The following is a 57671-nucleotide window of genomic DNA, read 5'->3' on the forward strand; positions in this document are numbered from 1 at the left end:
TAATATAGGAGCTCTTCTACGTGGTGTTGATCGTGAAGGGATTGAGCGTGGTCAAGTATTGGCGAAGCCAGGATCCGTTACACCTCATACGCGTTTTAAAGCAGAAGCTTACATTTTGACAAAAGATGAAGGTGGACGTCATACACCATTTTTCACGAATTATCGTCCTCAGTTTTACTTCCGTACGACGGATGTTACAGGTATTGTTACACTTCCAGAAGGAACGGAAATGGTTATGCCAGGTGACAATGTTGCGATGGATGTTTCGTTGATCGTTCCGATAGCGATGGAAGAGAAACTTCGTTTTGCTATTCGTGAAGGTGGTCGTACTGTTGGTGCCGGTATCGTCTCTAAGATCATTGAATAAATAATGCTTGTTAAAGGGGTGTTAAAAGTGTTTTAGTTTTGAGAGTTAGGGGTATAGCTCAGTTGGTAGAGCGGCGGTCTCCAAAACCGCAGGTCGCGGGTTCAAGTCCTGCTGCCCCTGCCAAAGGGGGGATTTTACATATAAGGGAGTGGATTTTGCTGCCTTTTTCGCTTTTTTTGATATGGGGCTTGTTTTTTTGTGTGTGAAACGGTATTGAATAGAAAGTAAGGAAATTGCATAAGTCTGAAAGTTGGCTTTTGCATTTTTTCCTGTTTATTTTGTTCTATAAAACACAATAGGACTAGAGAGAGTATAGTGTGACGATGGCATCTAAAACCAATCCGATTACCTTTTTGAAGCAGGTTTATGCAGAAACAATTAAAGTGAAATGGCCTACACGTCGTGAGACGGTTATTTCTACTATTATGGTTTTGTTGGTAACTGCATTGGCTTCAGCTTTCTTTTTTATTGTGGATCAGGTTATGCATTTTGGTGTTTGGCGGGTTATTGATCTTCTGAAATATCTTTTTAGTTGAGAATGTAAGGAAGTGTGACTGTGGCAGCTCGTTGGTATATTGTTCAGGCATATTCAAATTTTGAAAAGAAAGTAGCGGAAGCTATTGATAAGGAGGCAAAGCAAAAGGGACTTGATCATCTTTTTGAAAAGATTTTTGTTCCAACAGAGCGTGTTGTAGAGGTTCGTCGTGGACGCAAAGTTGATACTGAGCGAAAGTTTTTTCCTGGTTATGTTCTTGTTCGTGCTGAGTTAACAGATGAAGTTTATCATCTTATTAAGAATACACCTAAAGTGACAGGTTTTTTAGGATCGGATGCGCGTCCTGTTCCAATTTCTGATCGAGAGGTTGAGCAAATTCTCAAACAAGTTCAGGAAAGGGTTGAGTCTCCAAAGTCCTCTGTATTGTTTGAGGTTGGAGAGCAAGTTCGCGTTGCTGATGGTCCTTTTGTTTCGTTTAATGGAATTGTTCAAGAGGTTGAAGAAGAGCGCTCTCGTCTTAAGGTTGAAGTGCTTATTTTTGGGCGTCCTACGCCTGTTGATTTGGAATTTGGTCAGGTTGAAAAACTCTGATTAAACTTAGAGTAGTTTTAATTACTTTAAGGAAGGAGTGGGAGGTGATTTATAGCTTTTGTCGGCTTAATGATCCGAACCACGTGACTGCAGCGGGTAACGGGCAAGGTGAATTGTCAGTATACCAGTGAAATTAAAGGCAGATTGTTATGGCAAAAAAAAGTATAGGTCAGCTTAAGTTGCAGGTTCCTGCAGGAGCTGCTACTCCATCTCCACCGATTGGTCCAGCTCTTGGGCAGCGTGGTATTAATATCATGGAGTTTTGTAAGGCGTTTAATGCAGCTACACAAGAAATGGAAAAGGGAGCGCCGATTCCAGTTGTTATTACGTATTATCAAGATAAGTCTTTCACATTTTCTCTCAAGACGCCTCCTGTATCATTCTTTTTAAAGAAGGAAGCAAACCTGAAATCTGGCTCAAAAGAGCCTGGTAAAGTGTCTGTAGGAAGCATTTCTCGCGATAAAATTCGTTCGATTGCGGAATCAAAGATGAAAGATCTTAATGCGAATGACATTGAGGCAGCAATGCGTATGGTTGAAGGTTCTGCTCGCTCGATGGGCTTGGAAGTGGTGGGCTAATATTATGGCAAAAGTAGCAAAAAGAATAAAAAATATCCGAAAAGATATTGATTTTAATGAACTTTACGCTTTAAAAGATGCCGTTTCAATGGTTAAGGAGCGTGCTGTTGCTAAGTTTGATGAAACAATCGAAATTTCAATGAACTTGGGTGTTGATCCGCGTCATGCTGATCAAATGGTTCGAGGCGTTGCTCATTTGCCTAATGGGACAGGGAGAAATATTCGTGTTGCCGTTTTTGCTCGTGGGGATAAGGCTGAGGAAGCTAAGGCGGCAGGAGCTGATATTGTGGGTGCCGAAGATTTATTTGAAAGCGTTAATAGAGGGACTATAGACTTTGATCGTTGTATTGCAACGCCAGACATGATGCCTCTTGTTGGTCGTCTTGGTAAGATTCTTGGTCCACGGAGTTTGATGCCAAATCCGAAGGTTGGTACTGTAACACTTGATATCGCCGGTGCTGTCAAAGCTTCTAAAGGTGGTGCTGTTGAGTTTCGTGTGGAAAAAGCTGGTATTGTGCATGCTGGTATTGGTAAGGCTTCTTTTGGTGTTGAAAAAATCGTAGAAAATATAAAAGCCTTTGCAAGTGCAGTTATTAAAGCCAAACCGCAAGGTGCAAAAGGTGAATATATTAAACGCGTTGCTGTTTCGTCGACTATGGGAGTTGGTGTTAAAGTTGATCCAGCAACGGTTCGTTCAGAGTTAATGTAAGCTGATTTATGATTTTGTTTTTTGGGGTATGGGAATATCAAAATTGTATTTTAAAGTGCTGGTTTTGATCAGCATTTAGCTATCTAAGCTTTATAGGGCTTAGGTTGTGCCGGGAGAAATTCCGGAATATCCTGTCCGAGATTGTAGGTGATACTTTTAAGTATCTTAATCAAAAAAAACCTGCATGAGACTGGGGTAAAAACTGAGAGTTAAAAGACTTAAAGGGTTTGAGCCAAGGTTGCCTTTGAACGCTGTGCGTGAAAAAGGGGACAGGATCCTCATCGGTGACATGAAGTATTTTATGTTATCAAAGGTAACCAACAGGTTTGTTTTAAGTAAATCTGTTAAATGGAGAGAGACAGTGAATAGAGCGGAAAAACGCGAATTTGTTACATGGCTTAACGAGGCTTTTCGGAAGTCTGGTTCTGTTGTTGTTGCACATTATTCCGGTCTGACAGTTTCACAGATGAATGATCTGCGTTCGAAAATGGGTGAAGCTGGCGGTGCCGTTAAAGTCGCCAAAAACCGTCTTGCTAAAATCGCTCTTCAGGGCACGGAATCTGAATCGATAGTGGGTTTGTTTACTGGGCAAACACTTATTGCTTATTCAGAAGATCCAATCACAGCACCGAAAGTTGCTGTTGATTTTGCGAAAAGCAATGACAAATTTGTCATACTTGGCGGTTCAATGGGTGCAACAAGTTTAACTGTAGATGCTGTGAAGTCATTGGCTTCATTGCCTTCATTAAACGAGTTGCGTGCAAAACTTGTGGGTATGATTTCTACCCCTGCGACCCGTATTGCACAGGTTGTTAATGCCCCTGCTGGTCAGGTTGCACGTGTCATTGGAGCATATGCTCAGGAGGATAAGGCGGCTTAAGGCTGTTTGTATTCACGTTTATGGAAGAGCCTTAATGCTTTTCTGTTTTTTTGGATAAAATTTAATAATGGTTCAAATCTTTTAATTGAAGGAATTTAAAAATGGCTGATCTAGAGAAGATCGTAGAAGACCTTTCTAATCTAACCCTTTTGGAAGCCGCTGAGCTTTCTAAGTTACTTGAAGAAAAGTGGGGAGTTTCGGCTGCTGCTCCTGTAGCTGTCGCTGCTGTTGCTGGTGCTGCTGCTCCAGCTGCTGAAGAAAAAACAGAATTTGATGTTATTCTTGTTGAAGGTGGCGCACAAAAAATTAATGTTATTAAGGAAGTTCGTGCTCTTACTGGACTTGGTCTTAAAGAAGCTAAAGATCTGGTTGAAGGTGCACCTAAGCCTATTAAAGAGGCTGCTTCTAAAGAAGAAGCAGAAAAAATTAAATCTCAACTTGAAGCTGCTGGTGCTAAAGTGGAACTTAAGTAAATTTAATTTTATCGGCGGGCATTTATGTTCGCCGATTTCTTTCTCTTAATACAAAGAGGGAAAATAATGAGTAAAAAACCTTTTCCTAATGGTTTCGTAACAGGAATGGGATAGGTTTAGATTACTTACTCCTTCATCATAGAGTCAAAGAGATAAATGGCTTATGTTGGTGGGGAAAGTTAATGATGCTCATTATTGAGTGTCAAGTGAACTGGTCTGCATATGCAGGTTAATGATATAAGGCTTTCAAGGTTGGTCTACCTTGAAGAGTAAAGATCAAGGAGCGACGATGGCTCAGACTCACGCAATGATGTCTCAATTCAATGGTCGTAAGCGCGTACGCAAATTTTTTGGTAAGATTCCTGAAGTAGCAGAAATGCCGAATCTTATTGAGGTTCAAAAAGCGTCATACGATCAGTTTCTCATGGTTGAGGAACCGAAAGGTGGACGACCAGATGAAGGTTTGCAAGCTGTTTTTAAATCTGTTTTTCCTATTTCAGATTTTTCCGGTACAGCTATGCTTGAGTTTGTAGGTTATGAATTTGATTTACCAAAATTTGATGTTGAAGAGTGCCGTCAACGTGATTTAACTTATGCTGCCCCATTAAAGGTCATATTGCGTTTGATTGTTTTTGATGTTGATGAGGATACTGGCTCCAAAGATATCAAAGACATTAAAGAGCAAGGCGTTTATATGGGCGATATGCCTTTAATGACGACGAATGGTACCTTTGTTGTTAATGGTACGGAGCGTGTTATTGTTTCTCAGATGCATCGTTCTCCTGGTGTCTTTTTTGACCATGATAAAGGAAAGTCCCATTCATCAGGAAAGCTTCTTTTTGCTGCTCGTGTTATTCCGTATCGTGGTTCTTGGCTTGATATTGAGTTTGATGCTAAGGACATCGTTTATGCGCGTATTGATCGACGGCGCAAAATTCCTGTTACAAGTCTTTTGATGGCATTAGGTATGGATGCGTCAGATATTTTATCAACGTTTTATGATAAAGTGACTTATGAGCGTGATGGAGAAGGATGGCGAGTTCCTTATTCTGTTGATCGCTTTAAAGGAATGAAGCTCATTTCTGACCTTATAGATGCAGATAGTGGTGAAGTCGTTGCGGAGGCTGGTAAAAAATTAACAGTTCGTACTGCGAAGTCTTTGGCAGAAAAAGGACTCAAAGCGGTTAAAGTTAGTGAAGATGATTTATTAGGTTGTTATCTAGCCGAAGATATCGTCAATTACGAAACAGGTGAAATCTACCTTGAGGCTGGTGATGAAATTGACGAAAAAGTATTAAAAATTTTGCTTGATGTTAGTGCTGATCAAATCAATATTCTTGATATTGATCACATGAATATTGGCGCTTACATCCGCAATACTTTGAAGGTGGATAAAAATGAAAGTCGGCAGGATGCGTTATTTGATATTTACCGAGTAATGCGTCCAGGTGAGCCTCCAACAATTGATACAGCAGAAGCAATGTTCCATTCATTGTTTTTTGATCCAGAGCGTTATGATCTTTCTGCTGTTGGGCGTGTTAAGATGAATTTGCGTATGGATCTTGATTGTCCAGACACAGTTCGCATTTTACGCCAAGAGGATATTCTTGCTGTTGTTAAGATGTTGGTTGAATTGCGTGATGGACGTGGTGAAATTGATGATATTGATAATCTTGGCAACCGTCGCGTTCGTTCCGTTGGGGAGTTGATGGAAAATCAATATCGCATTGGTCTTCTTCGTATGGAGCGTGCGATAAAAGAGCGTATGTCATCGGTTGAAATTGATACAGTTATGCCACAGGATTTGATCAATGCAAAGCCTGCTGCAGCAGCAGTTCGTGAGTTTTTTGGGTCTTCACAATTGTCGCAGTTTATGGATCAAACCAATCCATTGTCGGAAATTACCCATAAGCGCCGTCTTTCTGCTCTTGGTCCAGGCGGTTTGACTCGTGAACGTGCGGGTTTTGAAGTCCGTGACGTACATCCTACGCATTATGGTCGTATTTGTCCGATTGAAACACCAGAAGGCCCCAATATTGGTCTAATCAACTCCTTAGCAACATTTGCGCGAGTTAACAAATATGGCTTTATTGAAAGTCCATATCGAAAAATTATTGATGGAAAAGTTACAAAAGAAGTTATTTATCTTTCAGCGATGGAAGAAGCAAAGCATTATGTCGCTCAGGCTAATTCTTCATTAGATAGCGAAGGTCGTTTTATAGAAGAGTTTGTTGTTTGCCGTCATGCTGGTGAAGTTTTAATGGCGCCGCGTGATCATGTTGATTTGATGGATGTTTCACCAAAACAGTTGGTTTCAGTTGCAGCAGCGCTTATTCCTTTTTTGGAAAATGATGATGCGAATCGTGCACTTATGGGATCGAACATGCAGCGTCAGGCAGTTCCTCTTGTACGCGCTGAAGCACCATTTGTTGGGACGGGAATGGAATCCATTGTTGCGCGCGATTCAGGAGCTGCTGTGAGTGCAAAACGTAGTGGTGTTGTTGATCAAGTTGATGCTACCCGTATTGTTATCCGTGCAACAGAAGATTTAGATCCTTCAAAATCAGGCGTTGATATTTACCGCTTACAGAAATTTCAGCGTTCTAATCAGTCCACTTGTATTAATCAGCGTCCTCTTGTAAATGTTGGTGATAGGGTAGAAAAAGGTGATATCATTGCAGATGGTCCATCCACGGATCTTGGTGATTTGGCTCTTGGGCGGAATGTTCTCGTAGCCTTTATGCCTTGGAATGGATACAATTATGAAGATTCTATTTTGTTATCCGAGCGCATTGTTGCTGATGATGTGTTTACTTCAATTCATATTGAGGAATTTGAAGTTGCGGCACGCGATACAAAACTTGGTCCTGAGGAAATTACGCGCGACATTCCTAATGTTGCGGAAGAAGCGTTAAGAAATCTTGATGAAGCTGGCATTATTTATATTGGTGCTGAAGTTCAACCGGGTGATATTTTAGTTGGAAAGATTACCCCAAAAGGTGAAAGTCCTATGACGCCGGAAGAAAAGCTTCTGCGTGCGATTTTTGGGGAAAAGGCATCCGATGTTCGTGATACTTCTATGCGTATGCCTCCTGGGACTTTTGGTACTGTTGTTGAAGTTCGCGTTTTTAATCGCCATGGCGTGGAAAAAGATGAACGTGCGATGGCAATTGAGCGTGAAGAAATTGAGCGTTTAGCAAAAGACCGTGATGATGAACAGTCTATTCTTGATCGCAATGTTTATTCGCGCCTCACCGATATGTTGACAGGTAAAGTTGCTGTAGAAGGTCCGAAAGGCTTTTCGGGCAGCAAAAAGCTTGATAGTACAGTGATGGGGCATTATCCACGATCCCAGTGGTGGCAATTTGCTGTTGAGGATGAAAAACTTCAAAATGAAATTGAAGCTTTGCGCAAGCAATATGATGAATCAAAGGAAGCATTACAACGTCGCTTTATGGATAAAGTTGAAAAGGTCCAAAGAGGTGATGAAATGCCTCCTGGTGTCATGAAAATGGTGAAGGTTTTTGTGGCTGTGAAGCGCAAAATCCAACCAGGTGATAAGATGGCGGGACGTCACGGAAATAAGGGTGTTGTTTCACGTATTCTTCCCGTAGAAGATATGCCATTTCTTGAAGATGGGACCCATGCTGATATCGTCTTGAATCCGCTTGGTGTGCCTAGTCGTATGAATGTTGGACAAATTCTTGAGACGCACCTTGGTTGGGCATGTGCGGGGATGGGCAAGAAGATTGGTGATTTGTTAGAGTTGTATCAAGAGACTGGGGATATATTGCCGCTGCGTCAGCGTATTGAAAATCTTATGCCTGATGATAATCATAATGAACCAGTCCGTCAGTATGATAATGAAAGCCTCTACAAATTGGCATTACAGATGAAAAAAGGGGTTTCAATTGCAACGCCTGTTTTTGATGGAGCACATGAGTCTGATATTAACATGATGCTGGAAGACGCAGGCTTAGATAGTTCAGGGCAGGTTACGCTTTATGATGGTCGTACTGGGGAGCCTTTTGATCGTCCAGTAACGGTGGGATATATTTACATGTTGAAATTGCATCACCTTGTTGATGATAAGATTCATGCACGTTCTATAGGTCCCTATTCACTTGTTACGCAGCAGCCATTAGGAGGTAAGGCACAGTTTGGTGGTCAGCGTTTTGGTGAAATGGAGGTATGGGCACTTGAAGCTTATGGTGCTGCATACACTTTGCAGGAGATGCTAACAGTAAAATCAGATGATGTGGCTGGGCGGACAAAAGTCTATGAGGCAATTGTGCGTGGTGATGATACATTTGAGGCAGGGATACCCGAAAGCTTTAATGTGTTGGTAAAAGAAATGCGCTCACTTGCTCTTAATGTGGAGCTTGATGATGCGCGTGAACTTATTGCACAGCGGGCATTGTCTGATACGGCAGAGTAATAATTCAAGGAGCGCACTGGAAAAAGGCTGCGCTCTTATTACTTTAAGAGGCTCAATAACCTTATTAAGGCTATACAGGTCGTTTTTAAAAGTAAATGTCTTTTAAAGAAGATCTGTTATAAAATAAATGAGATATTACAACAGGTTCTAAGAATCTTTGAAGGAGAACAGCATGAACCACGAGGTCATGAATCTTTTCAATCCTCAAGCGCCAGCGCAGACATTTGACTCTATTCGTATTTCTATTGCGAGTCCTGAGAAAATTTTGTCCTGGTCGTATGGTGAGATTAAGAAGCCTGAGACTATTAATTATCGGACTTTTAAACCAGAACGTGATGGTCTTTTTTGTGCACGTATATTTGGCCCTATTAAGGACTATGAGTGTCTATGTGGCAAATATAAACGCATGAAGTATAAGGGCATTATTTGTGAAAAATGCGGTGTAGAGGTTACTCTTTCGCGCGTACGTCGTGAGCGTATGGGGCATATTGAACTTGCGGCACCTGTTGCACATATATGGTTTCTTAAATCATTACCAGGTCGTATTTCTACACTTTTAGATTTAACTTTAAAAGATATTGAGCGGGTTCTTTATTTTGAGAATTATATTGTAACCGAACCAGGATTGACATCTCTTAAGCTCCATCAGCTTCTTTCTGAAGAAGAATATATGCTTGCTATTGATGAGTTCGGAGAAGATCAATTTACAGCTATGATTGGCGCTGAAGCTATTTACGAGCTTTTAGCTAGTATGGAGTTAGATAAAATCGCTAATGATTTGCGTCTCGAATTAGCTGAAACAACTTCAGAGTTAAAGCAGAAAAAATTGATTAAACGACTTAAAATCGTTGAAAATTTTCTTGAATCTGGAAATAAGCCAGAGTGGATGATAATGAAAACAATTCCGGTTATTCCACCGGATTTGCGTCCATTGGTTCCGCTTGATGGTGGGCGTTTTGCGACATCAGATCTGAATGATCTTTATCGGCGTGTTATTAATCGTAATAACCGCTTGAAACGGCTGATTGAATTGCGTGCTCCTGGAATTATCGTGCGCAATGAAAAGCGTATGGTACAAGAAGCTGTTGATGCATTGTTTGATAATGGACGGCGTGGGCGTGTGATTACTGGAGCCAATAAACGTCCTCTCAAGTCTCTATCAGATATGTTGAAGGGCAAGCAAGGACGGTTTCGTCAGAACTTACTTGGGAAGCGAGTTGATTACTCGGGGCGTTCTGTTATCGTGACGGGTCCTGAATTAAAATTGCATCAATGTGGTCTTCCTAAAAAAATGGCTCTTGAATTATTTAAGCCTTTTATTTATGCGCGGCTTGATGCAAAAGGCTATTCATCAACGGTAAAGCAGGCAAAGAAGCTTGTTGAAAAAGAACATCCAGAAGTTTGGGATATCTTGGATGAGGTTATTCGTGAACACCCTGTTTTACTCAACCGTGCGCCAACATTGCACCGTTTGGGGATTCAGGCTTTTGAACCTATCTTAATTGAAGGCAAAGCTATTCAACTTCATCCACTGGTGTGTACTGCTTTTAATGCAGATTTTGATGGTGATCAGATGGCGGTTCACGTTCCGCTTTCTCTTGAAGCACAGCTTGAAGCCCGTGTTTTGATGATGTCCACCAATAATATTCTTCATCCGGCCAATGGTGCTCCCATTATTGTTCCCTCACAGGATATGGTTCTTGGTCTTTATTATCTTTCAATTGTTTCTGAAAAAGAACCAGGTGAAGGAATGGCCTTTTCTGATATAGGTGAGCTTCATTATGCCTTGGAAAATAAGGTTGTAACGCTTCATACGAAGATTAAAGGCCGTGTTAAGAATATTGGGAAGGATGGAAAAGAAGTTTCTAAACTTTATGATACGACACCTGGTCGTTTGATTATCGGTGAGCTTTTGCCAAGAAGTGCGGATATCTCATTTGATATTGTCAATCAAGAGATGACGAAAAAGAATATTTCTAAAATGATTGATCATGTTTATCGGCACTGTGGACAAAAAGAGACGGTTATTTTTTGTGACCGTATTATGCAGCTTGGCTTTTCTTATGCTTGTCGTGCAGGAATTTCATTCGGTAAGGATGATATGGTTATTCCTGATAGTAAGTCTCGTTTAGTTGCAGAAACAGAAGCTTTGGCTAAGGAGTACGAACAGCAATATAATGATGGTTTGATTACACAAGGTGAAAAATACAATAAGGTTGTAGATGCTTGGGGTAAATGTACAGATCGCGTTGCAGATGAAATGATGAAACGTATTCAAGCCGTCGATTTTGATCCTAAAACAGGTCGTCAACGGCCGATGAATTCGATCTATATGATGTCGCACTCTGGTGCTCGTGGTTCTGCTAACCAGATGAGACAATTGGCCGGTATGCGTGGATTAATGGCAAAACCATCGGGTGAAATTATTGAAACGCCTATTATTTCAAATTTTAAAGAAGGTCTAACTGTTAATGAGTACTTCAATTCCACGCATGGTGCACGTAAAGGACTTGCTGATACTGCGTTAAAGACGGCGAACTCTGGTTATTTAACACGGCGTCTTGTTGATGTTGCACAGGATGCTATTATTTCAGCAGTTGATTGTGGTACCGCAAAAGGGCTTACCATGCAGCCGATTGTTGATGCAGGACAAATTGTTGCCTCCATTGGGCAAAGAATTCTTGGTCGTACAGCGCTTGTTGATATTCTACATCCTGTCTCTGGAGAGGTTATCCTTGAAGGTGGAGCAATGATTGAGGAAGCTGATGTTGCGAAGATTGAAGCAGCTGGGATTCAATCTGTTCAAATTCGCTCTGCTTTAACATGTGAAACACGTCTTGGTGTTTGTGCAAAATGCTATGGTCGTGATTTGGCGCGTGGAACACCTGTTAATCAGGGAGAAGCCGTTGGTGTTATTGCTGCTCAATCCATTGGTGAGCCGGGAACACAGCTTACTATGCGTACTTTCCACTTAGGAGGAACTGCGCAGGTTGTTGATTCATCGTATTTAGAGGCATCTTATGAAGGTAAGGTGGAGATTCGTAATCGTAATGTGGTTCGTAACTCTGAAGGCCAATTGGTTGTTATGGGGCGTAATATGGCTATCCTTATCAAGGATGAGTTAGGAAAAGAGCGCGTTGTACATCGTGTTAGCTATGGTGCTCATATTTTTGTTGATGATGGTGATGTGGTTAAACGTGGCCAACGTATAGCAGAATGGGATCCTTATACACGTCCAATTTTAACGGAAGTTGAAGGTTATGTGGGTTTTGAAGATATGATTGATGGTTTATCTGTCACTGAAACAGCTGATGAATCTACGGGTATTACGAAGCGTTTAGTGATTGATTGGCGCGCTAATCCACGTGGTGCGGATCTTAAACCAGCCATTATTATTCACACAGATAAAGAAGGTGAATCCATTGCTAAATTGTATAAGGGAGGTGAAGCCCGTTATATGATGTCAGTGGAAACTATTCTTTCTGTTGAGCTTGGTGCTCATGTTAAGGCTGGTGATGTTATTGCTCGCTTGCCAATGGAAAGTGCCAAGACGAAAGATATTACGGGTGGTTTACCACGTGTGGCTGAGCTTTTTGAAGCGCGTCGTCCAAAGGATCATGCGATTATTGCTGAAGTAAGTGGCACGATTCGATTCGGCCGTGGTTATAAGAATAAACGTCGTATCATTATTGAACCAAATGATGAAACTCTTGAGGCAGTAGAATATTTGATTCCAAAAGGTAAGTTGTTTCACTTCCAAGAAGGCGATCAAATTGAAAAGGGAGATTATATCCTTGATGGTAATCCAGCACCTCATGATATCTTGGCGATTAAGGGGGTTGAAGCTTTGGCATCTTATCTTGTTAATGAGATTCAGGAGGTTTATCGTTTACAGGGAGTTCTTATTAATGATAAGCACATTGAAGTGATTGTTCGTCAAATGTTGCAAAAAGTTGAAATTACTGAATCTGGAGATTCTGGTTATATTCCAGGTGATAATGTTGATCGTATTGAACTTGATGAAATCAATGATAATTTGATTGCAGAAGGGAAGAAACCAGCATCTGGTAATCCCATTCTTCTTGGAATTACAAAAGCTTCTCTTCAAACGCCTTCTTTCATTTCGGCGGCATCGTTTCAGGAAACAACACGTGTTCTTACTGAAGCAGCAGTTTCTGGTAAAATTGATACTTTGCAAGGACTTAAAGAGAACGTTATTGTCGGTCGTCTTATTCCAGCAGGTACAGGTGGTACGATTTCTCAAATCCGTCGTATTGCTGCGGTTCGTGATGATTTGATTGTAGATGAGCAGCGTAAGTCTAGTAATAACGAAGTGGCTAAGGCTATGTTGACAAATATGACAACTGGGGCCGTTGCTGAATAATTTAAATACAACATCACATAATATAAAGACGTCTGAATAGAAAGTTCAGACGTTTTTTTATCTCAAAATGCAAAAGTTACATATTTTCTTGAAAATGTCAAAAATTATAAGGCGACAGTTATTGGGAACGTCTTTAGTAGCTTATTATTTTGTAATGATGTTTATCTTTTTTGTTACTTTATTTTAAAGTTTCTTAATTTCTAAAAGCAGTATAGAATTTTTTCAAAATATGTAAAACTCAAAAGCCATATTCAAGGAAAAGAGTGATTATCTACAAATCAAATAATGATTGATTTTGAATTTTAGGAAAATTTTTGATTGATATCTTCTATAAAGATTTAAAAGGACTTATAATGAAAGGTCAATAGTCTTTTCTGTAATCTAAAAAATAATTGATTCTCTACTATACAATGCTTGTATGATAAGAATGTATTTTCTTATAAATTAGAATGCAGGAAAGTAGAGATTAGGGTGCTTACTAAGTTTTTTATAAAAAATAGACACATTTCTTATAACAATGTGATCTATGCAGACAGAATGATAAAATGTACGAATATTATTCAATTGGAAAATTAACACGTGAGTTTTCAATAACAGCTCGAACTTTGCGTTATTATGAAGAAGAGGGACTTCTTAGTCCTTTTCGGCGTGGAAGTACACGGCTTTATACACAAACGGATCGTCATAAGTTAAAGCAAATACTGCGTGCTAAAAGAGTTAAATTTTCGTTGTCTGAAATATCTGATATGTTGACAATAGTTGGAAAACCACCAGATGATGAGAAAAAGCTTAAGAAATTAATTGCAGGAATTCATAAAAAACGAGCTGATTTAAAGCAGATGCAGCATGATGTTGATGATCTTCTACAGGATTTAGAACGAATTGAGGAGAGTTTTTTTGAGAGCTTAGCGGAGTTGGGGGTTAGTCATTGATTATAAAATTTATTTTGTCTACTTTTAGACAATTTTCTTTCTCTTAAAAGGGATAGGTTATACTATCTCTAAGGGGGATATTTAACACTGCGTGAAATGTGTAAGTCATTTAAAGAAATAGAGTGTTTGAAAAAGCTGCAAAGGTATTTTCGCAGTATATTGTCCTTGATAAGAAGGAATTATTTTTCATAAAGAAAGTAAAAACAATGACAGTTTCTCCTATGAGTGTTTTTCAATCTATTTTGTCACGAAAGTCAATTCGCGCTTTTACTGATCAGCCAGTTAGTTTGGAAACAATCAAAGAAATCTTAAAACTTGCAGCACGTGCACCATCTGGAACAAATATTCAGCCATGGCAAGTGATTGTGCTTACAGGAAGTGTATTACAGAAAGTAGGGCAAGAGCTTTCACAACTTGTGCTTTCAGGTGTAAAAGGAGAGCGTGAATATAGTTATTATCCACGTCAGTGGCGTGAGCCTTATATTTCAAGGCGTCGAAAAGTTGGTTTGGATCTTTATCAGAGTCTTGGAATTCAAAAAGGAGATAAAGAAAAAATACTTCATCAAAAGGCGCGAAATTTTTTATTTTTTGATGCACCTGTAGGACTCTTATTTACAATGGATCACGACATGGAAATGGGGAGTTGGCTTGATTTGGGTATGTTTATGCAGACCATTATGTTAGCTGCACGTGGATTTGGATTAGATACCTGTCCTCAAGCTGCTTTTGCTGATTATCATAAACAGATTCGTACGCTTTTATCTATTCCTTCTGATCGCCATATTATCTGTGGTATGGCACTTGGTTATCGCGATATGAGTGCTCCAGAAAACAAGTTTGAGACAGAACGAGAATCGTTAGAAAACTTTGTACGTTTCATTGAAACATACCCATAAAATATTTCATACAATTAAGCATACGTTTTGAAGAACTTAGTGCATTATGAAAAATATTTCCGATAAGATTTCTCATCCTTATTGAATTTTAATATTGCATATTAACACTTATTTTACTACGCTTGGAACATTAGGAGTGGTGACTCTAGGGGCATTGCCCGTTTTGAAGGTTGGCTAATGGAAAACACTATAGAAAGAAAGTGTTGGGTGGTAGCAAGACGAGCGACATTCGTGTTTATTGCTGTTATTTTTTTAGTTTATCTCGCAATTTGATTTTAAACGGGAGAAACGTTATGAAAAAGCATATATGCTCAAACTGTACTATAGTTTTGAGGTGATACGTGTTTCTATCTGTTTTTGAACTTTTTAAAATTGGGATTGGTCCTTCTAGCTCACATACGATGGGACCGATGACAGCTGCTAATATGTTTTTGCAAAAGATAGGAGATTTTTCTCAGTCGTCTGATATTCAAGTTTCTCGTATACGTGTTTATCTTTATGGTTCGTTAGCTTTCACGGGTATTGGTCATGCAACAGATAGGGCTATCATATTAGGACTTTTAGGAGAAAAAGCTTCTACTGTTGATCCTGATAGCATGGGGTTTCTGTTAGAAAAAGTTATACGTGAAAAAAAAGTGCAACCAGAAGGCCATCCCGCTTATCAGTTTGATGTGCAATGTGATCTTATTTTTGAACGAAAGCAAATCCTCCCTGGACATACAAATGGACTAGCCTTTGAAGGACTTAATACTGATGGGAATGTTCTGTTGCGGCAGATTTATTATTCTATCGGTGGTGGCTTTGTTGTGACTGAGGATGAATTAAGCCATATGAATGATAATATACAACCAGAAGCATTTGAGGTACCATATCCATTCGATTCTGCTTGTACAATGTTATCAATGGCAGAAAAATCAGGACTTTCAATTGCTGAAATGAAGCGCTTAAATGAAGAAACAAAGATAGAGCGTTCTTCTCTTGATGTAGGGCTTGATGAAATTTTTTCAGCGATGACAAATTGCATTGATAGAGGTCTTTCACAAGAAGGTGAGTTGCCTGGTGGATTGCGTGTTCTAAGGCGTGCTAAAAAGCTGCATGAAACGCTTTTGGAAAATCAAAGGAAAAATCACAATTATCCACTTTGGGCAAATGATTGGCTTTCGGTATATGCTATAGCAGTCAATGAGGAAAATGCAGCAGGTGGTCGTGTTGTTACAGCACCAACAAATGGCGCAGCTGGTGTTGTCCCAGCCGTTTTGCGTTATTATCTTCAATTTAATGATGATTCAGATCGAGAGGGAATACATAATTTTCTATTAACGGCAGCAGCTATAGGCGGTGTTATCAAACATAATGCCTCTATTTCTGGTGCAGAAGTTGGGTGTCAAGGTGAAGTTGGAACGGCATCTTCAATGGCCGCAGCAGGGTTGACCGCAGCATTAGGTGGAACACCAGCTCAAATTGAAAATGCGGCAGAAATTGCGCTTGAACATCATTTGGGAATGACATGTGATCCTGTTGCAGGTCTTGTACAAGTTCCTTGTATTGAGCGTAATGCAATGGGAGCTGTTAAGGCGGTAACGGCTTCTTCTCTTGCATTATATGGTAATGGAGATCATTTTGTTTCTCTTGATGCTTGTATAGAAACAATGCGCCAGACTGGTCATGATATGAGTGAACGCTATAAAGAGACAAGTAAAGGTGGTCTTGCAGTCAATGCAATATCTTGTTAAGAGCTAGAACATTTTTCAATCCATAACTGGACGTTTTGGAGAAGAATCGTATTTCCTGATAAAGCTTATGTTTTTTGTTCCTTATAAATCAAAACTCCAAATTAATTCAGCAGCATGCTTAAAATAAATTTGAGATGGCTCAGTGCTTTCTTAACGAATAGTAGCTGTTGATGCAAGTTTGGAGAGAGTGTATTGTTGATATATGTTTGATTTGTCCTAAAATGGAAAAAATAAAAAAGCGTAAAGTAAAATTAGTGATCAATTTACCATTATTTTTTAGCTGGGTTTTATGGTTTTAAAAAGTTTCCATAGCCATATCTTTTAAGTAATGGAAGATTATACCTGAGTATCTAAGGAAAATTTATTTTAAATCTGAATAATTATGATAAAGAGAGATTTTTAAAGATTTTAATTTTTTAAAAGTGAAGTTTTTTGCTACCTATATGGTAAAAAAATATCTTGAAAAGAAACACTAATTTACAATAATTAAAGATATATTGGGAATATCTTTTTTATTTATAAATTCTGTACCGACAAAAAAATTAAAATAAATAATAACGTATACATTAGGAAATATTTATAAAAATTTTCATGAGAATAGAATGCACACGATAGAACATTATCGTGTTACTTGTTCGTGAGTTCGTTTAAAAAATATCTCTCAACGCTCCTAAGCTCATTTCGCGATGGCACCCGTGAATGATATAATAACGGTAAATCCATTGAGCTGTCCCATCTTTATGCTTAATAAAAAGAGTACGCTGGGCATGATTGCACACTTTGCCAAGCCCCCCCGTACAGGGATCAAAGCCCTTAGCATTTGAAATGGTTCATTATAGGTATTTTGAGTATTTTGGGTACAGTTTTACGCCACACACTAATCTCGCCCATAACATGCAAGAGAACGGTTTTTATTAATTCAACATAAACAAGTTTCAAATGAGAGAATCTTACGATATTCGAGATTATCATCTAACATGCAAAATAATGAATTATCTTTATAAATCAGCATCTTGAATATGAGTAGTATAATGTAAGTCATTCCATGAATGGTATAAAATCTATAGAGTATTAGCATCTTTATTTATAAAGGGAGAAAACCAGCACTATCATCCTTTTTTCAACGATCAATGTTACAAAAGATCCTCGTACTTGAAATAATTCATAAGGGATATTTGATTCCTTTTTTAAATAGTTTATATGCCAATCTTTCTCGTGATGAGCAGGCGGACGATTTTGACTGATTCAATATAAGAAGGAAAATAAGAGAATTTTACGAAAATCTCTTATTCAATATGCAAAAAGTAAATTATAATTATAAATTAAAATCTTATGGAAATCGTTATCATGATATTTAATCTGATAATTTCTTTTACGTTTTTTCATCGATAGTATTTGTATTTTCCAATTTGCTTTGTCTGTTGAAAGAAATGCAAGTAAGAGGAGTGAGATTATTTTTTACAGCGTTTATGTTGTCAGGGGAGCATTAGTAAGAGGGACTTTCTTTATTGAACGTTTAGAATAATTCCTAAAATGATAAGCTTTCATCCAATGAAGCTATTCATTTTCAAAAAGATATCAAGGATAATTTTTTATATTAAATCCAAAAGTGGAAAAATATTGAGTATTTTTTATGTTCTTAACAATGGTTTTATTGAAAGCTTGGAGATATTGGATAGTTGGAAAAGCTGTCAGAACAATTCCACAATTTAAGAAAAAAGTATGTTTATCAAAGGGTTTTCTAAGGCTATAGATAATGGTTAATAATAAAATAGTTTTTTAGAGATGGTCTGTAGAATTAAATATTTGTTGCTCCTAGACGGATTTTAATAGGCACATTACCAGTTTGGCTCGCAACGCGTAAATGAATACGTACAGGAGGCATTATGAGACGACGGTTGCGCATTGTTTGGCAAATGAGAAGGTTAACAAGAGATTGTGTATCTAATGCAGTCGAATTATATTTTAAACCAGTAAGTTTTGCAACAGCATCGTGAAGAGAACGCAATGAAAGGAGGGATGATTGCTTCAATAAAATTTCTTTTTTATGGAATGAAGCAAAAGCATTATCTGTCATAATACTATCCTTAACGCAGAATTCAAAATTTTTTAGTAGGCTACAGTATAGCAGTTAAAATTTGCTTTCTTTAATGTAGAACAAGCATCAAATGCAGCTTTTTTTGATTGAAACCCTGTAAAGCGCGCCCGGTAATAACGCTGCCCATTCTTTTCAAACAGTTGCATATGTGAAGATGCGTGCTTTAAAGTAGAAAAAGCTATATTTTTTGCTTTTAAAAGTAGAGTTTTTGCTTGTTCTTCACTAGGAAGAGAACCTATTTGGATAGCCCATCCGGCATTTTCGGACAAAGAGGCTGTTACAATTTTATGAGTCTCAACCGGTATAGTTTTTTGAGGGTTCGGTATTGGTATAATTACCTTATTTACAGCCGTTATTGCGATGTTGGAGTTTTTAGGTTGTTCTGCAAATGCTGTCAACATAGTCGAAATTTCATCGTCAAAATTACTTAAATCATCTTTAATGGTTGGTATAGGAGTATTGGCGCCAGTGGGTAAGTGATAGCGTACAGAAGCTATTAAATGTTCACCACTTTTCATTTGGCTTGCTTTGGGCAAATATTGATTCAATAAGCTAGCCATATGCTCGTCACGTGCAGTAGATGATTTACCTCCCATAACAACAGCGACAATAGAGCGCCCCTCAAGACGCATCGAAGTTGCTAAATTAGAACCTGACATTTGTGTGTATCCTGTTTTAATTCCATCGACACCTTTCATTATTTTAACAAGTTTATTGTGGCTGTTAATTTTATGTCCACGGAAATTAAAACTTTTTGTTTTGAACAATTTATATTGTTTGGGAAAATGTTTACGTAAAGCTAATGACAAAGTCGCTATATCTCGTGCTGTAGAATAATTGCGCACATCCGGAAGTCCTGAAGCATTTGCGAAATGTGTATGTTTCATGCCAAGTTTATGAGCTTTTGCTGTCATCATTTGAGCGAATTTTTTTTCACTACCTCCAAGATATTCTGCAATGGCAGCAGCAACATCATTTGCAGATCTTGTAATGAGTGCTTTAGCTGCTGATTCTGCAGAAATTGTTTGGCCTGCTTTAAACCCAATTTTTGTCGGTGGACGCATTGCTGCATAATGTGAAACAGGAATTGGTGTATTGGGTGTCACACGACGCATCTGCATAGCTTCAAAGAGTAAGTACAATGTCATCATTTTTGTTAAAGAAGCAGGATAACGTTTCAGTGTTGCATTGGCTTGAAATAGAGTTTTTCCCGTAGTAGCATCTATAACAATAGCCGCATACTTATCAGGATAGGCGCCTTGAGGTGTGGCTGATGCCCAACAGTAAGAAAAAGCTAACACAACAAAAGAAATTGCTATTGTTTTACAGTAGCGCATAATTTTTTGATAATTAATATACACTTGCAGTATCCTATTTCTCCATTTATCCTGAAAAACTTCTATAAAGCTTCCTTTTCTGTAATTTGTTGATGCAATTTAGACGAATGGTATTACTAATTTGTTTACAGAAGTTATTTTATGAGTGAGTGATTGAAGTCTAACCATAGAGGGAAATTTTTTTCTAATACAAACAGGTATTGCAATAGTTATGAAAGAATTTAAAATTAATAAAAAATGTGCTGCATGGAAAACGATAATGGGACAGACGCTCATAATAAACTCTATAGCTCATATTATGCATAATGAAAAGGGCAAGAATTGGGATGAAGGTAGGCATGGTGCGGTTATAATGCCTAAGGCTAGAGAAAAACTCGAAAAACCTAAATTATGTCGAGTTTTTTTGCTTAATGATGATTACACACCTATGGATTTTGTTGTTTTCGTTTTGAAGAACTTTTTTAAAAAAAGTTTCGAAGAGGCAACGCGGATAATGTTAAATGTTCATCACAATGGGATAGGAGAATGTGGGACTTATACTTATGAAGTCGCTGAAATGAAAATATTACAAGTGAGAGAATGTGCGCGTCAAAATGAACATCCGTTACAATGTGTAATGGAATGGAAGTGAGGAACTATGCCATCTTTTACACCTAGTCTTGAAGAGGTTTTGCATCGTGCATTAACAATTGCTACTCAAGCACGGCATGAATATGCAACATTAGAGCATCTTCTACTTGCGCTGTTAGATGATGCCGATGCAAATTCCGTTATTCAGGCTTGCCAAGTAGATGTGGAGGAATTGCGAGAGCGCTTAACCAATTATCTTCGCTCAGAGTTAGATGAACAGATTAGAGCGGATGAGGATACAAAGCCTACAGCTTTTTTCCAGCGTGTTATCCAACGTGCGGTGATTCATGCACAATCGGCTGGAAAAGATGAAGTATCGGGGGCAAATGTTCTTGTTGCAATTTTTTCTGAACGTGAAAGCCATGCAGCATATTTTCTTCAAGAGATGGGAATGACACGCTATGATGCTGTACGTTTTATTTCACAGGGTGTCACGCGTGATGATGGGTTATCCATGTTACTTGAAGGACTTGAAGAGCAATTAGATCAGCAGATTTCGGATAATGGTGAAAGAGGAACAAGTGCTTTAACGAATTATTGTGTTGATCTCAATTGTAAAGCACGTAATGGAAAAGTTGATTTATTAATTGGCCGTGAAATAGAAATTTCACGCATGATTCAGATTTTATGTCGAAGGTCGAAAAACAATCCGCTTTTGGTTGGTGATCCTGGAGTGGGGAAAACCGCTATAATTGAGGGATTGGCAAAGCGCATTGTTGATGGGCAAGTGCCTGAAGTTTTATCAAATGCAACAATATTTTCTCTTGATATGGGGGGACTTGTTGCAGGTACACGTTATCGCGGTGATTTTGAAGAACGCTTAAAGCAAGTTATTAAAGAGTTTGAGCTGTATCCCGATGCTATTTTATTTATTGATGAAATTCATACCTTAATTGGAGCAGGAGCGACATTAGGGGGAAATATGGATGCAGCAAATCTTTTGAAACCTGTATTATCTTCTGGAACTATGCGATGTATTGGTTCGACGACTTATAGAGAATATCGCAAATTCTTTGAACAAGATTGTGCTTTAGAGCGTCGTTTTCAGAAGATTGATATTAATGAACCTTCTGTTACAGATGCGATTAAGATTTTGCAAGGGATGAAGCCTTACTTTGAAGATTTTCATCAGATTAAATATACAGATCAGGCGATGAAGGCATCTGTAGAATTATCTTCACGTTATATAATTGATCGTAGGTTACCTGACAAAGCAATTGATATTATTGATGAAAGTGGCGCAGCGCAAAAGCTTTTGCCACAAAAACAACGCAAGAAGAGTATAGGTGTTAAAGAAATTGAAGCGACTGTTGCTACAATTGCAAGAATTCCACCAAAAACAGTTTCTCGGAATGATCAGAAGATACTGAGTAAGCTTGAAAGAGAACTCAAACATGTTGTTTATGGTCAAGATCAGGCAATTTCCGTCTTAGTTTCATCCATAAAATTGGCGCGAGCAGGTTTACGCGAACCGGATAAACCAATAGGAAGTTATTTATTTTCAGGACCAACAGGTGTAGGAAAAACTGAAGTTGCAAAACAGCTTGCATCATCTTTAGGCATTGAATTATTGCGTTTTGATATGTCAGAATATATGGAACGGCATACGATAGCACGTTTAATCGGTGCACCTCCAGGTTATATAGGGTTTGATCAAGGAGGTCTCCTTACAGATGCCGTTGATCAGAAACCTCACGCAGTTCTATTGCTAGATGAGATTGAGAAAGCGCATCCAGAGTTATTTAATATTTTATTGCAGGTAATGGATTATGGTAGATTAACAGACCATAATGGTAAGAAAATTGATTTCCGCAATGTTATTTTGATTATGACGACCAATGCGGGTGCTTCAGATATGGCAAAATCAGCTATTGGATTTGGGAAAGTACATCGTGATGGTGAGGATATAGAAGCAATCAATCGGTTATTTACACCAGAATTTCGTAATCGGTTAGATGCAATTATTCCGTTTGCACCTTTATCTCATTTAATCATCAATCAGATAGTGCAAAAATTTATTTTTCAGCTTGAAGCACAATTAGCTGATCGGGGAATTTGTTTTGAATTAAGCCCTTCAGCAACTTTATGGCTTTCCAATAAAGGATATGATTCTCAGATGGGAGCACGCCCATTAGGGCGTGTTATACAAGAATATATTAAAAAGCCATTAGCTGATGAAATTTTATTTGGAAAGTTACGCAATGGTGGTATCGTTCGCGTATTGACACAAAAATCAAATGGTAAAAAAGAAAGCTTACAGTTAGAAATTTCATCTTCCGATATATCTGTAAGTTCAAAGAAAAGTAAAATGGAAAATTTTACAAAAAAACGTGTAGGAAAAAAAAGCTCAACAACTTAAGAGTGTGTTATAAGGCAGCACGGATTTTTTTTGCATTCTCTTCAAGTATTTCTGTAGGCGTTATCATATCATTATGAGGGGTAAGTTCTATTCCCTCCATACGTGGTATAATATGAAAATGGAGGTGATAAACGGTTTGTTGACTAGCTGCTTCATTAAATTGCATGACAGTTATGCCATCTGCCTGAAAGGCTTTTTTGACGGCATTTGCAATTTTTTGAACAGCTTTAATAACAGGAAATAATGTTTCAGTATCCGCATCAAGTAAGTTTCTCGAGCCTTTTTTAGGAATGACCAGCGTATGACCTGGTGCCTGTGGCATGATATCCATAAATCCAATAACATCATCATCTTCGTAGACACGAACAGAAGGGATTTCATTGCGAATCAATTTAGCAAAAATATTGTTATTGTCGTAAGCTTGTTTCATACAAATATTTCCTTTTATTGTAATTTTAAGATTCTAATTTAAAAACGAAAAAATGCAAGGTTTATCAGAGTGTAAGACAAAGAAGTATTTTGACTTCAGTTATATTTAGGATGGTGCACTGTCTTAATGAAGGTTTAGATTTCTATGATGGCTTCAACTTCTACAGGAACATCCATAGGAAGAGAGGCAACACCAATAGCAGAACGGGCGTGTTTTCCAATTTCACCAAGGATATTGACGAATAAATTAGAAGCTCCATTGGCAACAAAAGGAATATCGGTAAAATGAGAATCTACAGCCACAAAAACAGTAATTTTTACCACACGTTTTATTTTATTTAAGTCACCCAGAGTTGCCTTGAGTTGCGCGAGAATATTGAGAGCGCAAGCTTCGGATGCTTTTTGGGCTTGTTCGGTATTCACAGTTGCACCAACTTTACCGATGGCTATTGGTTTTCCATTAATAAGAGGGAGTTGTCCAGAAATAAAGAGTTGATTGCCACTTTGTGAAGTGGTGATGTAATTGGCAAGGGGGGAGATTACTTCAGGAAGAGTGATTCCGAACTTCTCTAAGTTTTTTTCAATCATATTGGTCATAATGTTAACTCCATAGCTGCTCTATAATATATTCATTGCATAATCTATTTTTTGATTTAAGAAAATGTGTGGTTAATTGAGAAATTAGCCTTTTTTGCCTTATTGTATGATGTTATGCAACGGGGATAAAGTTCGGAAGTTGGGAATGATTAGATCATTATTTATAATAATTTTATATATTGTTTTTTTATGTACTGCGAGAGCTGAAGAGCCCATTTTTATTGTGCCTCATCGAGCAATTTATGATTTTCATCTCGATAGTGTTTCTCATGAAATGACAATTTCTGCGATGTCAGGACGAATGGTTTACGAGCTTACTGGTTCGGCATGCCAAGGCTATAGCACACGTTTTCGTTTCATTAGCCGTGTTCACATTGAAGATATGCCAGTACGTTTGACGGATCAACAGACGACGAGTTATGAGACAGGAGACAGCCGTACATTTCGTTTTAATATCACAGATCAAGAGGGAGAAGAGGTTGTGCATCGTGCCGAGGGGGTTGCGGAGCGTACTCAAGATGGTATTACAGTCACCTTAAAAAAGCCAAAGGAAAAAGAGTATAAGCTTGCAATGGCTGAATTTCCAATAATGCAACTAAAAAATATTATCCGCCATGCAAAAGCAGGAGATCATTTTTACAATGTTACTGTATTTGATGGGACAAATAAAGCAGATAAAGTTATAAAAGAAAGTATCGTCATAGGGGAAAAGAAGACGCTTTTATCTGATAGCGAAACGGAAAAAGTAAGAAAATTGGATGAAGAAGAATATTGGCCTGTTACAATTTCTTATTTTGATGATGGAGAAAATAAAGATGGTTTGCCGGTTTATCGTAGCAGTTTTCTCTTACATGAGAATGGTGTCATGCGTGATCTTCATATAGATTATGGAACTTTTTCAGTGCGTGCAAAATTGAACAGTCTCGAATTCTTGGAACTTGGAAAAGCTCTTAATCAATGTGAAAATGCAAATATTAAATGATTAAAGAAAATAACTTGAAAAAGAATCAAATATTAGTATGTTTGCGCTATTCCACACGCGGAGTCTGGGTGTTTGCAAATGATCTGTGAGAAAATTCTAGCAAGCATCCGCCGGTAGCAGGTCTTTCTGCTTTTTCCGCGGAGGTTGAACCGGAAAGGATAAGATTTATGGCACTACCCGATTTTACTATGCACCAGCTTTTAGAAGCCGGTGTGCATTTTGGTCACCAGACTCATCGCTGGAATCCCAAAATGACTCCCTATATTTATGGTCAGCGTAATAATATCCATATTATTGACCTTGCTCAGACCGTTCCACTTTTACACCAAGCGCTTAAACTTGTTTCAGATACTGTAGCGCGTGGTGGTCGTATTCTCTTTGTTGGTACGAAACGGCAAGCATCTGACATTATCGCAGATGCGGCGAATCGTTCCGCCCAGTATTACGTTAATGCACGTTGGCTTGGCGGCATGCTCACAAACTGGAAAACGATTTCCAATTCGATCCATCGTTTGCGGAAGCTTGATAAAATTCTTGCTGCTGAAGCGCAAGGCTTTACCAAAAAGGAACGTTTAAATCTTGAACGTGATCGTGAAAAGCTTAATCGTGCGCTTGGTGGTATTAAAGATATGGGTTCTGTTCCAGATCTTATTTTTGTTATCGATACGAATAAAGAAAATATTGCACTCCAAGAAGCAAAACGTTTAGGTATTCCAGTGATTGCTATTATTGATACCAATTGTGATCCCGATGACGTAACACATCCAATACCAGGTAATGACGATGCTTCACGTGCAATTTCTCTTTATTGCGATCTTTTTGCCCGTGCTGCTCTTGATGGTATTGCACGCCAGCAAGGAGCAATGGGTATCGATTTAGGAGCTCAAGTTGATGCACCTGTGGAGCCTATTTTGGAAGAAAATGCAGTTTCAGAAGTTTCTGAATAATATAAAACGCCTAATTAAGGTACTTTTATTGTCTAAAAAAGAAGTTATAGGCGTGCAGAGGGATTTTGCACGCTTTCACTGTTACAAAATAAAGAGGCAAATATGAGCATTACTGCTGCACAAGTAAAAGAACTTCGAGAATTATCTGGCGCTGGTATGATGGACTGTAAAGCCGCTCTAGCAGAGACCAATGGTGATATGGAAGCTGCTGTTGATTGGCTTCGTAAAAAAGGAATAGCTAAAGCAGATAAAAAGGCTGGTCGTACAGCAGCTGAGGGATTAATCGGAGTCGTATCAAGAGATTCACATGCAGTTTTAGTTGAGATTAATTCTGAAACAGATTTTGTTGCACGCAATGATGGATTCCAAGATATTGTGCGTAAAGTAGCAACTGCTGCCTTAGATACCCCAGGGGATGTTGAATCTGTTTCTGTTTCTCTTTATCCAGGCTCTGAGAAGACTGTAGAGCTTACGATTAAAGATGCAATTGGTACAATTGGCGAAAATATGACATTTCGTCGTTCCGCTAAATTGTCTATTGAGAATGGTGTTGTTGCGACTTATATACACAATAGTGTGGCTGATGGGCTTGGAAAACTTGGTGTTTTGGTTGCGATTGAAACAACAGGAAATAAGGAAGCTGCTCTTGCTTTTGGTCGGCAGGTCGCGATGCATATTGCGGCAACCAATCCATTAGCACTTACAGCTCAAGATGTTGATGCTGCTGCTGTTGAGCGTGAAAAAGCAATTTTTTCAGATCAAGCACGTCAGTCTGGAAAACCTGAAAATATCATTGAAAAAATGGTAGAAGGACGTATGCGTAAGTTTTTTGAAGAGGTTGTTTTGCTTTCTCAAGCTTTTGTTATGAATCCTGATATAACTGTTGAGGCCGCTTTAAAGGATGCTGAGAAATCAATTGGTGCTCCAGCAAAAATTACAGGCTTTATTCGTTTTGCATTAGGTGAAGGTGTGGAAAAAGAGGAGTCTGATTTTGCTGCAGAGGTTGCTGCTGCTGTAAAAGGCTAGTTATTGCAAACTCTTGAACAGAGATTTAAAGTCATATCGTTGGTTGTAGAATCTCTGAGGGGAACAATGTAATTGTTGAGAGGGCGTCACGTGAAAAAAGTGGTGCCCTTCGTGATGTCAAAAGCAAAAAGTAAATAGGCTTTTGGGGAGATTATTAATGGCATTAGCACTTCCGTATAAACGTATTCTTTTAAAGGCTTCTGGTGAAGCTCTTATGGGAGGGCAGAATTTTGGCATTGATGTTTCTGTTGTAGACCGTATTGCCGCTGATATTGCAGAAGTGCGCACAATGGGGATAGAAGTTGCGGTTGTTATCGGTGGGGGAAATATTTTTCGTGGCGTTGCTGTTGCTTCGCATGGTGGGGACCGAGTGACAGGTGATCATATGGGAATGCTTGCAACTGCTATTAACTCTTTAGCATTGCGAACATCTTTGACAAAATTAGGGGTTGAAACTGTTGTACTCTCTGCGATTGCTATGCCACAAATTTGTGAAAGTTTCTCGCAACGTAAAGCAATAGCTTATATGAATCAGGGAAAAGTTGTTATTTTTGCAGGTGGTACAGGAAATCCATTTTTTACCACTGATTCTGCTGCTACTTTACGTGCAGCAGAAATTGGTGCGGATGTCCTTCTTAAAGGAACACAAGTTGATGGTATTTATTCAGCAGATCCAAAAATAGACCCTACGGCTAAGCGTTTTGACCAATTAACACATGTTGAAGTTTTGCAATGGGGATTATCTGTTATGGATTCAACGGCGGTCACTTTAGCACGTGAGAACAATGTACCGATTATTGTGTATTCCATTCATGAAAAAGGCGGTTTGGCTAAGGTCTTGAATGGAACAGGACGCTTTACAATAGTATCGGAATAAGGGTAAGCTTCAAAGGACAATTGAAGGAGACAGAAATATGAATGTTACATCAATTATGGATGATCTGAAACGTCGCATGGATGGTGCCATTACGGCTTTTAAACATGAATTAGGTGGTTTGCGGACTGGACGTGCATCGGCCAGTTTATTAGAGCCGTTGACCGTTGAATCTTATGGTTCTGTTGTGCATATAAATCAGGTTGCTAATATTTCTGTTCCCGAACCTCGGATGCTTTCTGTTTCTGTATGGGATAAAACGATGGTCGGAGCTGTAGAGCGCGCTATTCGCGATTCTGGTCTTGGTTTAAATCCCATAACTGATGGTACGAATCTACGTATTCCTTTGCCTGAGTTGAATGAAGAGCGCCGTAAAGAACTTGTAAAAATTGCGCATCACTATGCAGAGCAAGCGCGTGTTGCTACACGTCATGTCCGTCGGGATGGTTTGGACAATTTGAAAAAGTTAGAAAAAGATGGTGAAATTGGACAAGATGAAGCCCATAGTTTGTCTGAAAAAGTTCAAAAACTCACAGATGAAACTATTGCTGATATTGATAAAATTTTAGCCGTAAAGGAATCTGAAATTATGCACGTTTAAGACGGTTTTGTCGCTAGAAAAAGGATGTTACACTCCCAAGCCTGTAAATTGTTTCTAGGGATAATAGGAGGGGTGGTGTGTTCTGTGATAGCAAGGTGTGATGCAGGAAGGTATTCTATCATTTTGATATGGGAGAGACTGATTTGAAAGGGCAGATGTTTAAATTTTTTAATCTGCGTGGTAAATCATGCCCTTTGCTGGAAGACACTATTTAACAGCATAGTGTGGGCTTTTAGTTGAGTACGTCTTTGTTAAACTGCATAATGAAAGCATTATTAGAAATTATTCAAATATTCTAAGATGAAGGTTGGGGAAAGAATATTAAGCCTAACCTTTCTCTTATTTCTCATTATAAAACATGTGGGTATGATCGATCAAGCAGATGTTATGTGGCGTAATTCGTTTTTTAATGACGAATAGTTGATAGAAAAGTGTTTTTATACGAAACCTATATTAGTTAATTTGTATGGGGCAGAGGTAGCTGCTTTTTCATTTTATATTTGAGAAAATATTAAAAAAATATTTAGGATTAATCTTGACTGAGATTTTTGAAGCTGTTTTCATTGATTATTAGTCTCATAAGCGCTATCTTAGTAGACTGAATTATTTATGATAAATTATAAGAGAAATTATACAGGTATGAGATAAAAACACTGCGTAGGGGAATTTTTCTTGCGTTAATTTCAGGGCTTGTATTTTCTATTTTTATTGTTTGGATGTTGTTTTGTCTAATTTGGTTTATCGTATTCTGACAGCTTTTGTTTTTGGCGTTATTGCGTTGTATCTAACATGGTTGGGAGGAAACTTCTTTTTTTTATTTGTATGGTGTATTGGCGGTTTTGTTCTTTATGAGTGGATGAGTATTACTAAAGAGAAGTGGTGTGTTTTACAAAAAATATTAGCAAGTATCTTTTACTTGATCTTTGGCTTTTTTTTAGTGTTGAGTGTATCTGCTCCGTTGATTTTTTGTGTTTTAATCGTTTTGGCTGCGGTGTTGGCTATTATATCTATAAAAAAGAGTGGTTGGGTTTTTTGTGGTTTTTTATATGCATCTTTTCCTGTTGTTGCTTTATGCTTTCTACGGGATCATGAAATGTTGGGGTTCCAAGTTGTTATTTTCTTATTTACGATAGTGTGGGGAACAGATATTGGTGGTTATTTTATCGGACGTGCATTAGGGGGCCCTAAATTAGCACCACAATTTTCTCCTAATAAAACATGGTCAGGAGCACTTGGTGGTACATTTGTCGGAGTTTTCGGTGGTATATGGGTTGCTTTTGGATTTTTTGATATAAATTTAGCTAGTTTTTTTGTGCCACTCCTTACACTTGTTTTATCAATTGTTTCACAATTGAGTGATTTAGGGCAATCGTGGCTCAAAAGACGGTTTTCTGTTAAAGATTCTAGTTCTTTATTGCCTGGACATGGTGGTTTTATGGATCGTATAGATGGATTGGTAGGGGCAGCTTTTCTTCTTTATTTAATTGGTTCATTTATGTCTGATATGGATGCGCCTTTTAATCTTTTTAGTATGATCTAATTGGGAGAAGATCGTTTGGAACTTTTAAATCATATCGTCACTATGGGTGATTTTCTTTTAAGAAGTTTGAGTATTCTTTTCATCATTATGATTATCATTTTTGTGCACGAATTTGGGCATTATCTCATTGGTCGGTGGTGTGGTATTAAGGCGTTAATTTTTTCGCTTGGATTTGGACCAGAAATAGCGAGTTATACAGATAAGCATGGCACGAAGTGGCGTTTAGCACTTATCCCCTTAGGAGGTTATGTAAAATTTGTTGGGGATGAGGAAAAAATCGATACGGAATCATTCCAATCATCTCTGATTGTTGATGGTTCATTTGCTAGTGCGCATGCTTGGAAAAAAGCAGCAACTGTTTTTGCCGGTCCTTTCTTCAATGCCCTTTTTACTGTTGTTATTCTAACATTTTTTTTCTTTATCTATGGTCGTGTAGCCATTGAGCCCGTTGTTGGTTCTTTGGTAAAAGATAGCCCTGCTCTTCAATCCGGTTTGGAATTAGGTGATCGTTTTGTTGAAATGGATGGACGACGGGTTGAAAGCTTTGAAGATTTGATGAATTATGTAGCTTTTCATGGAAGAGAACCCATAGAGTTTAAAATAGAACGCATGGGGCGAGTCTTTACAACGATGATTACCCCGAAAGTCGTTGAGCGAGATGATGGATTTGGTAATCGAACACGAAGTGCTATGATAGGTGTAGGTGTTCCTGTTGATTTAAATAATCCAGCACATTTAGATCCAACTTATATAAAACATATTCGCTATGGTTTTGTAACAGCTGTAAGAGAAGCGTCAGACCGTACTGTGTTTATCGCCACTCAAACTGTTCTTTTTATGAGTCGTTTAATAGGAGGAAAAGAGGATCGTTGTCGGCTAAGTGGACCTTCTAAAACCGTTAAAATTGCTTGGAAAGTGAGCGAGACAGGTTTTATCTCTTTGTTGAATTTGGCAGCTTTTCTTTCAATAAGTGTTGGGCTTATTAACCTTTTTCCGATTCTACCGCTTGACGGTGGGCATCTTTTATTGCATGTCATTGAGGTCATTACTGGGAGGAGAATATCTACCAAAATTCAGGGAATTGTTTTTCGTTTAGGTTTTTCCATTCTTCTCCTTTTTATGATCTTTGTCTTTTTTAATGATTATTTTTGTTGGTTTAGCTAATTAAATTATGGAAAACGCTTTATAAATTAAGTAATAATAGCAAAAACAAATTTAAGGTTGTTTACCATGTCTACAAAATGTTGTGGCGTTGTAGATTATAATGAGTAATTAAGGAATGAAAAGTCTCGCTGTAAAGCTGTAAAAAGGTTGTTATGGCAGTTAGCTTTTTAAGGCATCATGTCCAAGGAACGAGAGTAAGGTAAAAAAGCCAATGACTACGAATTCAAAGTTTTTAAATGCAGCATCTGTATTGGTGTTAAAGATGGGGATGATTGCCCCAGCAACGGTTTTTATGTCAATTGCTGCGGTCGGAGAAATACAAGCGTCTGTAGTCCGCTCTATTGAGGTTCGTGGGAATAAGTTTGTAAGTTCTCAGGCGATTCGAGACAATATGGGGATTAAGGTTGGGCAAGGTGTTTCCAGTGGTGATGTTGATAGTGCTGTGAAGAACCTTTTCGAATTGGGTTTATTTTATGATGTTAAAATAAATCCGGTGGGTGATAAATTGGTTGTATTCGTAAAAGAATATGAGGTTGTCAATCAAATATTGTTTCAAGGAAATAAATCTTTTAAAGACCCAGATCTTAAGCGGTTTATTTCTTTAAAACCGAATGAGCCTTTTAATTCTGCTAAGCTTTCTGCTGATATAAATACAATTCGTGAGGCTTATAAAACTCTTGGTCGTAATAATATCACTGTTAACGTTCAAACGATTAACCTTGGAAAAGGGCGGGTTAATGTGGTATTTAATGTCGTTGAAGGGAAAAAAACAAAGATTGGTGATATCACTTTTAAGGGCAATAGTGTCTTTGGAAGTCGCCGTTTGCGTGATGTGATTTCAACAAAAACTTCAGGAATTTTTTCGAAGTTGTTGGGAGGTGATGTTTACAGTGAAGAGCGCCTCGCTGTTGATGAAGAAGCTTTACGTCGCTTTTATTATAACCGTGGTTATGCAGATTTTCGTGTAGTCTCTTCTAAAGCAACTTTTGATGCAGCAAGCAATACGTATAAAATTTCTTTCGTTCTTGATGAGGGTGCGCTCTATAAAATTAGCGATATTCAGGTTGAAAGTGATGTTGATGGAATTGACGTTCAATCTGTGAAAAGGGTGCTTAAAACCCAGCCAGGTAATGTTTATAGTGCAGAAGATATTGAACAGTCTGTTGCAACTATTAATAACAAAGTTGCTGATTCGGGATATGCTTTTGCTAAAGTTGAACCGCGGGGAAATCGTAATTTAGCAAATCATACAATTTCAATTTTATATAATATTGAACAGGGTACACGTGCTTATATTCAACGTATTGATATACGTGGCAATGAGAAAACGCGTGATTACGTCATTCGCCGTGAGATTGATTTAAATGAAGGAGATGCTTACAATCAAACTTTACTACAGCGGGCGAAACGTCGTCTAGAAAGTTTAGGTTTCTTCAAAGCCGTTAATATTTCAATGGTTCCCACAGATCAATCTGACCAAGTTGTTTTGGTAATAGATGTCGTTGAAGCTTCAACAGGAGATCTCTCTCTTTCTGGAGGGTATACAACAGGGGGAACAAGTCCTGGTATGTCACTTGAAGTTTCTGTTACTGAACGTAATCTTGGGGGACGTGGTCAATATGTTCGTTTAGGATTAGGTGCGGGGCAAGAAAAATCTCGTAATTATAATTTATCATTTGTTGATCCTTATTTCTTAGGATATCGTTTATCTGCTGGCGTTGATGTTTTTCGTAGTACTTATCGTGCTGATAAAGCCTATGATGTACGGCAGACAGGTGGATCGCTGCGGTTTTCGTTACCTATTAATAATCAATTATCTGCTAATGTAGCTTATTCTTATGTGCAGGAAGAATATGATTTTGGCGGAGAGTATGATTTTGACAAAGAGGGTGACATAATAGAATTATATGGGAAATATTCTGGTGCGATTGTTCAAGCTGCAAAACACAGCCCTTGGAAACGTTCATCAATTAGTTATGGTTTCACCTATAATACGATTGATGATATGAGATCCCCCCATGATGGGTGGTACGTGCATCTGCTTCAGGAATATGCAGGGCTTGGTGGGAGTGCAAAGTTCTTGAAGACCACGGGTAAGGCGATGATGTACAAGACTCTTTCTGACCAGAAGGATATCGTTGGTTTGCTTTCCTTTGGGGGTGGTTATATCCATGAAGTAGGCAAAGAAGGTGTTCGTATTTTCGATATGTTTAAAGTAAATTCTGATATGATTCGAGGGTTCAAATATAATGGAATAGGTCCGCGCCAGGTTTCCAGTAAGGGTGAGGTTTATTTCTTGGGGGGAACGACATATATGAATGCGACTGCTGAAGTACAGTTTCCTATCCCTGTTGTGCCTGAAGGATTCGGGTTGCGCGGTGCTTTATTTGCGGATATTGCCACGCTTTATGGCAATAATTATAAAGCCGTTTTTCAGGGTGAACCGTCTGTTACCAATACCAAAAGTGCTTGGCGTTCATCTGCAGGTGTGAGTTTGATGTGGGATTCTCCGTTTGGTCCTTTGCGTTTTGATTATGCTTGGCCAATAACGAAGCAGGAAGGTGATCGTTTGCAACAATTGAACTTTGGTATTTCTACGAAGTTCTGATTTGAGCGATTTTAAGAAGGAAAAATTTGAAGAGAATAGCTTAAGCTGGGAGAGAAAGTGTTTTGATGGCGGATACATTTTTTTTTACGCCGTCCCGACGATTGACAGTTGCAAATGCTGCTGAGTTGACGGGTGCAAAGCTTCTTAATCCAGAGTTTTCTCATAAAGTTATCAATACTCTTTCTTCACTTGAGAGTGCGGTGGAAGGTTCGCTTGTTTTTGTAGAGCATCGGAAGTTTTCTGATGCTTTACTGGACAGTTCTGCTGTTGCTGTTTTGTGTACGAATGAGATTGTTTTTAAAGTTCCCGAAACTATGGCAATTTTGGTGACATCCACACCACAGCGTGACTTTGCTCAGATTGGTCGTATTTTGTTTCCAGATTCTGTCAAGCCAATGCCTTGGTTGGGGCAGAAGGGGATTTCATTACATGCGCATATTCATCCAACGGCTAAGTTGGCACATGATGTGTGTATTGAAGCTGGAGCTGTTATTGGTAAAAATGTTGAGATTGGTGCAGGAACTCTTATTTCATCCACAGCTGTTATCGGTGAAAATTGCCGTATTGGATGTGACTGCTATATTGCTCCTAAGGTAACAGTTCAGTGTTCTATAATAGGTGATAAGGTTCAGCTTTATCCTGGCGTTTGCATTGGACAAGATGGTTTTGGTTATGTTGGAGGCGGAGTTGGAATCGAGAAAATTCCACAGCTTGGTCGTGTTATTATTGAGGATGGTGTAGAAGTTGGTGCGAACACGACAATTGATCGTGGGACATTTCAAGATACTGTTATTGGTGAAGGAAGCAAGATTGATAATCTTGTACAAATTGCCCACAATGTAAAAATTGGCCGCTATTGTCTTATTGCCGCTCAATGTGGCATTGCGGGAAGTACATCTATAGGGGATATGTCTCAGCTTGGCGGAAGTGTGGGAGTAGCTGATCACATCATAATAGGTAAATCTGTTCAGATTGCTGCTCGTAGTGGTGTTATGAATGACATTCCGGATGGCGAAAAATGGGGAGGTAGTCCAGCGCGACCATTTAAACAATGGTTTCGTGAAGTAGCGGCGTTGCGCAGTATGGGAAAAGTTAAAAAGGAGAAACGCTGATATGATCAGCAGTGAAAAAACTAAAAACTTAGAGGCTGTCGATATTGAAAAACTATTATCAATATTACCGCACCGTTATCCATTTTTATTGATTGATCGTATCGTTGATATTGATGGTGAACAAGAAGCGATTGGTATTAAAAATATAACGATTAATGAGCCACATTTTACGGGACATTTTCCCGCAAAGCCTGTTATGCCTGGAGTTTTGATTTTAGAAGCTATGGCACAAACGGCAGGAGCAATAGCACTTTTAAATTTAGGCAATAAGCAAACAAATTTAGTTTACCTTATGACGGTTGATAATGCGAAATTTCGTAAGCCGGTTATGCCTGGTGATCAGCTCAAGATTCATGTTCAGCTTTTGAAAAAAAGATCTGGTATGAGACGTTTTTCATGTGTTGCAAAAGTAGAAGATGTCCGCGTCGCTGAAGCAGAAATTGCTGCGATGATTGTCGAAGAAGAATAAACGATATTTGATGGGAATTTAAAAATGTCCGGTACGAAAATCCATCCAACTGCTCTTGTGGAGAAGGGAGCGCAGCTTGGTGAGAATGTACGCGTTGGACCATTTTGCCATATTAGTTCAGAGGCTGTTATTGGTGATGAATGTAGTTTGACAAGTCATGTTGTAATAATGGGAAAGACAACATTAGGAGCCAAGAGTAAAGTATTTTCTCATGCTGTTTTGGGGGCAGATCCGCAAAATAATAAACATAAAGGAGGAGCTACAACTCTTTTTATTGGTAAGAATTGTACGATTCGTGAAGGTGTAACAATGCATAGGGGTTCCGATTCGAGTGTAGGAATGACAGTTGTTGGTGATAATTGCCAATTTTTTTGTTATGCGCATATCGCTCACGATTGTTATGTAGGCAATCATGTAACATTTGCCAATAACGCAATGATTGCTGGTCATGTCACTGTTGGTGATTATGTGATTATTGGTGGTGGTGCTGCTGTTCATCAATTTGTTCGTGTTGGACATCATGCATTTATCGGCGGCGTATCTGCACTGGTTGGTGATCTGATACCTTATGGAACAGCTGTTGGTGTGCAGGCAAAACTTGCCGGCCTCAATATTATTGGCATGAAGCGTGCAGGACTTGAGCGTCAAGATATTCATGCACTCCGTCATGCAGTTGCCATGCTTTTTGATCATAGCAAACCATTTAAAGAGCGTGTTAGTGATGTTGCTTCTTTTTATTCTTCTTCTCAGTCTGTTTCTGAAGTTGTTAATTTTATTAAAGAAGAAGGAAAGCGTTTTTATTGTACACCAAAATTTGAAGGTGATAAAATAAAAGAACATAAGGATTAAAAATGCCTATTTGGGGAGCCAGAAGTTTTCTTTCCGGCCGTACTGCTATTATAGCAGGAAATGGTGTTCTACCGATTACTGTTGCGCAGACTCTTGAGAAGAATGGAGAAAATCCTTTTCTTGTGCTTTTGCATGGTGAGGCAGATTCTGTTCTTTATCGCTATGAGCATTGCGAGCTATCAATTGTAGAGTTAGCGCGACTCGTTAAAATTTTAAAAGAGGCTGGTGTATATAATGTTGTTTTGGCAGGTGGTGTGAAAAAGCGTCCACTTCTTAAACAATTGCGACTGGACTGGACAACATTTTTAGCTCTTCCTAAGTTAATCGGAGCTTTGAAGAGGGGAGACGATGCGTTATTAAAAGCTTTTATACGGGTTATTGAAGCACACGGTTTTTGTGTTATCGGTGCTCACGAAATAGTCCCAGATCTTTTAGCTCCCATAGAATTTAATTTAACAGTACGGCGCGCTACTCCAAAAGAGAAAAAAGATATTTTTTTAGCAGTAGAAGCAGCAAAGCTTTTAGGTCAATTAGATATCGGGCAAGCCGTTGTCGTTGTCCAAGGAAGGGTGGTTGCTCTGGAGGGTGCTGAGGGAACTGATAATATGTTGTGGCGTGTTTGTGAAATGCGAGAAAGAGGGCAAATTCCCCTTAAAGGTGGCATTCTTGTAAAATGTGCAAAACCACAACAGGATAATCGCGTTGATTTGCCATCAATTGGGCCAGCGACAATAATAAATATTGCAAAGAGTGGTTTATCTGGTGTTGCGGTGGAGGCAAATAGAAGTCTAATATTATCGGTGAAAACAACAATAGAAAAAGCCAACAAATATTCTCTATTTATAGAGACATTTGAAAGGTTTGGTCATGAATAATTGTTTCTTAAAGATTGCTGTGGTTTCAGGTGAGGAATCTGGTGATTTACTTGGGGCCGATTTAATTACTTGTTTATCACAACAGATAGGATGCAATATTCATTTGATTGGTGTTGGGGGGAGGCATTTAAAGGCATTAGGTTTAAAAAGCTTTTTTGATTCCCATGATATTGCTTTAATAGGTTTAAAGGAAGTATTGAAAAAACTACCATTGTTGTTGCTACATATTCGCAATTTATCCAAATTTATTGCACAAGAACAACCTGATTGTTTAATTATTATTGATAGTCCTGATTTTACACATCGTATTGCAAAAAAGGTACGTGCTTTAGCGCCTTCTATTCCTATCATTAAATATATTGCACCAACCGTTTGGGCATGGAGGCCAGAGCGTGCAAAAGCTATGCGTGGATTTGTTGATCATGTTTTAGCGGTTTTTCCTTTTGAAGAAAAGATTATGCAAGATTTGGGAGGTCCTGCCACGACCTATGTTGGACATCGTCTTTTGACATATCCTCCCCTTTTGAGAGTTCAGTCAGAAAAAAAAAGCCAATTAGAACAAAGAAATTTGATCGATACACAAATATCATCGCCTACATTAGTTATTTTGCCAGGATCACGCAATTTAGAAATTCGTTCCTTAATGCCTATTTTTCGAGAAACAGTAGAGATTCTTGTACAACGTATTCCTCATTTACGTATTATTTTACCAACCTTACCTCATTTGGTAGATAGAATCCGTGATTTTGTGCAAGGCTGGAAAAGCAAGATAGAAATTGTCGTTGGTGAAGATGAAAAATGGCGTGCTTTTGCACAAGCAGATGTTGCTCTTGCGGCACATGGAACTGTTTCACTTGAATTAGCCTTAGCAAAAATTCCTATGGTTCTTTGCTATAAACTTGATCGTTTTTCTAAATTATTTATTTTTCCTAAAATGATGTTATGGAGTGCTGCTCTTCCAAATATTATTGCTGATAAGCCTATTGTTTCGGAATATTTGAATGAATTAATCCGTCCTGGTATGTTAGCAAGACAAGTAGAACAACTTTTGGCTAATCCTTTATTGCGACAGGCACAACTTGATGCCTTTGAGATGGTAGAACAGAAAATGAAAACTGAAGTACCATCAGGGGTTGTTGGCGCACAAACAATTATCGCTCTTTTAAAAAAACAAGAATAAAATTGTATAAATAAAGCAATATTTTAATGATTAATATTTAATTTTAGCAAGAAAATTACAAGCACGTTGGCTTTTAGGATTGGTAAAAAATTCTTCAGAGGCTGTATCTTCAACAATTTTTCCATTTTCTAGAAAGAGTATTCTTTCTGAGACTTTACGTGCGAAGCCCATTTCATGGGTAACACAAAGCATTGTGATCCCTGTGTCGGACAATCGAGCCATCACTTCCAAAACTTCTCCCACACTTTCTGGATCAAGAGCAGAGGTTGGTTCATCAAAAAGCATGACTTCAGGTTCCATACAAAGTGCACGGGCAATCGCAACACGTTGTTGTTGCCCACCAGAAAGTTGTAAAGGATATTTTTCACAGTGTTTTTCAATACCAACATGTGTTAAGTAACGAATTGCCCGTTCTTGTGCTTGTTGTTTGGAAAGCCCTTGAACGGTCATAGGTGCTAAAATACAATTTTGTATAACGCTCATGTGGGGAAATAAATTAAAATTCTGAAAGACCATTCCTATCTTACGAAGAACTTTTTTTTGCTGTTGTATAGGAGCGGTATGGATATCAACGTTATGGATACAGATTGAACCTTTTTGTGCTTGTTCTAATTGATTAATACAACGAATTAACGTTGATTTTCCTGATCCGGATGGTCCACAAATAACGATATGTTCACCAGCTTGAACATTAAAGTTGATATCATGTAGGACCTGAAAGTTTCCATACCATTTATTTAGATTTTGAATAGAGATCACTGGTTTTTTATTGGGAGAGATCGATTTATTATTTTTCAAATTCATCTTATTTTATTCTTTCATTGATGAATAACGTGATTAATTCAACATTTTGGTTTGGTAAAGTTTTTTATGATCATTTTATTTAACGTAAATATCGAGTGAGGCGCTGTTCGATAAAAACAATAAAACGATGAATGAGTTCAACGATAAAGAGATAGATAAGAGCAGCCCAAACGTAAACTTGAAAATCAAAAGTCCGTGAATAAGTGAGTTTAGCAACTCCCATTAAATCATAAACAGTAATAAGTGAGGCAACAGCACTGGATTTAATCATTAAAATCAACTCATTTCCTAGGGGGCGTAATGCTACAATCATTGCTTGTGGAAGAATAACTCTAAAAAATGTGACAGAGTTGCTTAAACCTAAAGCTTTTGATGCTTCACGTTGTCCAGTTGTTACGGATAAAAAACTTCCTTTAAAGATCTCAGATTGATAGGCAGCAGAATTGAGTGTAAAAATAAAAAGACAACAATACCACGCATTTTGAAAAAACCACCATAGTCCCACCTGTTGCCAAAAACTATTCATTGAACCAAGCCCATAATAAAAAAGAAAGAGTTGAGCTAATAAAGGAGAGCCACGGAAAAAATAGACATAAGCATTTGCAAAATATTGTAAAAATGTATTCTTTGATAGACGAGCAAAAGCGATAAGCATACCAAGAAAAAGACCTAGAGAACAAGAGATAGAAACAAGCTCAACAGTAACAATAAAGCCATTAATAAATTTGGGTCCATAATGGCTTAAAAGATCAGGATTAAAAAGGAAATAAAGCCACTCAGGAATCATTGACCTAGCACCTTTTTATAGCCTATTTGAGTGTATGTTTCCAAATGGCGTAAGATTGCAGTAAAAACCGCTGAAAATAACAAATAGAGTAAGCATGCTACAAAATAAAATAGCATGGGTTTATTGGTAGCGGCGACAGCTAAATTCGTTTGTCGCATGAGGTCAACAAGCGCGATGGTAGAAACAAGGGATGTATCTTTCAGTAAAGTAAGCCAATTATTAGAAAGTCCTGGCAAGGCATTTCGGATGAGCTGAGGGAAGACAATACGAAAAAATGTGGTTGACCGTGAAAGTCCTAAAGCTTTAGCCGCTTCATATTGACCTTTATCAAAAATATTAAATGCTCCAAGCCAAACTTCACAAGAAAAAGCTGCAAGAACCATACTAAGGGCAAGAACACCAGCAACAAAAGCATTGATACTGAACATGATTTCAAAATTAAAATAGTCAAATAAATTTTGAATAAGGCTTTGTAATCCGTAGTAAACTAAAAACAAAGTTAAAAGCTCTGGTAGCCCACGGAATACTGTTGAAAAGAGGCGTGCCATAGCTTTGGCCATCTTAATATTGGATCGAATCATCACTGCATTGAGAAGTCCTAGAGGAAATCCTAGAAAGCCACAACATAATGCCAATGACAAAGTCATTCCTGCACTGGAAAGTATAACCACTCCCCATCCACCATTGCTAAATGATAGCAATGCTAAATTTTCAATCATTCCTGTGTTCCTCATGAAAGAGTTCGATAATATTTTTTAGCAATAACCAGTAGGTTTCATTTAAATATCATATCGATATTTAATAAACATCACCTGTAAAATACTTTCTCATAATTTTTTCATAAGTTCCATCCAAACGGATTTCTTTTAGCGCCTTATTGAACTTATTTTTAAGTTCATTATTATTTTGACGGACTGCAATTGCAATAGGAAATCTTGTTTCTTCTAGAGTTCCCAAGAGGAGACAGCAATCTTTTCCTTCATTTTTAAGCCAATTTAATGCTTGTAATTTATCAACAATAATCACATCAAGTCGATGATTTAAAAGGTCACGATTCACTTCTATTGTGGAAGGGTAGAGTTTGATTTTCACCTCTTTAGAAGCATAATGATCTTCTGCATAGAAAGCTTGTGTTGTATTTGATTGCACACCAAGATTTTTACCTCTAAAGTCTTGTGTCGAGATTTCTTTAATTCCCGAAGCTTTGGTAACGATAACAGCCAGTGCTGTATCGTAGTAAGGATCTGTGAAGTCAATTTTTTGTAAGCGCTCTTGTGTGAGAGAGAGGGAAGCAATGATAGCATCATATTTTTTTGCAATAAGTCCAGGGATCATTCCCTCGAAGTCTTGTGTAACAATAGTACACTCAACATTCATTTTTTTACAAAGTGCATAAGATATATCAATATCAAGTCCCTGCAATTTATTATTTGAGTCAATATAACTAAAGGGAGGGTAGGTGCCTTCACTCGCAATTTTTAATGTTTTCGCATCAGCCAATTGGGTGAATAGTACGGCGCTTATTATAAGAGCTCCTGCTAATAATTTCATGATGTTCTCCTATTGGATAAGCGGGCAAATATGAAATCATTATGTTTTTATAATCTGTAAGCTTTTTTGGAGCAATTCAAAAATTTATTGATGCTTATTTTAGATCATTATGTTGGGCATTATTATCAAAAAATTAGATTTTGATACGATAAAAATACAACTTTATCGTTGTCATTAGATTCTATAAAGTGTTTAAATATTGAGGAACAATTAAAAATTATTTTGATAAATGTAAATTTTCTTATAGAAATGCCGAATTTCCAATTATACCTGCATGTCCAATAAAGAGTTAAAGATACTCCTTAAATATACAGATTGAATTTTAATTCATAGTGAGATCTAATCGATATCGAAAGTAAAATATTTTCTCATAATTTTCTCATAGGTTCCATCGGCGCGGATTTCTTCTATTGCTTTATTAAAACTGTTTTTAAGATCATTATTATTTTGACGGAGTGCAATTGCAATAGGAAAATTTGTTTTTTCTAGAGTTCCCAAGAGGAGACAGCAGTCTTTTCCTTCATTTTCAATCCAATTTAATGCTTTTAATTTATCAAAGATGATGATATCAAGCCGATGGCTTAAAAGATCACGATTAACTTCTGCTGCTGTAGGATAAAGTTTGATATTAACTCCTTCAGAGGCATAATGATCTTCCGCATATGCAGCTTGTGTTGTATTTGATTGTACACCAAGGTTTTTACCTCTAAAGGCTTGTGTTGAGATTTCTTTAATTTCCGAATTTTTGGTAACAATAACAGCGAGTGCTGTATTGTAGTAAGGATCTGTAAAATCAATTTTTTGTAAGCGCTCTTTTGTAGGAGAAAGGGAAGAAACAATAGCATCGTATTTTTTGGCAAGAAGACCGGGAATCATCCCCTCGAAGTCTTGTGTGACAATAGTACATTCAACATTCATTTTTTTGCAAAGAGCATAAGATATATCAATATCAAACCCTTGAAGTTCGTTATTTGAGTCAATATAACTAAATGGCGGATAAGAAGCATCGCTTGCAATTTTCAGCGTTTGAGAATTGGCCGATAGGGTAAATAGTGTCGCGCTTATTATAAGAGCTCCTGCTAATAATTTCATTATGTTCTCCTATTAGATAAGCTGGCAAATATGAAACCATCATGAATTTTTATAATCTGTAAGCTCTTTTGGAGCAATGTAAAAAATTTATCTGTGGTCATTTTGCTATCATTATGTTGAATATCATTGTCAAAAAATAATTTCTTTTTATCAAGTATGGGAATAAAAAATACAGGAAAGAAGGACACCTCTATTGATTATATGATTTAATGATTTTACTTAAAAAATCAATAATTTATCTTTAAAAGAAAAACTATTAACTTAAATACAAAGAAAATTTCAGCTCTTAACAGGACAAAATGTAAAGTATTTTTATTCGAATCTATTTGAAGAGGGATAAGAAGTTTTGGCATCTTAGAAAAGCACTTAATGTAAGCCTTTTGCAATTTTATCTGAAGAAGATAGAAAGAAAAATTCTGACATTGCTAGATTTTAATATGTAATAGGGCTTTTAAACATGGGGGAATGATAGGGAATACATTTCTATTAAAGATAATGAGGATTATAAGGTAAAATTTTCAATTTCTTTTTGCTAAATGTTTGGCTAATTCGCAGAAAAGTATTCTCAATTTCTTTACAGAGCTAAAACTTAGAATTTTTTAGTAAATTTTTATGATGATGTTATCTCTGTAGAAAGAGTTTTAAAATCACGTTTTATAAAAATTCTTAAAGGATGTTTTTTGATTACTCTCAATAAAGCTTCAGTAAATTGAAGCTTTATTGATCTCTTTTTTTAATTTGCACGTTCATCTATAGGAACATAGTCACGCATAGCATAGCCTGTGTAGAGTTGTCGAGGACGACCAATTTTTTGTGCAGGGTCTTCAATCATTTCTTTCCATTGTGCCACCCACCCGACACTGCGCGCCAATGCAAAAAGGACAGTAAACATTTCAGTTGGAAAACCTAGAGCTTTTAATGTAATGCCGGAATAGAAATCAACATTGGGATAAAGCTTTTTCTCAATAAAATATTCATCACTTAAGGCAATTTTTTCAAGCTCTATTGCAATATCAAGAAGAGGGTCATCTTGAATGTTGAGTTCTTTTAAAACTTTATGACAGGTTTTTTGCATGATTTTTGCACGTGGATCATAATTTTTATAGACACGGTGCCCAAAGCCCATAAGGCGGAAAGGATCATTTTTATCTTTTGCACGTGCAATAAATTCAGGAATTCTTTTAATAGAACCTATTTCTTGTAGCATTTTTAGACATGCTTCATTGGCACCACCATGTGCTGGTCCCCAAAGGCATGCAACTCCTGCTGCAATACAGGCAAACGGATTAGCACCCGAGGATCCAGCAAGACGTACCGTAGATGTAGAAGCATTTTGTTCATGATCTGCATGAAGGATAAAGATTTGATCCATCGCCCGAGCAAGCACAGGGTTTGTTTTATATTCTTCACAAGGAACTGCAAAGCACATATGGAGGAAATTTGCAGCATAATTAAGATCATTACGTGGATAAACAAATGCTTGTCCGATACTGTATTTATAGGCCATAGCAGCAAGCGTTGGAACTTTTGAGATAAGACGAACAGAAGCAATCATTCTCTGGTGAGGATCTGTAATATCAATAGAGTCGTGATAGAACGCAGACATAGCGCCAAGGCAGGCAACCATGACGGCCATAGGATGAGAATCACGACGGAAGCCATGGAAGAAGCGTGCAAACTGTTCGTGTACCATGGTATGCTGCATAATACATCGATCAAATTCATTTTTTTCTTGCTGTGTTGGGAGTTCACCATAAAGTAAAAGATAACAACTTTCGAGAAAGTCTCCTTTTTCAGCCAATTGATCAATAGGATAACCACGATAAAGCAATATACCTTTATCACCATCGATATAAGTAATTTTTGATTCACAAGAAGCTGTTGAAGTAAAACCAGGATCATAAGTAAAAATATCGGTTTTTTTGTAGAGAGAAGCAATTTCAATGACTTCAGGTCCACTCGTGCCTTTACGCAAGGGAAGCTCTACTTTTTTATCATTCACAATAATATATGCGTTATTCTCAGACATTCGGTATTCCTTTCAGATCCTTCACTTCTAAAAATTAAGACTCTGCTTCATCAGAGTGGGGGATGTATAACTGAAGCTTTTCTTACTTATATTAAGGGTAGATTGCCTCTAAAAGTGAGTACATGCAATCTAAAAATATTTCCTTATTGATCATTATTACTCAATAAGAAATGTATTTCAATGATATAACATAAAAAACTCTTTTAGGGCGCGTTGAGATATCTGTATAGATCCTTATTTGAGGAAATATACTCAGTGCACATCATGGGCATATTGTTGTGATAAGTTGGTCCTTGATGCGATGAAGGGATTCATCGCGTCCTAATAAAATAAGAATATCCAAAACACCTGGTGATGTTGCACATCCTGTAAGAGCTGCGCGAAGTGGTTGGGCGATAGATCCAAATTTGAGATTCTGTGTTTGGACAAAAGAGCGAAGTGTTTCATCTAGAGTTTTTGTATCCCAAGAGGGGCACGCTTTCAGAGCAAGATAAAGATCGTTTAAAATGGTTCGTCCATTTTTATCTAAGAGCATTTGAGCTTTTTCATCAAGTTGTAAAGGTCGTTGCGTAAAAATGAAGGAGGCATTGTCAATCAGTTCGCACAGTGTTTTTGAACGTTCTTTCAAATGCGGGATTGCTTTTAAAAATTGAACACGGCGTTTTTCATCAAGTTTTTCAATAATTTGTGCTCCCCTATCGGTTTCTGGTAGAATATTAAGAGCGGCATCAAAAAGTTCTTGATCATTACTCATACGCATATAGTGTCCGTTGATGGAATCGAGCTTTTTGAGATCAAAACGAGCAGCACCTTTGTTAATATCCTCAATATCAAACCAAGAAATCATATCTTTAAGTGACATCAGTTCGTCATCACCATGACTCCAACCTAAACGGACAAGGTAATTGCGCAAAGCAGCAGGAAGATATCCCATTGTTCGGTAGGCATCAACACCGAGCGCACCATGTCGCTTTGATAATTTTGCACCGTTTTCACCATGGATAAGAGGAATATGGGCCATAACAGGAATGTCCCATCCCATTGCTTTAAAGATAATCGTTTGTCGGGCTGCGTTGGTAAGATGATCGTCACCACGTATAATATGTGTGATGCCCATATCATGATCATCAACGACAACAGCATGCATATAGGTAGGCGAACCATCAGAACGCAAAATAATGAAGTCATCGAGATCTTTATTAGGAAAACGGACATCACCTTGAACACGATCATGTACAATCGTTTCTCCATCTTGAGGGGCTTTGATGCGAATAACAGGCTTAACACCTTTAGGAGCTTCAGAACTATCACGGTCGCGCCAACGTCCATCATAACGTGGTGGGCGCCCTTCTGCACGGGCTTTTTCACGCATTTCAGCTAACTCTTCAGGTGAAGCATAACAATAATATGCTTTACCATTCTTGACCAACTGTTCAGCGATTTGGCGGTGACGTTCTGCTCGTTCGAATTGCGAAATAGGGGCGCCATCATAACTAAGACCCATCCAGTGCAAGCCATCTATAATGGCTTTTACAGCTGCTTCTGTTGAACGCTCTCGGTCTGTATCTTCAATTCGTAAAAGCATTTTTCCACCGGTATGTTTTGCATAAAGCCAATTAAAAAGAGCAGTACGAGCACCACCAATATGAAGGAAGCCAGTGGGTGAAGGGGCAAAACGAGTAATAACAGACACGAATATTTTCCTTTAAACTAAGATATTACTTATGGAATTTTATAGAAAAGTCATGTTAGCATAAGTGATGGGGCGTGCAATAGCCGTATTGCGAGTTAAAGTGGGGGACTGATGTTTTATAAAAGTAAAGAGGGTTTATCCGAAAAATCTGTTACAGAAGGAAAAAAGCCATGTCAGATAGGGCAGAGTGTTTTTTCTAGATATGATGATGCAAAGAACGGTAGCTATAACCAACAAAAACTTTTTTTATTGACACTCTTAAAAGAAGTAATCATTTTTTTTCGCAAATGGTTAGAAGATTGTATCAATAAAGAAGTTTCTTTTGGTATCCTTTTTTCGCTGATTTTAGTCTTTTTTGCCCTAGGAATCATTTTCTATTTTCATTTAGAGTGGGAACCAAGTTGGGGACAATTGGGGGCGTTGGTCAGTATTTTTCTGGGAATATTCTATGTTGCACGTTTTTATCGAAAAATATGGATTCCCGTGGGGTTTCTGTTTTGTATTATATTGGGTGCTTTAGCGGCAAAAATAGAAACGTGGCGTATTGCAACACCCATGCTAAGCAGTGACATTGTCACTACATTGACGGGAAGAATTGTTTCTATTGAGTCAGGTGCCAAAGGAGGATTTCGTTTAGTTTTGGAGATTTTGAATACAGAAAATCCTGTATTACGCCATAGTCTTCATCGTGTTCGTTTATCGGCAAGATATTTGCCATCTGGCTTAGCGATTGGTGATGGACTGCATGGAAAAGTTAAGATTCGTGCATTCTCTGGGCCTGTGCGTCCAGGAGGCTACGATTTTAGTTTTCATAATTATTTTAAAAGAATTGGAGCACAAGGCGTTTATTTAGAAAAACCAAGAAAAATATTCGTTTCGCAGCCTGATGGAATATTCGCTATCATTCTACAGAAAATTGAAAATTTACGCACGAAGATGACACAAAGAATCCATATAGCCCTTGAAGGAGAAAAGGGGAGTGTTGCAGCTGCCCTCATAACAGGGCAGCGTGCTGGTATTTCAAATGAGACAAATGAAGCATTACGTACAGCTGGATTAGCTCATATTTTATCAATATCAGGTTTACATATGGCGTTGTTAAGCGGCATAGTTCTTTTGAGTATCCGTAGTTTTTTAGCATTTTTTCCAGTTTTTTCTTCCTATTATTCCAGTAAAAAATTTGCTGCTATCGTTGCTTTTATGATAACAGCTTTTTATTTGTTATTGTCGGGCTTAGCAATATCAGCGCAAAGAAGTTTTGTGATGATTGCTGTTATGTTGGTTGCTATATTGTGTAATCGCTCTGCTATAACAATGCGTAATTTTTCCATTGCAGGGTTGATAACTCTAGCGATGACACCCCATGAAATATTAGGTCCTAGCTTTCAAATGTCCTTTTCTGCGACTGCTGCTTTGATCGCTTTTTTTGATTGGTGGAGTGGAAGATCATTTTTTCGTAAAAGAAAAACAACACCCTCTTATGTTGGAGGAGGAGTGATAAATTTTGTTTTCTCATCGATGCTTTCAACATGTGCTTCTTCCTTTGTTGCAGGGAGTGCAAGTGGAATTTATGCTGCTTATCATTTTTCTAATATGGCATCTTTGAGCATTATTAGTAATGCTTTTGCTTTGCCTGTCATCTCAATTTTTGTCATTCCCTTTGGATTAATCGCAGTTCTTGCAATGTTAGGAGGATTCGAATGGCTTCCTCTTCAAATTATGGGTTTTGGAGTTGATCTTGTAATAAAGATTGCACATGCTATCAAGGCTATTTCTCCTGATTTGAATCCTGGTTTTATGCCGTTATCAGCGTTAGTTTTATTGAGCATAGGCTTGGTTGGACTGACTTTTTGCAAAACACCCATCCGGCTCTTTTTTAGTTTGTTTATTTTGGCAGGTATTTCTATTTGTGTAATGCATTCACCTGTACAACTGATTATAGCAGATAATATGCGTCTCGTGGGCGTTATCCATGATAAAAAATTATATATTGATCGTTACCATATTTCTAAGTTCACGACATCCATATGGAAAAAGTCATTTCGTGTGAATGAAACGATTAAACCAACAAAATATGGTCCTTCGTTGCACGGACAATTTATTTGTGATTATCATGTATGTACATCTTTATTGGATAATGGATTAAAAGTGATCGTTTTACAGAGAGAAACAGATCAATGTGTAGAGGCAGATATTCTCATTCAGACATTTATGATGCATAATCCAACTTGTTACAAGAAGGCAAAAATAATATTTATGCCTCAACAATTGTTATCACGAGGAAGCGTTATGATGACCAAAGGTGGAGATATTATTTGGTCTTCTCTAGGGTTTCATAGACCATGGAATATGCACAGACAGCATTCATAAAAACATATAATCGGTCATATTTTGCTTCACATTTGGATAATGACAAAACAAAAAATAACAGAAGACTTTTCTCATAATATTTTACGGTATTTAGATTGGTAATTTTATCAACGTCATTGAAACGAGATAATAATCTACAGTTTTCTAGAAATAGATGATTTTTTATATCTGATCATTTTAATTTTTTCAAAAAAATTGATATGTGCATCTTTGTGCATCCTATTGATAGCACAAGATAAATCAAAAATTCTTATTGAATGAAAAAAATGCTAACAAATCTTCTCAAAGAAATAAAAAAGATAATTGTTGATTATTCTATTTTATTCTTATCATATATTTCTATAACGGGTAACATCTCTTCAAGCAAAAGATGATGGTAAATTTAAATAGATTGCGTCAAGAGGTTATCTTTTATTATCATTATTATCGGTGGTAATAGGGGTGATAAATGCTGCTTATACGGATAGAAGGCAAAGTCATTCATGAATGTTCAGCAGTTAAAAAAAATGGCAGCTATTAAAGCGCTTGAGTTTGTTGAAGATGGTATGCGGCTTGGTATCGGATCTGGTTCGACAGTCAATGAATTTATTCGTCTTCTAGGTGAGCGTGTTGCGGATGGTTTGCGTGTGACTGGTGTTGCTACTTCAAGATATTCTGAACAACTCTGTCATAAGTTTGGAGTGCCTGTTAGCACTTTAGAACAAATACCTGAGCTGGACCTTGATATTGACGGAGCAGATGAAATTGGTCCTGAGATGATGCTCATTAAAGGGGGAGGGGGAGCATTGTTGTATGAAAAAATTGTAGCATCGGCATCTCGTGCAATGCTTGTCATTGCGGATGAAACAAAGGTGGTAAAAAGACTTGGTGCTTTTGCACTACCAATTGAAGTTAATCCATTTGGTATCCACACAACATGCAGAGCCATTGAAAAAGTCGCTGATGATTTAGGGCTTTCTGGAAAAATTTCATTGCGAATGAATGGAAAAGATCCTTTTGAAACAGATGGTGGCCATTTTATTCTTGATGCATTTTGGGGCTGCATTTTGCAACCAAAACCATTATCGGATGCACTTCTTGCTATTCCTGGTGTTGTTGAGCATGGCCTTTTTTTGGGGTTGGCTTCACGTGCAATTGTCGCTATGGCTGATGGTCAAATAAAAGTTTTAGAACCGTTTGATTTTTAGAAAAGGCATTTACATGATGATATGTTAGCACAGTAAATAAAGGGTCTTAAAGATTTTAGGTAGAATAACGAATTAAAATTATAATTAGCTATCGGGGTAATCATTAAATGAAAATAATATTTTCTTTTCAGCGTTTTGTCGTATATTTTGGTGTAATTGCTATTTTTTTTGTAAATGTTGGAACGGTTTATGCACAAGGTGTGAGTGATCAACATTTGGATTCAGCGCGAAAGGCAATCAGAGCTATTCATGCAACGGATCAATTTGATAGTTTTTTACCAAATGCGGTCCATGATTTCAAAAATGAACTGATCAGCGATGATCCGAATTTAGCAACAGCTATTTCTGATATTGTTGATAAGCAGGCGCTTGCTTTAATTAAAAGGCGCTCTGATCTAGAAAAAGAGATTGCTCATGTATATGCAAAATATTTTACTCAAAAAGAGCTTGATGCGATAACAACATTTTATAATTCTGATACCGGTAAAAAGTTTTTGACAGAAGTCCCCAATATTGCACGTGATTCTTATTCAGCATTTGATATATGGCGTACTGCTCTTATGCGGGATCTTGTAGAAAATGTGAAAAAAGAGATGTCTGAAACACTTAATTTGAATAATTCTACTATGCCTACAAATATGCCAATAAAATCAGAATCTTCAGAAAATAAAAAATAGCTTGATCGATATCATGACAACAATGGGCAATTTCTGATTTTTTTTATAGCGGCGGTTTTCCCGCCGTTTTTAATATTTTAATGAGAGTAGGTCTTTTTAGAATACTGCTTTATAAAAAATGCTTCTTCAAAAGAAAAAAAGACTTTCATTTGATAATAAAAGACCTTAGCCTATTCTTGCAGCTATATAAGAAGGAATAATTCGTGGGCTCTTTTGATTTTGATTTATTTGTTATTGGAAGTGGTTCTGGTGGAGTGCGTGCAGCACGGCTTGCTGGAGGTCTTGGCAAGCGGGTCGCTATAGCAGAGGAATATCGTATAGGGGGCACTTGTGTTATTCGTGGTTGCGTTCCCAAAAAACTTTATGTTTATGCATCACAATATGTAAAAGAATTTAAGAAAAGTGTTGGTTTTGGGTGGGAATATGCGGATCCAATTTTTAGCTGGGAAAAGTTGGTTGCAGCTAAAAATAAAGAAATATCAAGGTTAGAAGGGCTGTATCGTAAGGGATTAGAAAATAACAATGTGCATATTTATGAAAGTCGTGCTACTTTTATAGATGATCACACATTAGAGCTTTCTGCCACGGGTGAGCGGGTAAGTGCAGAAAAAATTTTGATTGCAACGGGAGCAAAATTTGCACAAAATACTCCCATAGAAGGTGGTGAATTTTGCCTTACTTCTAATGAGATTTTTGACCTTGATCAACTCCCAAAATCAATAGTCATTGTTGGTGGAGGGTATATTGGTGTTGAATTTGCTAATATTTTTCATGAATTAGGTGTAAAAACAACACTCCTCCATCGGAGTGATTTAATCCTTCGTAATTTTGATCATGATTTGCGGCAATTGCTCAGCGATGCAATGATTGAAAAAGGGATTTCTATTCTCTACGGAATAACAATTTCTAAAGTGCAGGCTGCAGAAAATTGTTATGAAGTTGTTTTATCAAATGGGAAAATAATCAGTGCCGATCAGATTATGTTGGCTACGGGGCGTGTACCAAATACAACGGGTTTAAGACTTGATAGGGCAGGTGTTCAAGTGGATGAATTTGGTGCAGTTGTTGTTGATGAGAAAATGACAACAAATATCCCCCATATTTGGGCTGTTGGTGATGTAACAGGTCATATTCAATTAACACCTGTTGCGATTCATGATGCAATGTGTTTTGTTAAGACAGCATTTGAGAATATTCCCACAACACCTGATTATGATTTAATTACAACAGCAGTTTTTTCACAGCCAGAGATTGGAACGGTGGGGCTTTCAGAAGAAGAGGCGGTAAAGCGTTATAAGCGTCTTGAAATTTATCGTACAGTTTTTCGTCCTATGCGTAATGTTCTTTCTGGTAGTTCAGAGAAAATGCTTATGAAACTCATTGTTGATGGTGAAAGCCGTATTGTTGTGGGCGCTCATATTTTAGGGGAAAATGCTGGTGAGATGGCACAGCTTATAGGGATATCTCTCAAGGGTAAGCTGACGAAGGATATCTTTGACGAGACGATGGCAGTGCATCCAACGATGGCAGAAGAATTGGTAACAATGTATAAACCAAGTTATATATATGAAAATGGGAAGAAAATAGAAAGTTAAACAGCATATATTATGGTAAAAAGTTTTTGATATGCTAATCTTTAAGCTTAATCTTTAGAGAGAGTGTAATGATAAAAGAATGGGCGCCTGACACTTGGAGAACAAGGCCAATTAAACAAGTTCCGACTTATCCGGATAAGTCTATGTTAGAAGATGTTGAGCGAAAACTGAGAAGCTATCCTCCTTTAGTTTTTGCCGGTGAAGCACGTGATTTAAAAAATGAATTAGCAGCCGTTGCGAAAGGCCAAGCTTTTTTATTACAAGGTGGTGATTGTGCCGAAAGCTTTGCAGAACATGAAGCTGATAATATCCGTGATTTTTTTCGCGTATTTTTGCAAATGGCGATTGTTTTAACCTTTGGTAGTTCTAAACCGGTTGTTAAGATTGGTCGTATTGCTGGTCAATTTGCAAAGCCTCGCTCTTCTGATATAGAAAGAAAAGAGGGGGTTGAATTTCCTGCTTATCGTGGGGATATTATTAATGGCATTGAATTTGAAGCCGGTTCTCGTATTCCAGATCCGCAACGGATGTCTATGGCTTATCGCCAATCTGCGGCAACACTTAATCTATTGCGTGCTTTTTCACAAGGTGGCTATGCTAATTTAGAAAATGTTCACACATGGATGTTGAGTTTTGTTTCTAACAGTCCGCAGGGGGAACGTTATGAATTATTGGCAGAGCGTATTTCTGAAGCAATTGATTTTATGCGTTCTATAGGGATTACATCCAAAACACATTCTTCATTGCGTGAAACATCTTTTTATACCAGTCATGAAGCACTGTTGCTTGGTTATGAAGAGGCTTTGACTCGGATTGATTCAACTTCAGGAAATTGGTATGCAACATCTGGTCATATGTTATGGATTGGTGACCGTACGCGTCAGATTGACCATGCTCACGTTGAATATTGTCGCGGCATTAAAAATCCTATAGGATTAAAATGTGGTCCTTCCATTGAGTCTGATGAGCTTTTAAAATTAATTGATATTTTAAATCCTGAAAACGAGTTGGGGCGGCTTACTCTCATTACGCGCTTTGGTTATGATAAAGTTGAACGTTATCTGCCTAAACTCATCCGTGCCGTTGAACGCGAGAAGCGTGCGGTTATATGGTCATGTGATCCAATGCATGGCAATACAATTACTGCCAATGGTTATAAGACGCGTCCCTTTGATTATGTTTTAAAAGAAGTAGAGAATTTTTTTGCAGTGCATCGTGGAGAAGGAACTTATCCAGGAGGCATTCATATTGAGATGACAGGTCGTGATGTTACTGAATGTACAGGAGGGGCGCATGCCATTTCTGTGGACGATCTATCTGATCGTTATCATACGCAATGTGATCCTCGGCTAAATGCAGATCAAGCGTTAGAATTGGCTTTTCTTGTTGCTGAACTCCTTAAAAAAAATCGTGCGACTGACTCGTTAGCAATTGCTGCTGAGGGGTAGGCAAAAATTTACTTAATATTTTTTTAGGTCATTATGGCAGAAGAGAATTTTTAAAAAAGTGATATTTCCGATGATGAAGAATAAAGTTGTGGTTGCTAAACTGATGAAATGATACAAAGGCTTATGAAAAATGATTTTCGGGTATCAATTGCCCAATTGAATCCTATTGTCGGTGATATTGAGGGGAATTTTTCTTTAGCTGTCATGGCGCATCAAAAGGCCAAAGAAGAGGGGGCTGATCTTGTTTTATTCACGGAACTTTTTATAAGCGCTTATCCGCCGGAAGATCTTGTTCTAAAACCTGCTTTTACAAAAACATGTGAAGAGACTGTTGAAAAATTAGCAAAGATAACCGTAGGCGGACCAGGAATTGTCATTGGTCTTCCATTAAGGCGCAATGGTAATATTTACAACGCTGTCATGGTTCTTGATGAAGGGAGAGTCATTGCCGAAAGTTTGAAGTTTGATTTACCTAATTATGCTGAATTTGATGAAAAGCGTTTATTTTCTTCAGGTCCACGTCCTCAGCCTATTGTCTATCATGGAATCAAATTAGGAATAGTCATTTGTGAGGATCTTTGGAATGATTCCTCTCTGAGTACAGAGCTTAAAGATAAAGGAGCGGAAATTATTCTTGTCCTTAACGGATCTCCCTACTATCGTAATAAAACTTTAAAACGTATAGATGTTATTCATACGCAAGCTCTACGATCTGGAGTGCCAATTATCTACGCTAATCAAGTAGGTGGTCAAGATGAGCTCGTTTTTGATGGTGGGTCTTTTGCCTTGAATGGACAAGGCAAAAAGATATTTCAAATGAAACACTTTGATAGCCATATTGCTTTAAGCCATTGGCAAAAAACAACGACGGGATGGCACTGTATTTCAGGTCCTAATGAAAGTCTTCTCAATGGATTAGCGGCTGATTATCAAGCTTGTGTTTTGGGGTTGAAAGATTACGTTAATAAAAACGGCTTTAAGGATGTTATTCTTGGTCTTTCAGGAGGAATTGATTCAGCCCTGTGTACGGCAATGGCGGTGGATGCTCTTGGTGCTGAGAGGGTTCGCACCATTATGATGCCCTATCATTATACTTCGCAAGAATCATTAAAAGATGCTAAAGAATGCGCTGATCTTTTGGGATGTCGTTATGAAATCATACCGATTGAGCAAGCTGTTGAAGCTTTTCTTGAAACAATGGCACCTGTTTTTTCAGGGTTACCCCCTGATATAACAGAAGAAAATCTTCAAAGTCGTATACGCGGTACAGTTTTAATGGCGCTTTCAAATAAATTCGGTTCAATGGTGGTAACGACAGGCAATAAGTCAGAAATGGCTGTGGGATATGCAACACTGTATGGGGATATGAATGGCGGGTTTAATCCTATAAAAGATATTTATAAAATGCAGGTTTATGCATTAGCTGAGTGGCGCAATAAAAATCACTTGCACAATTTAAGAGGACCAGAAGGGATTGTCATTCCATCCAATATTATAGAAAAAGCGCCTTCTGCAGAGTTGCGAGAAAATCAAAAAGATGGAGATTCTCTTCCGCCTTATCCTATTTTAGATGATATATTACAATCTCTTGTAGAAAATGACATGAGTATTTGTGATATTGTTAAACGTGGACATTCACGAGAAACTGTTGCGAAAGTTGAACAGCTTCTTTATGGTGCCGAATATAAAAGGCGTCAATCTGCGCCTGGTGTAAAAATCAGTTACAAAAATTTCGGACGCGATCGTCGCTATCCCATAGTCAATCATTTTCGCGATAAAAATTGAGTATTATTTTATGGTTAAAGTTCGTTTTGCTCCCTCTCCAACAGGTTATATTCATATTGGCAATATCCGTATTGCGCTTTTCAACTGGCTTTATGCGCAAGCGTATAAGGGAGAATTTATTTTACGCTATGATGATACAGATATTGAACGTTCTAAACAAGAATATATCGATGCTATTGCTGTTGACCTTGAATGGCTTGGTATTCAACCAGATGCAATTTATTACCAATCCAAGCGATTTAATCGATATGATGAAGTGGCAGAAATTCTCAAACAACGTGGTCTTCTTTATCCTTGTTATGAGACAACAGAGGAATTAGAGCGGCGTCGTAAAATCCAGCTTTCACGCAAATTGCCTCCTGTTTATGACCGTGCAGCATTGAAGTTGACAACAGAAGAGAGAAAAAACTTTGAATCACAAGGTCGTAAACCCCATTGGCGTTTTCTTCTTCCTAATTTTGAAAGTGATCCTTTACACACAAAGCGAACAGAAGTTTGCTGGAATGATGCAATAAAGGGAAAGCAGACGATTGATTTAGCTTCTCTTTCAGATCCTGTTCTTATTCGTGAAGATGGAACCTATCTTTATACATTGCCGTCTATTGTTGATGATGTAGATATGGCTATTACGCATATTATTCGTGGGGATGATCATATTACAAATACAGGCGCTCAAATTGCTCTTTTTAAAGCTCTTAATGCAGAATTACCGGTTTTTGCTCATACCAATTTATTGGCGACAGTTTTAGGAAAAGGATTTTCAAAACGTAATAATGATCTTTCTATTCGTTCTCTACGGGAAGAAGGATTTGAATCTATAGCTGTTCAATGCCTTGCCGTTTTGATTGGGACATCGCAAAATGTGCATCCCTATCCCAATCAAGCTGCGCTTTTAGAGCATTTTAATCTCCAAGATACGTCAAGATCCGTTGCAAAATTTGATATTGCTGATCTTCTTGCTTTAAATAGTCATCTTGTCCATGAGTTAACCTATGAGGAAGTAAAAATGCGCCTTAAAAAACTTTCTATTGAGGGAGATAAGGCGGAATATTTCTGGAACGCGATAAGAAGCAATATTAATAAAGTCAATGATGCTGTTTTTTGGTGGAAAATCATTCATGATGAACAGAATTTTGATACAGTAGCACTAGAGGATCGTGCTTTTGTGCACCAATCACTCGATTTCTTACCTGAAGGTGCTTTGAATGAGGAAAGTTGGAAAATTTGGACAACAGCATTAAAAGAAAAAACAGGTCGAAAAGGAAAAGCTTTATTTATGCCATTACGTCAGGCACTTACGGGCATGGATCATGGACCTGAAATGGGAAAAATTTTGCAGCTTTTAGGGCGTGAAAAGGTAACGGAAAGGCTCTCTAGGAAATAAGAGCGGATTTTTTTAAAGTATTTCGTTCATTTCACTCTTAAAGAGAGTAAAGAACGGGTTTATTTACACGTTTTTATAAGCATGAAAGCAGGAATATCATCACCAAATCCAATGGGTGTGTAATTCTTATTTTTTCGTGAGCGTTGTTGCTCAGATGGCTTCTCCTTATTATTTGCATTTTTGATATATTCTATTTTATTCTCTTCTACAGATTTTTTAGTGTGAACAACAGGCTCTTTTGGAGCAGTTTTCTTTGATGGTTTTGAAGATTTTTTCTTTACAACAATATCTTCTGTTTGATCATCAGCTATTAAAGTTGAGAGATCTCCATTGAGCCATTCAATTTTTTCATTACTCATTTCTTCGATGGCATTGATATATTTTTGATCAGCTTTTGTGACAATTGTAAAAGCTTTTCCGCTGCGATTTGCACGCCCTGTACGACCAATTCGATGGATATAGTCTTCAGCATGTGTAGGAACATCATAGTTAAATACATGACTTACAGCTGGAATATCGAGTCCACGGGCAGCAACATCAGAAGCAACAAGAAGTGTAAGTTTATTATTTTTAAAATCAGCTAGGGTGTTCATGCGCGAATATTGGTCCATATCTCCATGAAGTGCCCCTACATTAAAGTTATGTTTGATGAGCGATCTAAAAAGTTCAGAGATATCTCTCTTTCGATTACAGAAAATGATTGCATTTTGAAGCTCTGCACCTTCATTTTGGATAAGCTCTCGTAAAACCGCTCTTTTATCCCATGATTTATTTCCAGATTTGACAAGCCGCTGTGTAATTGTGGTTGCAGTTGAGGATGCTTTTGTAACTTCAACAGATACAGGAGAATGTAAAAATTGTTTCGTTAGTTTTGTAATTTCTGGCGCCATTGTTGCAGAAAAGAACAAAGTTTGACGCGTAAAAGGAGTTAGCTTACAGATGCGTTCAATATCAGGAATAAAGCCCATATCCAACATGCGATCAGCTTCATCAATCACAAGGATTTCAACGCCCATCAGGAGCAGTTTACCGCGCTCGCAATGATCAAGAAGGCGCCCTGGTGTTGCTATAAGAACATCAGCTCCCCGTTCAAGTTTGCGATCTTGGAGTTCAAA

45 protein-coding genes, 1 tRNA gene and 1 pseudogene (1 of these 47 running past the window's edge) are annotated in these 57671 nt (G+C 37.8%); 35 read left to right on the top strand and 12 right to left on the bottom strand.

The genetic code is table 11. From position 1 onward, the window contains the following. The 13 genes and pseudogenes from tuf to ACFIK7_RS07185 form a co-directional block, all read left to right on the top strand. Positions 1-367 (top strand): annotated as a pseudogene (gene tuf / locus ACFIK7_RS07125) (elongation factor Tu); the annotation flags it as partial. Positions 368-414: 47 nt separating this feature from the next. Next, positions 415-490: transfer RNA gene (locus tag ACFIK7_RS07130), tRNA-Trp, on the top strand. A gap of 200 nt (positions 491-690) precedes the next feature. Further along, the gene (gene secE, locus ACFIK7_RS07135; protein ID WP_273790652.1) at positions 691-903 is read left to right on the top strand and encodes a preprotein translocase subunit SecE; all 213 of its coding nucleotides are present in this window, start codon (positions 691-693) and stop codon (positions 901-903) included. A 20-nt stretch (positions 904-923) separates the two neighbouring features. Then, positions 924-1454: a transcription termination/antitermination protein NusG gene (gene nusG, locus ACFIK7_RS07140; RefSeq protein WP_273790740.1), complete on the top strand. Its 531-nt coding sequence runs from the start codon at positions 924-926 to the stop codon at positions 1452-1454. A gap of 149 nt (positions 1455-1603) precedes the next feature. Beyond that, positions 1604-2032: a 50S ribosomal protein L11 gene (rplK, locus tag ACFIK7_RS07145; RefSeq protein ID WP_273723157.1), complete on the top strand. Its 429-nt coding sequence runs from the start codon at positions 1604-1606 to the stop codon at positions 2030-2032. 4 nt (positions 2033-2036) lie between these two features. Next, entirely contained in the window at positions 2037-2741 is a 705-nt protein-coding gene (rplA, locus tag ACFIK7_RS07150) for a 50S ribosomal protein L1 (RefSeq protein WP_375631242.1), read from the top strand. 361 nt (positions 2742-3102) lie between these two features. Then, positions 3103-3621, top strand: coding sequence for a 50S ribosomal protein L10 (gene rplJ, locus ACFIK7_RS07155; RefSeq protein WP_012755027.1), 519 nt, complete (start codon positions 3103-3105; stop codon positions 3619-3621). A gap of 101 nt (positions 3622-3722) precedes the next feature. Continuing rightward, the gene (rplL, locus tag ACFIK7_RS07160) at positions 3723-4094 is read left to right on the top strand and encodes a 50S ribosomal protein L7/L12 (RefSeq protein ID WP_273790654.1); all 372 of its coding nucleotides are present in this window, start codon (positions 3723-3725) and stop codon (positions 4092-4094) included. A 289-nt stretch (positions 4095-4383) separates the two neighbouring features. Continuing rightward, the gene (rpoB, locus tag ACFIK7_RS07165; RefSeq protein ID WP_273790655.1) at positions 4384-8532 is read left to right on the top strand and encodes a DNA-directed RNA polymerase subunit beta; all 4149 of its coding nucleotides are present in this window, start codon (positions 4384-4386) and stop codon (positions 8530-8532) included. 172 nt (positions 8533-8704) lie between these two features. After that, entirely contained in the window at positions 8705-12916 is a 4212-nt protein-coding gene (rpoC, locus tag ACFIK7_RS07170) for a DNA-directed RNA polymerase subunit beta' (protein ID WP_375637731.1), read from the top strand. 545 nt (positions 12917-13461) lie between these two features. Continuing rightward, positions 13462-13848 carry a MerR family DNA-binding transcriptional regulator gene (locus ACFIK7_RS07175; protein WP_375631240.1) on the top strand — a complete coding sequence of 129 codons (387 nt, stop codon included), beginning with the start codon at positions 13462-13464 and terminating at the stop codon, positions 13846-13848. A 206-nt stretch (positions 13849-14054) separates the two neighbouring features. Then, complete coding sequence (locus ACFIK7_RS07180; RefSeq protein WP_375631245.1) at positions 14055-14744, top strand: nitroreductase; 690 nt, start codon at positions 14055-14057, stop codon at positions 14742-14744. Positions 14745-15085: 341 nt separating this feature from the next. Beyond that, a complete protein-coding gene (locus ACFIK7_RS07185) occupies positions 15086-16477 on the top strand; it encodes an L-serine ammonia-lyase (RefSeq protein ID WP_375631239.1) in 1392 nt (463 codons plus the stop codon). A gap of 1798 nt (positions 16478-18275) precedes the next feature. Here the strand turns inward: ACFIK7_RS07185 and ACFIK7_RS07190 are convergent. Then, positions 18276-18554, bottom strand: coding sequence for a hypothetical protein (locus ACFIK7_RS07190; protein ID WP_375663170.1), 279 nt, complete (start codon positions 18552-18554; stop codon positions 18276-18278). A 32-nt stretch (positions 18555-18586) separates the two neighbouring features. Beyond that, positions 18587-19936 carry a D-alanyl-D-alanine carboxypeptidase gene (locus tag ACFIK7_RS07195; RefSeq protein ID WP_375663171.1) on the bottom strand — a complete coding sequence of 450 codons (1350 nt, stop codon included), beginning with the start codon at positions 19934-19936 and terminating at the stop codon, positions 18587-18589. 235 nt (positions 19937-20171) lie between these two features. Between ACFIK7_RS07195 and clpS the strand changes: the two genes are divergently transcribed. Next, the gene (gene clpS, locus ACFIK7_RS07200) at positions 20172-20543 is read left to right on the top strand and encodes an ATP-dependent Clp protease adapter ClpS (RefSeq protein WP_273790742.1); all 372 of its coding nucleotides are present in this window, start codon (positions 20172-20174) and stop codon (positions 20541-20543) included. Between the two features lie 6 nt (positions 20544-20549). Then, positions 20550-22901, top strand: a complete 2352-nt coding sequence (gene clpA, locus ACFIK7_RS07205; RefSeq protein ID WP_375663172.1) for an ATP-dependent Clp protease ATP-binding subunit ClpA — start codon at positions 20550-20552, stop codon at positions 22899-22901. A 7-nt stretch (positions 22902-22908) separates the two neighbouring features. Here clpA and ACFIK7_RS07210 read toward each other — a convergent pair whose 3' ends face one another. Beyond that, positions 22909-23331 (bottom strand): HIT family protein, encoded by a 423-nt coding sequence (locus ACFIK7_RS07210; RefSeq protein WP_375631236.1) that lies wholly within the window; start codon positions 23329-23331, stop codon positions 22909-22911. A 134-nt stretch (positions 23332-23465) separates the two neighbouring features. Further along, positions 23466-23927, bottom strand: a complete 462-nt coding sequence (locus ACFIK7_RS07215) for a RidA family protein (RefSeq protein WP_375607219.1) — start codon at positions 23925-23927, stop codon at positions 23466-23468. A 145-nt stretch (positions 23928-24072) separates the two neighbouring features. On the opposite strand from ACFIK7_RS07215, the gene ACFIK7_RS07220 reads away from it, so the two are divergent. From ACFIK7_RS07220 to lpxB, 13 genes are all read left to right on the top strand, one after another. Beyond that, the gene (locus tag ACFIK7_RS07220) at positions 24073-24909 is read left to right on the top strand and encodes a cell envelope integrity EipB family protein (protein WP_375663173.1); all 837 of its coding nucleotides are present in this window, start codon (positions 24073-24075) and stop codon (positions 24907-24909) included. A gap of 167 nt (positions 24910-25076) precedes the next feature. Then, positions 25077-25856: a 30S ribosomal protein S2 gene (gene rpsB / locus ACFIK7_RS07225; RefSeq protein WP_273788135.1), complete on the top strand. Its 780-nt coding sequence runs from the start codon at positions 25077-25079 to the stop codon at positions 25854-25856. A gap of 102 nt (positions 25857-25958) precedes the next feature. Then, on the top strand, positions 25959-26882 hold the full coding sequence (gene tsf / locus ACFIK7_RS07230; protein ID WP_375637726.1) for a translation elongation factor Ts: 924 nt from the start codon (positions 25959-25961) through the stop codon (positions 26880-26882). A 157-nt stretch (positions 26883-27039) separates the two neighbouring features. After that, entirely contained in the window at positions 27040-27759 is a 720-nt protein-coding gene (gene pyrH, locus ACFIK7_RS07235; protein ID WP_273790666.1) for a UMP kinase, read from the top strand. 37 nt (positions 27760-27796) lie between these two features. After that, positions 27797-28357 carry a ribosome recycling factor gene (frr, locus tag ACFIK7_RS07240; RefSeq protein ID WP_273790667.1) on the top strand — a complete coding sequence of 187 codons (561 nt, stop codon included), beginning with the start codon at positions 27797-27799 and terminating at the stop codon, positions 28355-28357. A 724-nt stretch (positions 28358-29081) separates the two neighbouring features. Beyond that, a complete protein-coding gene (locus tag ACFIK7_RS07245) occupies positions 29082-29897 on the top strand; it encodes a phosphatidate cytidylyltransferase (RefSeq protein ID WP_273790668.1) in 816 nt (271 codons plus the stop codon). A 15-nt stretch (positions 29898-29912) separates the two neighbouring features. Beyond that, a complete protein-coding gene (locus tag ACFIK7_RS07250) occupies positions 29913-31061 on the top strand; it encodes an RIP metalloprotease (RefSeq protein WP_375631234.1) in 1149 nt (382 codons plus the stop codon). Positions 31062-31272: 211 nt separating this feature from the next. Further along, positions 31273-33669, top strand: coding sequence for an outer membrane protein assembly factor BamA (bamA, locus tag ACFIK7_RS07255; RefSeq protein ID WP_273790670.1), 2397 nt, complete (start codon positions 31273-31275; stop codon positions 33667-33669). A 65-nt stretch (positions 33670-33734) separates the two neighbouring features. Beyond that, positions 33735-34781 (top strand): UDP-3-O-(3-hydroxymyristoyl)glucosamine N-acyltransferase, encoded by a 1047-nt coding sequence (gene lpxD / locus ACFIK7_RS07260; protein ID WP_273790671.1) that lies wholly within the window; start codon positions 33735-33737, stop codon positions 34779-34781. A gap of 1 nt (position 34782) precedes the next feature. After that, positions 34783-35250 (top strand): 3-hydroxyacyl-ACP dehydratase FabZ, encoded by a 468-nt coding sequence (fabZ, locus tag ACFIK7_RS07265; RefSeq protein ID WP_273790672.1) that lies wholly within the window; start codon positions 34783-34785, stop codon positions 35248-35250. Positions 35251-35274: 24 nt separating this feature from the next. Further along, entirely contained in the window at positions 35275-36099 is an 825-nt protein-coding gene (lpxA, locus tag ACFIK7_RS07270; protein ID WP_273790673.1) for an acyl-ACP--UDP-N-acetylglucosamine O-acyltransferase, read from the top strand. Positions 36100-36101: 2 nt separating this feature from the next. Beyond that, positions 36102-36974, top strand: a complete 873-nt coding sequence (locus ACFIK7_RS07275) for an LpxI family protein (RefSeq protein ID WP_273790674.1) — start codon at positions 36102-36104, stop codon at positions 36972-36974. Next, positions 36967-38154: a lipid-A-disaccharide synthase gene (lpxB, locus tag ACFIK7_RS07280; protein ID WP_375631233.1), complete on the top strand. Its 1188-nt coding sequence runs from the start codon at positions 36967-36969 to the stop codon at positions 38152-38154. Before ACFIK7_RS07275 ends, lpxB begins: the two co-directional genes overlap by 8 nt. A 30-nt stretch (positions 38155-38184) precedes the next feature. Here lpxB and ACFIK7_RS07285 read toward each other — a convergent pair whose 3' ends face one another. The 7 genes from ACFIK7_RS07285 to gltX (ACFIK7_RS07315) all read right to left on the bottom strand — a co-directional run bounded on the left by ACFIK7_RS07285 (position 38185) and on the right by gltX (ACFIK7_RS07315) (position 46110). Further along, entirely contained in the window at positions 38185-38958 is a 774-nt protein-coding gene (locus tag ACFIK7_RS07285) for an amino acid ABC transporter ATP-binding protein (RefSeq protein ID WP_273790676.1), read from the bottom strand. Positions 38959-39037: 79 nt separating this feature from the next. After that, positions 39038-39745, bottom strand: a complete 708-nt coding sequence (locus ACFIK7_RS07290; RefSeq protein WP_273790677.1) for an ABC transporter permease — start codon at positions 39743-39745, stop codon at positions 39038-39040. Then, positions 39742-40464, bottom strand: a complete 723-nt coding sequence (locus ACFIK7_RS07295; RefSeq protein WP_273790678.1) for an ABC transporter permease — start codon at positions 40462-40464, stop codon at positions 39742-39744. Before ACFIK7_RS07295 ends, ACFIK7_RS07290 begins: the two co-directional genes overlap by 4 nt. Before the next feature lie 79 nt (positions 40465-40543). Further along, positions 40544-41296, bottom strand: coding sequence for a transporter substrate-binding domain-containing protein (locus ACFIK7_RS07300; protein WP_375631231.1), 753 nt, complete (start codon positions 41294-41296; stop codon positions 40544-40546). A gap of 339 nt (positions 41297-41635) precedes the next feature. Further along, complete coding sequence (locus ACFIK7_RS07305) at positions 41636-42388, bottom strand: transporter substrate-binding domain-containing protein (protein WP_375663174.1); 753 nt, start codon at positions 42386-42388, stop codon at positions 41636-41638. A gap of 733 nt (positions 42389-43121) precedes the next feature. Further along, positions 43122-44417: a citrate synthase gene (gene gltA, locus ACFIK7_RS07310; RefSeq protein ID WP_273790681.1), complete on the bottom strand. Its 1296-nt coding sequence runs from the start codon at positions 44415-44417 to the stop codon at positions 43122-43124. 262 nt (positions 44418-44679) lie between these two features. Continuing rightward, positions 44680-46110 (bottom strand): glutamate--tRNA ligase, encoded by a 1431-nt coding sequence (gene gltX / locus ACFIK7_RS07315; RefSeq protein WP_375658131.1) that lies wholly within the window; start codon positions 46108-46110, stop codon positions 44680-44682. Between the two features lie 111 nt (positions 46111-46221). Between gltX (ACFIK7_RS07315) and ACFIK7_RS07320 the strand changes: the two genes are divergently transcribed. The 7 genes from ACFIK7_RS07320 (at position 46222) to gltX (ACFIK7_RS07350) (ending at position 56556) form a co-directional block, all read left to right on the top strand. Continuing rightward, positions 46222-48480: a ComEC/Rec2 family competence protein gene (locus ACFIK7_RS07320; RefSeq protein ID WP_375643543.1), complete on the top strand. Its 2259-nt coding sequence runs from the start codon at positions 46222-46224 to the stop codon at positions 48478-48480. Between the two features lie 482 nt (positions 48481-48962). Next, positions 48963-49667 (top strand): ribose-5-phosphate isomerase RpiA, encoded by a 705-nt coding sequence (gene rpiA, locus ACFIK7_RS07325; RefSeq protein ID WP_273790684.1) that lies wholly within the window; start codon positions 48963-48965, stop codon positions 49665-49667. Positions 49668-49774: 107 nt separating this feature from the next. Further along, entirely contained in the window at positions 49775-50344 is a 570-nt protein-coding gene (locus ACFIK7_RS07330; RefSeq protein WP_273790685.1) for a DUF2059 domain-containing protein, read from the top strand. A gap of 203 nt (positions 50345-50547) precedes the next feature. Next, on the top strand, positions 50548-51939 hold the full coding sequence (gene gor, locus ACFIK7_RS07335; protein WP_273790686.1) for a glutathione-disulfide reductase: 1392 nt from the start codon (positions 50548-50550) through the stop codon (positions 51937-51939). A 68-nt stretch (positions 51940-52007) separates the two neighbouring features. Beyond that, positions 52008-53387, top strand: coding sequence for a class II 3-deoxy-7-phosphoheptulonate synthase (locus tag ACFIK7_RS07340; RefSeq protein ID WP_273790687.1), 1380 nt, complete (start codon positions 52008-52010; stop codon positions 53385-53387). A gap of 123 nt (positions 53388-53510) precedes the next feature. Beyond that, positions 53511-55172: an NAD+ synthase gene (locus tag ACFIK7_RS07345; protein ID WP_375663175.1), complete on the top strand. Its 1662-nt coding sequence runs from the start codon at positions 53511-53513 to the stop codon at positions 55170-55172. Between the two features lie 10 nt (positions 55173-55182). Next, positions 55183-56556: a glutamate--tRNA ligase gene (gene gltX, locus ACFIK7_RS07350; RefSeq protein ID WP_273790689.1), complete on the top strand. Its 1374-nt coding sequence runs from the start codon at positions 55183-55185 to the stop codon at positions 56554-56556. A 59-nt stretch (positions 56557-56615) separates the two neighbouring features. Here the strand turns inward: gltX (ACFIK7_RS07350) and ACFIK7_RS07355 are convergent, their stop codons facing one another. Then, on the bottom strand, positions 56616-57671 hold the 3' portion of the coding sequence (locus tag ACFIK7_RS07355) for a DEAD/DEAH box helicase (protein WP_375631225.1). It continues 348 nt past the right edge of the window; only the last 1056 of its 1404 coding nucleotides appear in the window; its start codon lies off the right edge, out of view — the gene reads right to left on this strand; the stop codon is at positions 56616-56618.

This window comes from Bartonella sp. CL266QHHD (genome assembly GCF_042195355.1).
GTDB lineage: Bacteria > Pseudomonadota > Alphaproteobacteria > Rhizobiales > Rhizobiaceae > Bartonella.

What these genes read in the sequence shown, in the direction of transcription:
- frr (WP_273790667.1), top strand. Translation starts at nt 27,797, where the DNA reads ATGAATGTTACATCAATTATGGATGATCTGAAACGTCGCATGGATGGT.
- ACFIK7_RS07275 (WP_273790674.1), top strand. Translation starts at nt 36,102, where the DNA reads ATGCCTATTTGGGGAGCCAGAAGTTTTCTTTCCGGCCGTACTGCTATT.
- clpS (WP_273790742.1), top strand. Translation starts at nt 20,172, where the DNA reads ATGGGACAGACGCTCATAATAAACTCTATAGCTCATATTATGCATAAT.
- pyrH (WP_273790666.1), top strand. Translation starts at nt 27,040, where the DNA reads ATGGCATTAGCACTTCCGTATAAACGTATTCTTTTAAAGGCTTCTGGT.
- clpA (WP_375663172.1), top strand. Translation starts at nt 20,550, where the DNA reads ATGCCATCTTTTACACCTAGTCTTGAAGAGGTTTTGCATCGTGCATTA.
- lpxD (WP_273790671.1), top strand. Translation starts at nt 33,735, where the DNA reads ATGGCGGATACATTTTTTTTTACGCCGTCCCGACGATTGACAGTTGCA.
- ACFIK7_RS07190 (WP_375663170.1), bottom strand. Translation starts at nt 18,554, where the DNA reads ATGACAGATAATGCTTTTGCTTCATTCCATAAAAAAGAAATTTTATTG.
- gltX (WP_273790689.1), top strand. Translation starts at nt 55,183, where the DNA reads ATGGTTAAAGTTCGTTTTGCTCCCTCTCCAACAGGTTATATTCATATT.
- rpsB (WP_273788135.1), top strand. Translation starts at nt 25,077, where the DNA reads ATGGCACTACCCGATTTTACTATGCACCAGCTTTTAGAAGCCGGTGTG.
- ACFIK7_RS07345 (WP_375663175.1), top strand. Translation starts at nt 53,511, where the DNA reads ATGAAAAATGATTTTCGGGTATCAATTGCCCAATTGAATCCTATTGTC.
- ACFIK7_RS07180 (WP_375631245.1), top strand. Translation starts at nt 14,055, where the DNA reads ATGACAGTTTCTCCTATGAGTGTTTTTCAATCTATTTTGTCACGAAAG.
- fabZ (WP_273790672.1), top strand. Translation starts at nt 34,783, where the DNA reads ATGATCAGCAGTGAAAAAACTAAAAACTTAGAGGCTGTCGATATTGAA.
- secE (WP_273790652.1), top strand. Translation starts at nt 691, where the DNA reads ATGGCATCTAAAACCAATCCGATTACCTTTTTGAAGCAGGTTTATGCA.
- rplA (WP_375631242.1), top strand. Translation starts at nt 2,037, where the DNA reads ATGGCAAAAGTAGCAAAAAGAATAAAAAATATCCGAAAAGATATTGAT.
- ACFIK7_RS07340 (WP_273790687.1), top strand. Translation starts at nt 52,008, where the DNA reads ATGATAAAAGAATGGGCGCCTGACACTTGGAGAACAAGGCCAATTAAA.
- lpxB (WP_375631233.1), top strand. Translation starts at nt 36,967, where the DNA reads ATGAATAATTGTTTCTTAAAGATTGCTGTGGTTTCAGGTGAGGAATCT.
- lpxA (WP_273790673.1), top strand. Translation starts at nt 35,275, where the DNA reads ATGTCCGGTACGAAAATCCATCCAACTGCTCTTGTGGAGAAGGGAGCG.
- rpoB (WP_273790655.1), top strand. Translation starts at nt 4,384, where the DNA reads ATGGCTCAGACTCACGCAATGATGTCTCAATTCAATGGTCGTAAGCGC.
- ACFIK7_RS07210 (WP_375631236.1), bottom strand. Translation starts at nt 23,331, where the DNA reads ATGAAACAAGCTTACGACAATAACAATATTTTTGCTAAATTGATTCGC.
- rplL (WP_273790654.1), top strand. Translation starts at nt 3,723, where the DNA reads ATGGCTGATCTAGAGAAGATCGTAGAAGACCTTTCTAATCTAACCCTT.
- tsf (WP_375637726.1), top strand. Translation starts at nt 25,959, where the DNA reads ATGAGCATTACTGCTGCACAAGTAAAAGAACTTCGAGAATTATCTGGC.
- ACFIK7_RS07175 (WP_375631240.1), top strand. Translation starts at nt 13,462, where the DNA reads ATGTACGAATATTATTCAATTGGAAAATTAACACGTGAGTTTTCAATA.
- rplK (WP_273723157.1), top strand. Translation starts at nt 1,604, where the DNA reads ATGGCAAAAAAAAGTATAGGTCAGCTTAAGTTGCAGGTTCCTGCAGGA.
- ACFIK7_RS07290 (WP_273790677.1), bottom strand. Translation starts at nt 39,745, where the DNA reads ATGATTCCTGAGTGGCTTTATTTCCTTTTTAATCCTGATCTTTTAAGC.
- ACFIK7_RS07300 (WP_375631231.1), bottom strand. Translation starts at nt 41,296, where the DNA reads ATGAAATTATTAGCAGGAGCTCTTATAATAAGCGCCGTACTATTCACC.
- ACFIK7_RS07330 (WP_273790685.1), top strand. Translation starts at nt 49,775, where the DNA reads ATGAAAATAATATTTTCTTTTCAGCGTTTTGTCGTATATTTTGGTGTA.
- gltA (WP_273790681.1), bottom strand. Translation starts at nt 44,417, where the DNA reads ATGTCTGAGAATAACGCATATATTATTGTGAATGATAAAAAAGTAGAG.
- ACFIK7_RS07215 (WP_375607219.1), bottom strand. Translation starts at nt 23,927, where the DNA reads ATGACCAATATGATTGAAAAAAACTTAGAGAAGTTCGGAATCACTCTT.
- ACFIK7_RS07305 (WP_375663174.1), bottom strand. Translation starts at nt 42,388, where the DNA reads ATGAAATTATTAGCAGGAGCTCTTATAATAAGCGCGACACTATTTACC.
- ACFIK7_RS07220 (WP_375663173.1), top strand. Translation starts at nt 24,073, where the DNA reads ATGATTAGATCATTATTTATAATAATTTTATATATTGTTTTTTTATGT.
- rpiA (WP_273790684.1), top strand. Translation starts at nt 48,963, where the DNA reads ATGAATGTTCAGCAGTTAAAAAAAATGGCAGCTATTAAAGCGCTTGAG.
- ACFIK7_RS07295 (WP_273790678.1), bottom strand. Translation starts at nt 40,464, where the DNA reads ATGATTGAAAATTTAGCATTGCTATCATTTAGCAATGGTGGATGGGGA.
- ACFIK7_RS07285 (WP_273790676.1), bottom strand. Translation starts at nt 38,958, where the DNA reads ATGAATTTGAAAAATAATAAATCGATCTCTCCCAATAAAAAACCAGTG.
- bamA (WP_273790670.1), top strand. Translation starts at nt 31,273, where the DNA reads ATGACTACGAATTCAAAGTTTTTAAATGCAGCATCTGTATTGGTGTTA.
- rpoC (WP_375637731.1), top strand. Translation starts at nt 8,705, where the DNA reads ATGAACCACGAGGTCATGAATCTTTTCAATCCTCAAGCGCCAGCGCAG.
- ACFIK7_RS07320 (WP_375643543.1), top strand. Translation starts at nt 46,222, where the DNA reads ATGTTTTATAAAAGTAAAGAGGGTTTATCCGAAAAATCTGTTACAGAA.